The organism is Tenacibaculum holothuriorum (genome assembly GCF_002120225.1).
Classification (GTDB): Bacteria; Bacteroidota; Bacteroidia; order Flavobacteriales; family Flavobacteriaceae; genus Polaribacter; species Polaribacter holothuriorum.
This window is the reverse complement of record NZ_LAPZ01000016.1, coordinates 1-57671: the sequence shown is the minus strand read 5'-3', so window position 1 is coordinate 57671 and position 57671 is coordinate 1. Positions and strand designations below refer to the sequence as shown.

At 32.8% G+C, this 57671-nt stretch carries 55 protein-coding genes (1 of these 55 running past the window's edge); 25 read left to right on the top strand and 30 right to left on the bottom strand.

Annotated features, from left to right (window positions below):
• Both dnaE and WH52_RS13960 read left to right on the top strand, forming a co-directional pair.
• Nucleotides 1-292, top strand: the 3' portion of a protein-coding gene (gene dnaE / locus WH52_RS13965; RefSeq protein WP_086031584.1) for a DNA polymerase III subunit alpha. The gene continues 4085 nt to the left of window position 1, outside the view; only the last 292 of its 4377 coding nucleotides appear in the window; the start codon falls outside the window, past its left edge; it ends in the stop codon at nucleotides 290-292.
• Nucleotides 293-297: 5 nt separating this feature from the next.
• Nucleotides 298-654: a hypothetical protein gene (locus WH52_RS13960; protein WP_086031583.1), complete on the top strand. Its 357-nt coding sequence runs from the start codon at nucleotides 298-300 to the stop codon at nucleotides 652-654.
• Here the strand turns inward: WH52_RS13960 and gldA are convergent.
• The 9 genes from gldA to WH52_RS13915 all read right to left on the bottom strand — a co-directional run bounded on the left by gldA (nucleotide 647) and on the right by WH52_RS13915 (nucleotide 8762).
• Nucleotides 647-1540 carry a gliding motility-associated ABC transporter ATP-binding subunit GldA gene (gene gldA, locus WH52_RS13955; RefSeq protein WP_086031582.1) on the bottom strand — a complete coding sequence of 298 codons (894 nt, stop codon included), beginning with the start codon at nucleotides 1538-1540 and terminating at the stop codon, nucleotides 647-649. The genes WH52_RS13960 and gldA overlap by 8 nt on opposite strands.
• Before the next feature lie 55 nt (nucleotides 1541-1595).
• Nucleotides 1596-2084: a dihydrofolate reductase gene (locus WH52_RS13950; protein ID WP_086031581.1), complete on the bottom strand. Its 489-nt coding sequence runs from the start codon at nucleotides 2082-2084 to the stop codon at nucleotides 1596-1598.
• A 23-nt stretch (nucleotides 2085-2107) separates the two neighbouring features.
• Complete coding sequence (locus tag WH52_RS13945) at nucleotides 2108-2290, bottom strand: hypothetical protein (protein ID WP_086031580.1); 183 nt, start codon at nucleotides 2288-2290, stop codon at nucleotides 2108-2110.
• An 85-nt stretch (nucleotides 2291-2375) separates the two neighbouring features.
• Nucleotides 2376-3200, bottom strand: a complete 825-nt coding sequence (locus WH52_RS13940; RefSeq protein WP_086031579.1) for a thymidylate synthase — start codon at nucleotides 3198-3200, stop codon at nucleotides 2376-2378.
• Nucleotides 3201-3310: 110 nt separating this feature from the next.
• Nucleotides 3311-5014 (bottom strand): NupC/NupG family nucleoside CNT transporter, encoded by a 1704-nt coding sequence (locus WH52_RS13935; RefSeq protein ID WP_086031578.1) that lies wholly within the window; start codon nucleotides 5012-5014, stop codon nucleotides 3311-3313.
• A 31-nt stretch (nucleotides 5015-5045) separates the two neighbouring features.
• Nucleotides 5046-5657 (bottom strand): bifunctional nuclease family protein, encoded by a 612-nt coding sequence (locus WH52_RS13930; RefSeq protein ID WP_086031577.1) that lies wholly within the window; start codon nucleotides 5655-5657, stop codon nucleotides 5046-5048.
• 137 nt (nucleotides 5658-5794) lie between these two features.
• Nucleotides 5795-6748, bottom strand: a complete 954-nt coding sequence (locus WH52_RS13925) for an electron transfer flavoprotein subunit alpha/FixB family protein (protein ID WP_086031576.1) — start codon at nucleotides 6746-6748, stop codon at nucleotides 5795-5797.
• A gap of 57 nt (nucleotides 6749-6805) precedes the next feature.
• On the bottom strand, nucleotides 6806-7546 hold the full coding sequence (locus WH52_RS13920; protein WP_086031575.1) for an electron transfer flavoprotein subunit beta/FixA family protein: 741 nt from the start codon (nucleotides 7544-7546) through the stop codon (nucleotides 6806-6808).
• Nucleotides 7547-7652: 106 nt separating this feature from the next.
• A complete protein-coding gene (locus WH52_RS13915) occupies nucleotides 7653-8762 on the bottom strand; it encodes a hypothetical protein (RefSeq protein WP_143592187.1) in 1110 nt (369 codons plus the stop codon).
• A 165-nt stretch (nucleotides 8763-8927) separates the two neighbouring features.
• Here WH52_RS13915 and WH52_RS13910 point away from each other — a divergent pair, with 165 nt between their 5' ends.
• The 4 genes from WH52_RS13910 (at nucleotide 8928) to WH52_RS13895 (ending at nucleotide 15604) form a co-directional block, all read left to right on the top strand.
• A complete protein-coding gene (locus WH52_RS13910; RefSeq protein ID WP_086031573.1) occupies nucleotides 8928-9905 on the top strand; it encodes a pyruvate dehydrogenase complex E1 component subunit beta in 978 nt (325 codons plus the stop codon).
• Between the two features lie 39 nt (nucleotides 9906-9944).
• Nucleotides 9945-12452: a DUF5686 family protein gene (locus tag WH52_RS13905; RefSeq protein WP_086031572.1), complete on the top strand. Its 2508-nt coding sequence runs from the start codon at nucleotides 9945-9947 to the stop codon at nucleotides 12450-12452.
• A 108-nt stretch (nucleotides 12453-12560) separates the two neighbouring features.
• A complete protein-coding gene (locus WH52_RS13900; protein WP_086031571.1) occupies nucleotides 12561-13088 on the top strand; it encodes an inorganic diphosphatase in 528 nt (175 codons plus the stop codon).
• A 110-nt stretch (nucleotides 13089-13198) separates the two neighbouring features.
• Nucleotides 13199-15604, top strand: a complete 2406-nt coding sequence (locus tag WH52_RS13895) for a sodium-translocating pyrophosphatase (RefSeq protein ID WP_086031570.1) — start codon at nucleotides 13199-13201, stop codon at nucleotides 15602-15604.
• Nucleotides 15605-15806: 202 nt separating this feature from the next.
• On the opposite strand, the gene WH52_RS13890 is transcribed toward WH52_RS13895, so the two are convergent.
• From WH52_RS13890 to WH52_RS13865, 6 genes are read right to left on the bottom strand one after another with little or no spacing between them, the layout of a single operon-like run.
• Entirely contained in the window at nucleotides 15807-16082 is a 276-nt protein-coding gene (locus tag WH52_RS13890; protein ID WP_086031569.1) for a hypothetical protein, read from the bottom strand.
• Between the two features lie 28 nt (nucleotides 16083-16110).
• Entirely contained in the window at nucleotides 16111-16956 is an 846-nt protein-coding gene (locus WH52_RS13885; protein ID WP_086031568.1) for a 5-oxoprolinase subunit C family protein, read from the bottom strand.
• Nucleotides 16949-17668: a 5-oxoprolinase subunit PxpB gene (pxpB, locus tag WH52_RS13880; protein ID WP_086031567.1), complete on the bottom strand. Its 720-nt coding sequence runs from the start codon at nucleotides 17666-17668 to the stop codon at nucleotides 16949-16951. Before pxpB ends, WH52_RS13885 begins: the two co-directional genes overlap by 8 nt.
• Nucleotides 17661-18401, bottom strand: a complete 741-nt coding sequence (pxpA, locus tag WH52_RS13875) for a 5-oxoprolinase subunit PxpA (protein ID WP_086031566.1) — start codon at nucleotides 18399-18401, stop codon at nucleotides 17661-17663. Before pxpA ends, pxpB begins: the two co-directional genes overlap by 8 nt.
• Complete coding sequence (locus tag WH52_RS13870) at nucleotides 18391-19617, bottom strand: Nramp family divalent metal transporter (protein ID WP_086031565.1); 1227 nt, start codon at nucleotides 19615-19617, stop codon at nucleotides 18391-18393. The genes pxpA and WH52_RS13870 overlap by 11 nt, the downstream gene beginning before the upstream one ends.
• Entirely contained in the window at nucleotides 19614-20717 is a 1104-nt protein-coding gene (locus WH52_RS13865) for a DUF2891 domain-containing protein (RefSeq protein ID WP_086031564.1), read from the bottom strand. Before WH52_RS13865 ends, WH52_RS13870 begins: the two co-directional genes overlap by 4 nt.
• Nucleotides 20718-20794: 77 nt before the next feature.
• On the opposite strand from WH52_RS13865, the gene pabB reads away from it, so the two are divergent.
• From pabB to WH52_RS13815, 10 genes are all read left to right on the top strand, one after another.
• Entirely contained in the window at nucleotides 20795-22105 is a 1311-nt protein-coding gene (gene pabB, locus WH52_RS13860; RefSeq protein ID WP_086031563.1) for an aminodeoxychorismate synthase component I, read from the top strand.
• A gap of 132 nt (nucleotides 22106-22237) precedes the next feature.
• Nucleotides 22238-22846 (top strand): CPBP family intramembrane glutamic endopeptidase, encoded by a 609-nt coding sequence (locus WH52_RS13855; protein WP_158091380.1) that lies wholly within the window; start codon nucleotides 22238-22240, stop codon nucleotides 22844-22846.
• A complete protein-coding gene (locus tag WH52_RS13850; RefSeq protein WP_086031561.1) occupies nucleotides 22846-23679 on the top strand; it encodes an alpha/beta hydrolase in 834 nt (277 codons plus the stop codon). Before WH52_RS13855 ends, WH52_RS13850 begins: the two co-directional genes overlap by 1 nt.
• A 3-nt stretch (nucleotides 23680-23682) precedes the next feature.
• A complete protein-coding gene (tilS, locus tag WH52_RS13845; RefSeq protein WP_086031560.1) occupies nucleotides 23683-24996 on the top strand; it encodes a tRNA lysidine(34) synthetase TilS in 1314 nt (437 codons plus the stop codon).
• 25 nt (nucleotides 24997-25021) lie between these two features.
• Nucleotides 25022-26989, top strand: a complete 1968-nt coding sequence (locus WH52_RS13840) for a protein-disulfide reductase DsbD family protein (RefSeq protein ID WP_086031559.1) — start codon at nucleotides 25022-25024, stop codon at nucleotides 26987-26989.
• 79 nt (nucleotides 26990-27068) lie between these two features.
• Complete coding sequence (locus WH52_RS13835) at nucleotides 27069-27656, top strand: DUF4126 domain-containing protein (protein ID WP_086031558.1); 588 nt, start codon at nucleotides 27069-27071, stop codon at nucleotides 27654-27656.
• 39 nt (nucleotides 27657-27695) lie between these two features.
• Nucleotides 27696-29234: a YifB family Mg chelatase-like AAA ATPase gene (locus WH52_RS13830; RefSeq protein ID WP_086031557.1), complete on the top strand. Its 1539-nt coding sequence runs from the start codon at nucleotides 27696-27698 to the stop codon at nucleotides 29232-29234.
• Between the two features lie 76 nt (nucleotides 29235-29310).
• Complete coding sequence (locus WH52_RS13825; RefSeq protein WP_086031556.1) at nucleotides 29311-30324, top strand: TlpA disulfide reductase family protein; 1014 nt, start codon at nucleotides 29311-29313, stop codon at nucleotides 30322-30324.
• A 102-nt stretch (nucleotides 30325-30426) separates the two neighbouring features.
• The gene (locus WH52_RS13820) at nucleotides 30427-30705 is read left to right on the top strand and encodes a hypothetical protein (RefSeq protein WP_086031555.1); all 279 of its coding nucleotides are present in this window, start codon (nucleotides 30427-30429) and stop codon (nucleotides 30703-30705) included.
• A 101-nt stretch (nucleotides 30706-30806) separates the two neighbouring features.
• On the top strand, nucleotides 30807-31313 hold the full coding sequence (locus WH52_RS13815; protein WP_086031554.1) for a ferritin: 507 nt from the start codon (nucleotides 30807-30809) through the stop codon (nucleotides 31311-31313).
• 84 nt (nucleotides 31314-31397) lie between these two features.
• Here the strand turns inward: WH52_RS13815 and ahcY are convergent, their stop codons facing one another.
• On the bottom strand, nucleotides 31398-32714 hold the full coding sequence (gene ahcY / locus WH52_RS13810; RefSeq protein WP_086031553.1) for an adenosylhomocysteinase: 1317 nt from the start codon (nucleotides 32712-32714) through the stop codon (nucleotides 31398-31400).
• A gap of 63 nt (nucleotides 32715-32777) precedes the next feature.
• On the opposite strand from ahcY, the gene WH52_RS13805 reads away from it, so the two are divergent.
• The 8 genes from WH52_RS13805 to WH52_RS13770 all read left to right on the top strand — a co-directional run bounded on the left by WH52_RS13805 (nucleotide 32778) and on the right by WH52_RS13770 (nucleotide 39488).
• Nucleotides 32778-33404 carry a 4'-phosphopantetheinyl transferase family protein gene (locus WH52_RS13805; RefSeq protein ID WP_086031552.1) on the top strand — a complete coding sequence of 209 codons (627 nt, stop codon included), beginning with the start codon at nucleotides 32778-32780 and terminating at the stop codon, nucleotides 33402-33404.
• Nucleotides 33405-33417: 13 nt separating this feature from the next.
• Nucleotides 33418-33993 (top strand): hypothetical protein, encoded by a 576-nt coding sequence (locus WH52_RS13800; protein WP_086031551.1) that lies wholly within the window; start codon nucleotides 33418-33420, stop codon nucleotides 33991-33993.
• A 46-nt stretch (nucleotides 33994-34039) separates the two neighbouring features.
• Nucleotides 34040-34300, top strand: a complete 261-nt coding sequence (locus WH52_RS13795; protein ID WP_086031550.1) for a hypothetical protein — start codon at nucleotides 34040-34042, stop codon at nucleotides 34298-34300.
• Nucleotides 34284-34988, top strand: a complete 705-nt coding sequence (pnuC, locus tag WH52_RS13790; protein WP_086031549.1) for a nicotinamide riboside transporter PnuC — start codon at nucleotides 34284-34286, stop codon at nucleotides 34986-34988. The genes WH52_RS13795 and pnuC overlap by 17 nt, the downstream gene beginning before the upstream one ends.
• Nucleotides 34952-35605: an AAA family ATPase gene (locus WH52_RS13785; protein ID WP_086031548.1), complete on the top strand. Its 654-nt coding sequence runs from the start codon at nucleotides 34952-34954 to the stop codon at nucleotides 35603-35605. The genes pnuC and WH52_RS13785 overlap by 37 nt, the downstream gene beginning before the upstream one ends.
• Nucleotides 35606-35607: 2 nt before the next feature.
• Entirely contained in the window at nucleotides 35608-36012 is a 405-nt protein-coding gene (gene arfB, locus WH52_RS13780; RefSeq protein WP_086031547.1) for an alternative ribosome rescue aminoacyl-tRNA hydrolase ArfB, read from the top strand.
• Between the two features lie 377 nt (nucleotides 36013-36389).
• Entirely contained in the window at nucleotides 36390-38744 is a 2355-nt protein-coding gene (locus tag WH52_RS13775) for a TonB-dependent receptor (RefSeq protein ID WP_086031593.1), read from the top strand.
• A 177-nt stretch (nucleotides 38745-38921) separates the two neighbouring features.
• Complete coding sequence (locus WH52_RS13770; RefSeq protein WP_086031546.1) at nucleotides 38922-39488, top strand: hypothetical protein; 567 nt, start codon at nucleotides 38922-38924, stop codon at nucleotides 39486-39488.
• A 45-nt stretch (nucleotides 39489-39533) separates the two neighbouring features.
• On the opposite strand, the gene WH52_RS13765 is transcribed toward WH52_RS13770, so the two are convergent.
• The 14 genes from WH52_RS13765 to WH52_RS13700 all read right to left on the bottom strand — a co-directional run bounded on the left by WH52_RS13765 (nucleotide 39534) and on the right by WH52_RS13700 (nucleotide 57044).
• Nucleotides 39534-39806, bottom strand: coding sequence for a heavy-metal-associated domain-containing protein (locus tag WH52_RS13765; protein ID WP_233131573.1), 273 nt, complete (start codon nucleotides 39804-39806; stop codon nucleotides 39534-39536).
• Entirely contained in the window at nucleotides 39803-40174 is a 372-nt protein-coding gene (locus tag WH52_RS13760; protein WP_086031544.1) for a rhodanese-like domain-containing protein, read from the bottom strand. Before WH52_RS13760 ends, WH52_RS13765 begins: the two co-directional genes overlap by 4 nt.
• A gap of 5 nt (nucleotides 40175-40179) precedes the next feature.
• On the bottom strand, nucleotides 40180-41586 hold the full coding sequence (locus WH52_RS13755) for an MBL fold metallo-hydrolase (protein ID WP_086031543.1): 1407 nt from the start codon (nucleotides 41584-41586) through the stop codon (nucleotides 40180-40182).
• A gap of 12 nt (nucleotides 41587-41598) precedes the next feature.
• The gene (locus tag WH52_RS13750; RefSeq protein ID WP_086031542.1) at nucleotides 41599-43326 is read right to left on the bottom strand and encodes a SulP family inorganic anion transporter; all 1728 of its coding nucleotides are present in this window, start codon (nucleotides 43324-43326) and stop codon (nucleotides 41599-41601) included.
• Between the two features lie 15 nt (nucleotides 43327-43341).
• Entirely contained in the window at nucleotides 43342-44634 is a 1293-nt protein-coding gene (locus tag WH52_RS13745) for a hypothetical protein (protein ID WP_086031541.1), read from the bottom strand.
• A gap of 4 nt (nucleotides 44635-44638) precedes the next feature.
• A complete protein-coding gene (ruvB, locus tag WH52_RS13740; protein ID WP_086031540.1) occupies nucleotides 44639-45661 on the bottom strand; it encodes a Holliday junction branch migration DNA helicase RuvB in 1023 nt (340 codons plus the stop codon).
• 159 nt (nucleotides 45662-45820) lie between these two features.
• Nucleotides 45821-47611 carry a cytochrome c oxidase subunit I gene (locus tag WH52_RS13735; protein ID WP_086031539.1) on the bottom strand — a complete coding sequence of 597 codons (1791 nt, stop codon included), beginning with the start codon at nucleotides 47609-47611 and terminating at the stop codon, nucleotides 45821-45823.
• Between the two features lie 28 nt (nucleotides 47612-47639).
• Nucleotides 47640-48647 (bottom strand): cytochrome c oxidase subunit II, encoded by a 1008-nt coding sequence (locus tag WH52_RS13730; protein WP_086031538.1) that lies wholly within the window; start codon nucleotides 48645-48647, stop codon nucleotides 47640-47642.
• Nucleotides 48648-48683: 36 nt separating this feature from the next.
• Nucleotides 48684-50066 carry a quinol:cytochrome C oxidoreductase gene (locus WH52_RS13725; protein ID WP_086031537.1) on the bottom strand — a complete coding sequence of 461 codons (1383 nt, stop codon included), beginning with the start codon at nucleotides 50064-50066 and terminating at the stop codon, nucleotides 48684-48686.
• Between the two features lie 22 nt (nucleotides 50067-50088).
• Nucleotides 50089-50634 (bottom strand): c-type cytochrome, encoded by a 546-nt coding sequence (locus WH52_RS13720; protein ID WP_198938448.1) that lies wholly within the window; start codon nucleotides 50632-50634, stop codon nucleotides 50089-50091.
• Nucleotides 50635-50639: 5 nt separating this feature from the next.
• Nucleotides 50640-51167, bottom strand: a complete 528-nt coding sequence (locus tag WH52_RS13715; protein WP_086031536.1) for a DUF3341 domain-containing protein — start codon at nucleotides 51165-51167, stop codon at nucleotides 50640-50642.
• The gene (gene nrfD / locus WH52_RS13710) at nucleotides 51157-52557 is read right to left on the bottom strand and encodes an NrfD/PsrC family molybdoenzyme membrane anchor subunit (protein ID WP_086031535.1); all 1401 of its coding nucleotides are present in this window, start codon (nucleotides 52555-52557) and stop codon (nucleotides 51157-51159) included. The genes WH52_RS13715 and nrfD overlap by 11 nt, the downstream gene beginning before the upstream one ends.
• A 26-nt stretch (nucleotides 52558-52583) precedes the next feature.
• The gene (locus WH52_RS13705) at nucleotides 52584-55721 is read right to left on the bottom strand and encodes a TAT-variant-translocated molybdopterin oxidoreductase (RefSeq protein ID WP_086031534.1); all 3138 of its coding nucleotides are present in this window, start codon (nucleotides 55719-55721) and stop codon (nucleotides 52584-52586) included.
• Between the two features lie 33 nt (nucleotides 55722-55754).
• Complete coding sequence (locus tag WH52_RS13700) at nucleotides 55755-57044, bottom strand: c-type cytochrome (protein ID WP_086031533.1); 1290 nt, start codon at nucleotides 57042-57044, stop codon at nucleotides 55755-55757.
• A 216-nt stretch (nucleotides 57045-57260) separates the two neighbouring features.
• Here WH52_RS13700 and WH52_RS13695 point away from each other — a divergent pair, with 216 nt between their 5' ends.
• Entirely contained in the window at nucleotides 57261-57623 is a 363-nt protein-coding gene (locus tag WH52_RS13695; RefSeq protein ID WP_086031532.1) for an SPOR domain-containing protein, read from the top strand.
• Nucleotides 57624-57671: the final 48 nt, after the last annotated feature.

Here is a 57671-nt window from a genome sequence, read left to right as displayed (position 1 = left end):
TGGTGAACCTCGTTTAAAGTTTACCGAATTTAAACTCTTACACGATGTAATGGATGAACTTTGTAAAAAAGTTACTATTAAGCTTCAATTACAAGAAATTAAAGAAGATAAAATTAAAGGTTTAGAACATTTATTTGTAACCAACAAAGGGAAGCAATCGTTACATTTTACTATTTGGGATGCTGAAGAAAAAATTGAATTGACTCTTCCTAGTAGAACTACTAAAGTAAATGTATCTAACGAATTTTTAAAGACTTTAGACAAAGAACATATTAATTATAAGTTGAATTAAAAATTGTGTTATCAGAATATCAAAACACTAACGATTTATTAACTGGTGTATCTAACGATGAATTATATACACAGTTAATAAATCAACTAAATAAGGATTTTAGCTTGGCTAATATTGATTTTTCTTTTACTGAAGATAGCTCTCCTCAACTACTAAAAGACAAACTTATAAAGCAGATTACTTTTTTAATTTCAAATGATTCGCACTCGTATCAAAACCTTCTCTATATAATTGACGTTTCTGAACATGATATAAACAAAATAGCATCACCAAACACAAACTCTTACATAGAAAATATCGTTTTTTTAATTCTTAAAAGAATATTGAAAAAAGTATGGTTTAAAAATAAGTTTTCTAACTAGTCAACTCTCTAAACAAACTTTCTAAATTTTTGTTTTCAGTATTTAATCCAAGGATTTTTAATCCGTTTTCTTGAGCAAAATCAAATATGAGTGGACGCATATCTTCTGAAGAATCAAAAGTAAGTGTCCAATTATTTTCTATAGTATTTTTAAATGAAGTTAAATTAGGTAGTCTTTTTATAAATTGCTCTTCTAACTTATAATCGAAAGTAACTCGTATTACCTGTTCGTTACTTGTTTTTAGTTCTTGTAGCGAAGTATTACTTACAATTTCTCCTTTGTTAATTATAATTACACTATCACAAACTGCTTCTACTTCTTGCATTATATGTGTAGAAAGTAAAACTGTTTTGTCTTTTCCTAATTCTTTTATCAAAGCTCTTATTTCAACTAACTGATTTGGATCTAACCCAGTAGTTGGCTCATCTAAAATTAACACCTCTGGATTGTGTAAAATAGCAGCTGCCAATCCAACACGTTGGCGATACCCTTTCGATAGTTTTCCTATTTTTTTAGAAACTTCAGGAGTTAACCCAACCTTTTCAATCACTTTATTTACTTCTTCTTTATCTACATTGTAAATTTCTGCTTGAAACTGTAAATACTCTCGTACATACATATCTAAATACAACGGATTGTGCTCAGGTAAATACCCTACTTTTTTCTGTGCTTCAATCGGGTTTTTTAACACATCTATCCCACCTACTAAAACTTCTCCTTCAGTAGGTTGAATATATCCTGTTAAAATTTTCATTGTTGTAGATTTCCCTGCTCCATTTGGACCTAGAAACCCTACAATCTCTCCTTTTTTTGCTTCAAAAGAAATTGAATTTACTGCAGTTTGATTTCCGTAAACTTTAGATATTGAACTAAGTTGTATTGACATTAGTTATTATTATGTATGATAAAAATCTGAAACAAGTTCAGAATGATGAGTTTAACTAAATTCTTTCGTAAGAAACGAAACTATAATTGTATTTATTTTTCTCGTCTGCTTTAAAATCTTCACGAGAGACTTCTTTCCATTGAGTTAGATCAATTTCAGGAAAAAAAACATCGGCTTCAAAATCATGATGTACATAAGTAATATCTAACTTATCTACCAGTTTTTTTTCTATTGCTTGCTTATATATTTGAGCTCCGCCTATAAGAAAAATATGATCATCTTCTTTAACTAGTTCTATGGCATCTTCTATAGAGTTTGCTATTAAACAACCATCTACAAAATAATCATTATTTCTCGTAATTATTACTGAAGTTCTATTTGGCAATGGTTTTCCTATACTTTCAAAAGTATTGCGCCCCATTAAAATATGATGCCCAGAAGTAACTTTTTTAAACCTTTTTAAATCTGCAGGCAAATGCCATATTAAGTCATTATCTTTTCCTAAAGCATTGTTGTTTGCTATAGCAGCAATAATTGTTATCATATAGTATTTTTAGAAGTGTAAAGTTACATATTCTTTACCCATTCTTTTATATAACCGTTAAGATCTCTTTTATCTGTTACTTGATTTATTTCACTTACTTCTAAATTGGCGATAAGTGTTTGAATTGCCAATAACACTTTTTCGTCATTGATTTCAGCAATTTTATCATAAATCTCTTCTTTAATTAAGTCTACTGTTGCTGTCATGTTGTTTGCTTTTAATAATTTACGTTACTAATTTACTAACAAAACAACGCATCTCAAAAAACGTTTTGTATAAAAACATGTTAAATTATACAGCAACAACACCTTTTATATGCGGGTGAGGATTATAATTTACCAACTCAAAATCTTCAAAAGTAAAATCTTCGATGTTTTTTATTGAAGGATTTATGTTCATTTGAGGTAATTCTCTTGGTTCTCTAGACAATTGTAACTCTAACTGTTCAAAGTGATTATTATAGATATGAGCATCACCAAAAGTATGAATAAAATCTCCTGCTTCATAACCACAAACTTGTGCCATCATCATAGTTAACAACGCATAACTTGCAATGTTAAAAGGAACACCTAGAAAGATATCGGCACTACGTTGATATAATTGACACGACAACTTACCATCGGCTACATAAAATTGAAAAAATGCATGACAAGGAGGTAAAGCGGCTTTACCATTAGCTACGTTACCTGAAAAAGAAATTGAAGTATCTGGTAATACTGATGGATTCCAAGCAGAAACCAACATTCTACGACTGTTCGGATTGGTTTTTAAGGTTTCTATTACCTCTTTTAGCTGATCTATTTCTTCGCTATTCCAATTACGCCATTGGTGGCCATATACTGGACCTAAATCACCTTTTTCATCTGCCCATTCGTTCCATATTCTTACACCATTTTCTTGTAGATACTTTACATTAGTATCACCTTTTATAAACCATAACAATTCATAAATAATAGATTTTAAATGCAGTTTCTTAGTAGTAACCATTGGGAAACCTTCACTTAAATCAAACCTCATCTGATAGCCAAAAACACTTTTTGTTCCTGTTCCTGTTCTATCTCCTTTTTCGTTTCCGTTTTCTAAAACATGCTTAACTAAATCGTGATACTGCTTCATTTTCTATGAATTGATTTTAGGTAAAAATAAAAAAGCATCAACAAAAATTGTTGATGCTTTTTAAAATTATATCAATAAGTTATTAACTGTTATTTGTCTGTAGCGACTCGCTACCCGATAATCATTCCTGCTATGGTAGCCGACATTAGCGAAGCTATTGTTCCTCCAATTAATGCCTTCATACCAAATTCTGATAATGTTTTTCGTTGTCCTGGTGCTAACGAACCAATACCACCTATTTGAATACCAATTGATGCAAAGTTTGCAAAACCACACAACATATATGTTGCCATAATAATTGACTTATTATAAGTTAAATGCGTAGCGCTTGCAACATTTTTAAGCTCTGCTAATTGAATATACCCTACAAATTCACTTGCCGCTAATTTAATACCTAACAACTGCCCCATTAATGCCATATCTTCTTTAGCAACTCCAATTAACCACATTAACGGTGCGAAAATATATCCTAAAATAGCTTCTAATGAAAATTTAGCATAAGTAGTATTTTCTGCCATCCAAGTATTTAATGAAGTAACATCTCCTACCCAACCTAAAATTCCGTTTATCATGGCAATGAAAGCAATAAATACTAATAACATCGCAGCTACATTCATTGCTAAATTTAATCCTTCAGTAGTACCGTTTGCGATAGCGTCTAGAATATTAGACCCTATTTTTTCTGAAGATACTTTAACATCAGTATTAACTTCTTCAGTTTGTGGATATAATATTTTTGAAATAATAATTGCTCCTGGTGCTGCCATTACTGATGCCGCTAATAAGTGCTTTGCATACAATAAACGTAAAGCCTCATCATCTCCTCCTAAGAAACCGATGTAAGCCGCTAATACGGCTCCTGCAACTGTAGCCATTCCTCCTATCATTACTAATAAGATTTCAGAACGGTTCATTTTCTCTAAGTAAGCTTTAATTAATAAAGGTGCTTCAGTTTGTCCTAAGAAAATATTTCCTGCAACCGATAAACTTTCTGCTCCAGAAATTTTTAATCCTTTAGATAACAACCAAGCTAATCCTTTAACTACTTTTTGAATTAACCCTAGATAAAACAATAAAGACGTTAATGCTGAGAAGAAAATAATAGTTGGTAATACTTGAAATGCAAAAATGAATCCAAAAGAATCCATGTTAGACACTAATCCGCTAAATAAAAATTCACTACCTGCTCTTGTAAAGTCTAATACACTCACAAACAAACCTCCAACTAATTCGAAAGCTTTTTGCACAAAAGGAACTTTTAAAACTCCGATAGCTATTAACAACTGAAAAGCTAATCCTAATCCGACTGTTTTCCAATCAATTCCTCTTCTATTCGAACTAAATAAAAAAGCTATAATTAATAATGTAATCATTCCTAAAGCTCCTCTCCACACACTGTTAAAAGAAATTCCTTGACTTGGAATAATTTCACTTTGATTTTCTACAACCTCAACTTCCTCTTTTACAACTGTAACTGGTGCCCCAGCTGAAGAAAACTTATACAATACATCATTTTCTGAAATAGTTAAGTTATTATCTGTTAATTCAACAACATTATAATAACGTATAGTATCGTTAGGTTGCTTGTATTTAAAAATTAGAAGATTGTTTTGATGGATAAAATCTCCTCCAGCTTTCAAGCTATCTTTAGAAGCTAAAGAATATGAGAATTCTCCTTCTTTTAAATTAAATACATCTCCTTCATTAATCTCTGCTAGTTTCGTACCGTCTGTTTTTTCAATTGATGAGAAAATCCAGTTTTTTTCCAGACTTTGAGCCGCTGAAAAAAAACGGTAAACAACATAACAATACAATGATTATTTTTTTCATTTTATTTAATATGTATTAAGAGCGTTTGCTTATTTCATCTCTAATTTTAGCAGCTAACTCGTAGTTTTCATTAGTAACTGCTTCTTCTAATTGAGCATGTAGTTCTTCTAGAGACATATGCGAAAAACCTTCTGCGGATTCTGCTATTTCTTCAAGTTCTATCTCAATTTCACCTTCTTCACTTAAATCTTCTTCGATTTCTAACTCTTCTTCCATCTTTAAATAAATACCTGCTTTATCTAAAATGTTTTCATACGTATAAATAGGCGCTTGAAAACGTACTGCTAAAGCAATAGCATCAGAAGTTCGAGTATCAATAACCTCTTCTTCTCCTTCTCTTTCACAAACTAAGCTCGAAAAGAAAACTCCATCAACCAATTTATGGATGATTACTTGCTTAATTTGAATATGAAAACGATCGGAAAAAGTTTTAAATAAATCGTGAGTTAATGGTCTTGGTGGACGAATTTCTTTTTCTAAAGCTATGGCTATCGATTGAGCTTCAAAAGCCCCTATAATAATTGGCAATGTACGAGTACCTCCTACTTCGCTCAACACCAATGCATAAGCACCACTTTGTGTTTGGCTATAAGAAATTCCTTTAATAGTTAGTTGTATTAAACTCATTATCAGTCTACATAAAAAAAGAGCTGTCTAAATTTTTGGCTTTATGCTTTTTTAGACAGCCCTTTTAGAGGGCACAATTTACTAAAAATTATGTGTTGACCACTTAATTTTTAAAAAAGAAAATTCTACCCTATAAATTATGATTGTTTAAATGCTTTTAATTTCTCAATTAATTGAGGAACTACTTCGAAAGCATCTCCAACAATACCATATTCTGCAGCTTTAAAGAAAGGTGCTTCTGGATCATTGTTAATTACCACTTTTACTTTAGATGCATTTACACCTGCTAAGTGCTGAATTGCTCCTGAAATACCTATAGCAATGTATAAGTTAGACGCTACTGGCTTACCTGTTTGCCCTACGTGTTCACTGTGAGGTCTCCATCCTAAATCAGAAACTGGTTTAGAACAAGCAGTTGCAGCTCCTAAGACTTCTGCTAACTCTTCTACCATTCCCCAGTTTTCAGGACCTTTTAATCCTCTACCTCCAGATACTACCGTATCAGCATCAGCAATTGTTACTGTACCAGTAGCTTTATTAATACTTTCTGATTTTACTCCTAATTCTGGTAAAGAAGCGTCAAAAGACTCAGTAGAACCAGATACTTCATTTTCATGCGCTCCATAAGAATTTTTAGCAACTCCAACCACTTTCTTTTCTGTAGAAATTTCAGTATTGTTAAATCCTTTGTTAGAAAATGCTTTTCTCTTAACAACAAAAGGACTTGTACTACTTGGTAAAGCTACTGCGTTAGATGCTAAACCTGCTTCTAATCCAACAGCTACTAATGGAGCTACAGTTAAACCATCGACACTAGAGTCGATTACTACAACATTTGCTCCTTGAGCTTCTGCAGCTTGTTTAATGATTGATGCATAAGCTTTAGCGTTGAATGAAGCTAAATCGTTTTTAACTTCTACAACTTTTTCGGCACCATATTTATATAATTCAGAAGCATCTCCTCCATTAATAGTCAAAGCTACCATGTTACTTCCCATTTGTTCTGCTACTTTCTTTCCGTAAGAAACTACTTCGAAAGCTGTTTTTTTGAATTTTCCTTCCGATGAATCGGCAAAAACTAATACAGACATATTTTTAATATTTTGATGTTGTATGTAACTACAACGTGATTTTAATTTTAATTCTTCTTAGATTACTTTAGCTTCGTTGTGTAATAAATCGATTAACTCATCTACACTTTCTACTAATTTAACAGCTCCTTTTTCTGCTGGCTTCTCAAAAGTTTGAGTAGAAGTTGCAGATGCAGCTCCAGTTGGTTCAACTACAGCTAAAGGCTTTTTACGAGCCATCATAATACCACGCATATTAGGAATACGAAGGTCTTTTTCTTCAACAATTCCTTTTTGACCTGCTACTACCATTGGTAATGTTGAAGACACTTTTTCTTCTCCACCATCAATTTCTCTATCTAAAGTTACATTAGCTCCATCTACCTCAACTCCAACACATCCGTTCACGAAGTTGTAATCTAATAAAGAAGCTAACATACCAGGCACCATTTGTCCGTTATAATCCGCAGATTCTTTTCCTGCTAATACTAAATCGTATCCGCCATTTTTAACAACCTCAGCTAATTCTTTAGCTACCATTAAACCATCAGTAGGCTCAGCATTTACACGAATAGCATCGTCTGCTCCAATTGCTAAAGCTTTACGTAAAGTTGGTTCAGTTGAAGCCCCACCAACATTAACAACAGTTACACTTGCTCCTTGCTTTTCTTTAAACCACATTGCACGTGTTAAACTGAATTCATCGTATGGATTAATTACAAATTGCACTCCGTTTGTATCAAACTTTGTATCATTATCTGTAAAATTAATTTTTGAAGTGGTATCAGGCACGTGACTGATACATACTAATATTTTCATATATATTTGTTTTAAAGAAACTTAGTTTTAATGCCACGAAGTTAAAACATTTTTTTAAAAAATACTATGCGTGCATAATATTTTTTGACTTATGTCAAAATCGTAATTAAATTTTTGAAATTAAACTACCTTCTTTGAATAACTCTTTTTCATTATAAATCAACAAAGCACTTATAATAAAAGGAATAGACATATTTAAGTAAGAGATATCTGATAAGCTATTTAGAATTGCTCTTCCGAAGCCTTCAGATAATATATTTAGAAAAATAGAAAACCCTATAAACCCACTCAATATTAGCGATACGAAAAGAAAAACATCTAACAGTTTTTTAACCCTAAAGCTTAGTACAATCGAAAATAAAATCATTAATAATTGAATTATTGCTGGCGCAGATTCTGTCTGATTCATAAACGGATTTGAAGTTTTCACTTGATCTAAAGTACTTATAGTTAACAAGACTGGCAATGAAATCATGATTAAAAAGAAAAAGAAACAAACTATAAATCTTAACTTTTTATTCAGTAGTAATTGAAAAAAGTCTTTACATAGAAACACTAATAAAGGTATAACTAATACACCTCGAGTTAGAAGAAAAAATGCACAACTAAAGGCTAGTAAAACAATTTTGTTAAATAAATCTCCTTTAGTTTTAGTGTTCCAGTAAAATATAAATAAACACATTAAAATTATATTAGACATCAAATCACTCTTTGCGTAAACCTCCCATAAATAACTTGGTGAAGTTATAAACAGAAACAAAACAAGCAATTTACTAGAGTTACTAACTCTCGATAAAAACAAAAGAGCTAAAACAACCAACATAATAAAAGGTTGTATAAAACCAATTTTACCTATTAAATAAAATGGAAGACCTATAAAGAAAAGCGCAGGAAAATTAGAAGATGTTTTTCCTAAATGATCTTTTTGCAAATACGGATATTCTCCATTAAGGGTACTTTTAACTAAAGTCTCTAGTGCAGACCACCTATCAACAGACAAAGAATTTCCATCAATTTTAAGGTTCATTAAGATTGATAATCCAATAAAGAGCAAGCTAACAATCAAAAACCAATTGTGAAAACCTTTATAATTATTCAAAAAACTTTTCTTCTTATCAATTAAAAAAATAGCTCCAACATTAAATAAAACATACCCAAAACATAGTGATGATACAGATACATAATGTTGACGAACACCATATTTAATTATAAACAAAGAGTTTATAGCTAAAAAAACTGAAAGAAGAATATAATTCACATTCTTCTTTAAAAAATTTATCACAGTTACCAATTAATTAGAAATCTTAAAAAGCGAATTTAACTTTTTTACCGCTATTTTTCTTATTTTTGCACTCTTGATAAACAACTACTTATAAAACGTATGAAAACAGTACAATTTAGAGAAGCTATTTGCGAAGCCATGAGTGAAGAAATGCGTAGAGATGAAAGCATTTACTTAATGGGTGAAGAAGTAGCGGAATATAATGGAGCCTACAAGGCTTCTAAAGGAATGCTAGACGAATTTGGTGCAAAACGTGTTATTGATACACCTATTGCCGAATTAGGATTTGGAGGTATTGCTGTTGGGTCTGCCATGAATGGTAATAGACCAATTGTTGAGTACATGACATTCAATTTCTCTTTAGTAGGAATTGATCAAATTATAAATAATGCTGCAAAAATCCGTCAAATGTCGGGTGGTCAGTTTAACTGTCCTATCGTTTTTCGTGGCCCAACAGCTTCAGCTGGTCAATTAGCAGCAACGCACTCTCAAGCATTTGAAAGCTGGTATGCTAACTGTCCTGGTTTAAAGGTCATTGTGCCTTCTAATCCGTATGACGCTAAAGGATTATTAAAAGCTGCTATTCGTGATGATGACCCAGTAATTTTCATGGAATCTGAACAAATGTATGGTGATAAGATGGAAATCCCTGAAGGAGAATATATTATTCCTATTGGAGTTGCAGATATTAAAAGAGAAGGATCTGATGTAACAGTAGTATCTTTCGGTAAAATTATTAAAGAAGCCTACAAAGCTGCTGACGAGTTAGCTAAAGAAGGGATTTCTATTGAAGTTATCGATTTACGTACAGTTCGCCCTATGGATCATAAAACCATTTTAGAATCTGTTAAAAAAACAAACAGATTAGTTATTTTAGAAGAAGCATGGCCATTCGGAAGTGTGTCTTCAGAAATTACTTTTAGAGTACAAGACGAAGCATTTGATTATTTAGATGCTCCTATAAAACGTATTACAACAGCAGACACCCCTGCACCTTATTCTCCAGTGTTACTAGAGAAATGGTTACCTAACAGTAACGATGTTATAAAAGCAGTAAAAGAAGTGATGTACTTATAGTACACACTTCTTTTTTAGTTGAAAACCTACTACTTTATTATGAAAATAAAAATTGCACTCTTATTATTAGTTTGTAGCGTTGTTGTAAATGCTCAAATAAAAGTAAAAGGAAAAGTTCTAGACGAACAACACCAACCATTACCTTTTGTTAATGTAATTATGCAAGGTACTGCTAATGGTACTGTAACAAACGACGATGGAAGTTTTGTTTTATCTTCTTCAAAAACCAAAGGTAAAATTGAAATTTCTTTTTTAGGATTTCAAACTCAAGTTATAAAAGTTGATAGTAACTCCCCTTTTTTAACCATTACATTAAGAGAAGAGGCCAATCAACTAGAAGAAGTAGTTATTGTTTCTAGACCAAAAAAGAGATTAAAAAAGAAAGAAAATCCTGCTTATAAAATCCTAAAAGAGATTTGGAAACGCAAAAAGAAAAATGGACTTAAACTTGTAAATGCTTATCAGTTTAAAAAACATGTTTCAACAGAAATAGGTCTTAACAATATAGATACTACATTTCTAAAAAAAATGTATAAAAAAGACTTCGACAAAGCTATAGGAGAAGTCAAAAGTGATGAAAATCATGGAGAAAATTTTTACATCCCCTTATATTTAAACGAAACCGTTTTTAAAGTTTATGGTAATAATAAATTAGATAAAGTTCGTGAAGACATTGAAGCAGAAAAAAGCAAAGGTGTTTTCGAACAAGGTTTTATTTTCAATCGAATGTCTAACGCTTTTCAAGACATAAATATTTACCAAAACAATATTCCTTTATTACAAAAATCATTTGTTAGCCCGATCTCAACAACTGGTTTCGAAACTTATGATTATGTTTTACATGATAGCACAACAGTAAACAATCGTAAATTATATAACATTTATTTTTTTCCAAGAAGAAATGGTGATTTAGCATTTGAAGGAAATTTTTGGGTAGCTGACAAAATTTTCTCGCTTACAAAAATCAAAATGAAAGTTCATAAAGACATTAATTTGAACTTTGTTAGAGGACTAGCTTTCGAAAAAGAATTCAGTATAAAAAGTGATAGCGTTTATCTTCCTAAAAAAAATGTTTACGAAGGAGATTTTACTTTTTTAGACAAAAATGAAGCAAGTAAAGGACTTACTATTAGAAAGGCATTCACCTATACTAAATACGATTTTGACCATCCATATGCGGAAGATTTCTATTCTAAAAAAGTGGAAAAATATTCTCCTTTTCAATTTGCAAAAAGTGCAAAGTACTGGAAAGACAATAGCCCTACAGAACAAAACCAATTAACATACAAACTAATTGACGAGGTAAAAACTAAGAAAAAAATACGTCGTTTAACTGGATTGATAAACACTTTAGCTAGTGGTTATGTAACTGTGAGTCCAACCTTACAATTTGGTCCTTTTTGGACGTTCTTTGCTCAAAACGAAATTGAAGGATTACGATTTAAAGCTGGTTTTAGAACTTTTAGAACTACACACGATCGATTACGATTCATTGGTCATTTAGCTTACGGAACTAAAGACCAAAAATTTAAATATGGTTTAGAAGCAAGATATTTATTATCATATAAACCAAGAATCGCAGCTTCTGTTGCACACATTAACGATATTGAACAATTGGGTAGTAGTTTATTCAACACTACTCAATTACTTGGAAACTCATTCGGTACTAGCGCATTATTCTCTAGAGGTGATAACTTCTTCCTATCAAAAATCAATAAAACTGCAGTAAGTTTCGATTTAAGGGTTAAGAAAAACCTCCATGTAGGTATTGCTGCTACTCATAATAAAATAAGATCTGCCGCTCCAGACAAATTTTCAGTAGATTATAGTTTAGACGGAATTAACAACATCTCCCAAGTTAGAGATGTTACTACAGATCTTTTTATGACTTATACCCCTGGTCGATTTGTTTACGGTTTAGGTGTTGAGCAACGCTTTGGAAGAAACCTTTTCCCTACATTTGTTTTAAACTACAGAAGAGGTCATAAGTTTTTAGGAAGTGATTTTGAGTATGACAAAATACAGTTTATGTATAGTCACCCAATGAGATTAGGTAAGTTAGGTATTTTAGACGCTACTCTTGAGGCTGGTAAAACCTTCGGAGCTGTACCGATTACTTTACTAAGTCCATTACCTGCCAATCAAACCTTCTCTTTAGTTAAGAATACTTTTGCTTTAATGAACTATTACGATTTTGTTACAGACACATATTTAGCAGGTCATTTTGAGCATCATTTTAACGGATTAATCATGAATAAAATACCATTGATTAATAGATTAAAATTAAGAAGTTTATTAACTTTTAGAACTGCTTACGGTACTATTTCTCAAGAAAATATAAATATCAATAGATCAACAATTCAATACAATGCTCCAAACAATAGACTTTATTACGAATATGGAGTAGGTATCGAAAATATTGGTTATGGTAACTTACGCTTCTTAAGAATTGATGCTATCTGGAGGTCAGATTATACAAGAGTAAACACAGCAATTCCAGCATCTCCAAAATTTGCAATTCGAATCGCAATTAGACCTGGATTATAATTTATCAACAAATAACTTAAAATTAACGTGTTAATAACCTTTTAAAAAGGTAAAATATGTGTACTTTTGTCGTCCGATTTTAGAAACGAAGAAAAGTAATTAAGAAATATGACTGCAAAAGAAAGAAAAGTAGTAGATGTTTTAATTGAAATTCCAAAAGGAAGCAGAAACAAATACGAATATGATTTCGATTTAGGAAAAATACGTTTTGATAGAATGTTATTTTCTTCTATGATGTATCCAGGAGATTACGGATTTATTCCAGAAACATTAGCATTAGACGGTGATCCATTAGACGTTTTAGTTTTAGGTGCTGAACCAACATTCCCAATGTGTGTTATGGAAGTTAAACCTATCGGTGTATTCCACATGGCAGATGAAAAAGGTCCAGACGAAAAAATCGTTTGTGTACCAGTATCAGATCCAATTTGGAACAAATACAACGATTTATCTGACTTAAACCCACATCGTCAACAAGAAATCACGCATTTCTTCCAAGTATACAAAGACTTAGAGAAGAAAAAGGTTGATATCGGTGATTGGGGAGATGCTAACGAAGCATACGACATTTTACAAAAATGTTTAGACCGTTACGAAGCTAGCGAACACAAAGCAAAAGGTAGTTTTACAATCTAAAACTACTTCCATATAAAATTAAAATCCTCTTAGTGTAAACTAAGAGGATTTTTCTTTCTCATTGATTTTGTTATATTTACAAGAACTATAACTAATCAAATAACTTAAATATGGAACAAAACATAATGTATGTGCCGATTATTTTGGCACTATTAGGACTTGTTTTTATGTATGTAAAAATGGTCTGGGTAAAAAAACAAGATGCAGGAAATGAAAAAATGCAATCCATTTCAAAAAGTATCAAAGAAGGAGCACTTGCTTTTTTATCTGCTGAATATCGCTTATTACTTATTTTCGCTATCATTGCCTCGGTAGCACTCTTTATCATATCATATATAGTTCCAACCACACACTGGATGATAGTTCCAGCCTTTATTATTGGAGCTATTTTTTCTGCCTTAGCAGGAAATATCGGAATGCGTATTGCAACCGATGCGAATGCTCGTACTGCAGAAGCTGCCAAAACTAGCTTACCAAAAGCTTTACAAGTATCATTTGGAGGTGGAACCGTAATGGGACTTGGAGTAGCGGGATTAGCTGTTTTAGGTTTGAGCTTATTCTTCATGTTCTTTGTAAATATGTTTATCACTGGAAAAGGAAGCTTTTACAACGAAATGACCATTGCTTTAGAAGCTTTAGCCGGATTCTCTTTAGGAGCTGAATCTATTGCTTTATTTGCACGTGTAGGTGGTGGTATTTATACCAAAGCTGCCGATGTTGGTGCAGATTTAGTTGGTAAGGTAGAAGCAGGAATTCCAGAAGACGATCCTCGTAACCCTGCTACTATTGCGGACAATGTAGGAGATAATGTAGGAGACGTTGCAGGTATGGGAGCCGATTTATTCGGATCATACGTAGCAACTGTATTAGCTGCTATGGTATTAGGAAACTACCTAATTAGAGATATGTCTGCTAATGGAGCATTCACAGATGCTTTTAGTAACATGGGACCTATCTTATTACCATTAGTAATTGCTGGTGTTGGAGTACTTGCTTCAATTTTAGGAACCTTCTTAGTAAAAATAAAAGATAATACGGCTAAAGAGGCACAAGTTCAGTCGGCATTAGATTTAGGAAACTGGGTATCGATTGGATTGACATTAATAGCGAGTTTCTTCTTAATCAAATGGATGTTACCAGAAACCATGCAAATGAGTTTCTTTGGAGAAGGTTTAAGAGACGTTTCTTCTATGAACGTATTCTATGCTGCTTGTATTGGTTTAGCAGTAGGAGCATTAATCTCTATTGTAACAGCTTATTATACAAGTTTAGGTAAAAAGCCAGTATTAGACATTGTACAAAACAGTTCAACAGGAGCTGCAACGAATATTATTGCAGGACTAGCAGTAGGAATGAAATCGACTTTCTTATCAGTTATTTTATTTGCTGCAGCTATTTACGGTTCGTATGCTTTAGCTGGATTCTACGGAGTAGCTTTAGCAGCTTCTGCAATGATGGCTACAACTGCAATGCAATTAGCGATTGATGCTTTCGGACCAATTGCAGATAATGCAGGTGGAGTTGCCGAAATGAGTGAATTAGAAGATCATGTACGTGAGCGTACTGATATTTTAGATTCTGTAGGGAATACTACTGCGGCCGTAGGAAAAGGGTTTGCAATTGCATCAGCAGCGTTAACAGCTTTAGCATTATTTGCAGCCTATGTAACTTTTACAGGAATTGACGGAATTAATATTTTCAAAGCAGATGTATTAGCCATGTTATTTGTAGGTGGAATGATACCAGTAATCTTTTCTGCATTGGCAATGGAATCTGTAGGGAAAGCAGCCATGGAAATGGTACAAGAGGTACGTAGACAGTTTAGAGAAATTCCAGGAATTATGGAAGGAACTGGAACACCTGATTACGCTAAATGTGTAGACATCTCTACTCAAGCAGCTTTAAAACAAATGATCTTACCAGGATTGATTACAATTATCACTCCAATTATTATTGGATTATTATTCAAAGCAGAAGCTTTAGGCGGATATATGGCAGGAGTGTGTGTATCTGGTGTAATGTGGGCTATTTTCCAAAACAATGCTGGTGGTGCTTGGGACAATGCTAAAAAATCGTTTGAAGCTGGTGTAGAAATTGACGGAGAAATGACTTATAAAGGTTCAGATGCACACAAAGCTGCGGTTACTGGTGATACAGTAGGAGATCCTTTTAAAGATACTTCTGGACCATCTATGAACATCTTAATTAAATTAACTTGTTTAGTTGGATTGGTAATTGCTCCTATTTTAGGAGGACACACTTCAGAAAGTCATGCTACCAACGAAATAAAAAAAGAAATTAAAGTAGAAATGAAATCTACTGATGGCCAAACTGCTACCGCGGTAGTTACCACAACTAAAACCGAAAATGGTGAAACCGTTTCTGAAACGGAAACTATTGAAGGTACTGTAGAAGAGGTAAAACAAAAAGTGGAAGCTACTACAGATAAAAATGCCAAAGTAGAAGTTAAAAAAGTAGTCAAGAAGGTAGAGGAAGAAGTTGAGAAAAAAGAATAACTTTTTACTTACGTTATTATAAAATAAAAACCTCACAGTTGCTGTGAGGTTTTTATTTCGGCTACATTCCTACAGTTTCATAAATATAACTTATTCCAGTTCTTGAATTCCTTAAATATCTCGAACGTTCAAACTCATCATCCTGATCTCTTGTATAAATAATATAATCATCGTTATACTTAAACCATTCAGGTAATCTACCCTAAGCATTCCAATTATTGCCTACAGTATCTATTTCAAGATTATTATACTGTACAAGTTCATCAAACCATCTTTTATCAGACCTGAACTTCAAAAACAATTCATACTCTAGAGAAAAGTGAGGTGACTGATAATACTCTCCCTTCAACAACTCTATTTCTCTTGGAGGTTTCGTTCCAGACCAATACTCATAAGCTTGTTCAGCATCCTTTGTCTCAATTGGAAAACAACCAGCTAATAAAAAGGTTAATCCTAAAAGTGCAATTTTTCTTATCATCTATATCATTAAAACAAATTATTCCTTTTTATTCAAACACAAACCTCATCTTATCCCCTGTAGTTTTTTGGGCTAGGATATTTATAGCATGTTCAGAAAGTTGTAGTACTCGAGGATAGCCTCCTGTAACCTGACAGTCGCGCATTAACACAATTAATTTTCCAGAAGGTGTGAGTTGCACAGTACCAGGTAATACTCCCGAAGTAAACATTGAGTCAAAAGTATTGGGTATAACTTCATTCAATCGGTAGCCCATACGACTATTGTCTTGAGAAATGCTAAATAAAGTTTTTTGTAGAAGTGAAATTTGGTCTGGAGATAGTAAGTCAAATTCAGGTCCTTTAAAACACAGAATATCTTCTGAAGTAAAATGTGATTCATTCACTTTCACTTTCGCCAAACTTGGTTGAAAGCTATTTTTGGAACTTACAATAGGTAACATAGCTCCTTTTTGGATGATAAATTCAGGAGTAACTCCTTTATAATAGCTTTGGCTATTTAAGAATTCTTTAGTTTGTATACCTCCTAAAACTCCTATATAAGTACGTACACCATAGTTTCTTCTCCCAAAAGACAATACAGTTCCTTTGACAACTTTTTGCAACGAGTTTAATTGAATAGGTACATCGTTCAGTTTGGGAGAAAAGTCAGCACCAGTAATACACACAAAGCTATCCGTTAGAAATTCTAGCTTACAGCCTCCAAAGGTGACTTCAATAACAGCCGCATCTTCTTGATTATGCAATAACTGATTGGCTAATTGTGCGGCAAAGGCATCCATTGCTCCTGAAACAGGAACTCCTATTTTTCGATAGCCTTTTCTTCCCCCATCTTGTACTGTACTATAAATTCCCGGATTCAGTACTTTAATCATAGCGTACTTTTTTTATGGGTTCATAGTTATCTTTTTGTGAAATTATCTTTTTGTATGCTGAAAGGTTAATGGGTACAAACTGAATTTTATCTCCTGATTTGGCAAAACAGGGTGTTTTTTTATTCACATTGAACAAAGAAATAGGCGTGCTACCAATAATATTCCATCCTCCAGCACTTTGCTGTGGATAAATACCTGTTTGACTTCCTCCTATAGCAACTGATCCTTTAGGCACTTGTAATCTTGGAGTTGCTTTTCTAGGGAAATGCAAACATTTTTCTAAACCGCCTAAATATAGAAAGCCGGGTAAAAAGCCAATAAAGTACACACCATATACAGCATTGCTGTGTTTTTGTATAATTTCTTGAGGTGATAATTGTAACCCTTGGGCTAATTCTTCTAAATCAACACCTAATTGAGCATCGTAGCAGACTGGAACTTCCCATAAGGTACTTTCAACTTTTATAGAAGCTTTGTTGTTTTCATACAATTCTTGAAGTGATTCTATTTCTTCTTCTTTGGGAACTTCTTTATATATCAACAATAAAGAATGGTAACCAATAACACTGTCTTCAATCACTTCAGATTTTTTCATCTGTACCAACTGTTCAAATCGAGTAATGTCTTGTATGATCGTTTCCGACATTACAGCTTCCCATTCTATTAAAACAGTACGCTCTCCAAATAGTTTATATGTTGGTATTTTAAGCAATGGGTATCTTATTTTCAATCAATTTTTCGAAAATATAAACTACTAGCTCCACAGCATTCTCAGTATCTCCATGTACACAAATTGTATCCGCCGTAATATGCTTAACTCCTCCAACCGTTTGTACTTGTTGTGCTACAATCATTCTTTTTATATGGGTAAATACTTCTTCTTTATTGGTAATTAAAGCATTTTCTTGACTTCTCGAAACCAAGGTTAAGTCTTCATTGTAATTTCTATCGGCAAAAGCTTCATATTGTATTTGTAAATTACTTTTCAAAGCTTCTTCAGCAATCACAGAATTATAAGGAACATATAAAAACAGGTTCGGACAGGTGTTTTGAATTGCTCGTATGACCAATTGTGCCATCTCTTTGTCTTTAGTTATCAAATTGTACAAAGCTCCATGTGGTTTTATATGATGTAAGGTTGCTCCCTGAATATCGGTTCTTTCTTTTATTAACAGTATTTGTTCTTCGATACTTTTTTGTAAAGCTTCTGGAGCAATATCCATTACCAATCTCCCAAAATTTTCTCTGTCTGGGAAAGAAGGATGAGCACCAATTTTCACGTTATATTCTACTGCTAAACCAATCACTTCATCCATAACAGCTACACTTCCAGCATGTGCTCCACAAGCGATATTACAAGAAGAAATATAGGGCATTAACGATGCTTCATTTCCAACACCTTCTCCTACATCACAATTGATATCTATAGTATATTTAGAATACATTAAATACTTTTAAAATACTTTTCAATCCTAAGAATATACTCATAGTTAAAATGAACAAACCAATAAAGTTCTGCAATTTGGTATTGCTATAGTTTCCTAATACCGATTTCTTATTCATAATCCACAACAAAATTCCAGCTACTACAGGCAGTAACATTCCATTTGCTACTTGGGCAAACTTGATAATCTCAATCGGTTTAATTCCTATAGAAGAGAACACTACTCCAATTGCTAAAATGATTATCCATACCGCACGAAAACGTTTTGATTTTAATCCATCTTTCCACCCTAAGCACCCTTTGGCAACATAAGCCGCTGCTAAAGGTGCAGTAATTGCCGAGGTAATTCCTGCGGCAAACAACCCTAACGCTAAAAAGTATTTCGAGAAACTTCCATACAAAGGCTCTAGCCCTTTGGCTAAATCGGCTGCATTATTAATTTCTGAAGAATTGATTGCTGCTGCTGAAATGATAATAGCCATAGAAACCAATCCGCCTAATACAATCGAAATAATGGTGTCTTTTTTGGCTAGTGATAAATCATCAGATGTTTTCCATTTCTCTTTTACCAAAGAGGCATGTAAAAATAAATTATAAGGTACTACTGTAGTTCCGATCAATCCAATAATGGTTAACAAACTTTTTTCTGGAAACTTAGGTATGAACATTCCTTTAAAAACCTCCAATAAATTGGGTTTGGTAACAATAGCTGTAATTAGAAAAGAAACACTCATTAGTAACACTAATGCTACCAAAGCTCTTTCTAAAAACTTATAATTCCCAATATACAACAGGGCAAATGCAATAATTCCAATAACCAAACTCATTACATTCACGGTAAAACTTCCGAAGGAAATTGACCAGCTTCCAAATACGGTTTCTAGTCCTAAAATTCCTCCACTAATATTTCCTGCTTCATACGAAGCGTTTCCTATTACAATCGCTGAAAGAATCAAAACCGTGATAAACTGCCTAAAAAATGGCGATTTTATTTCTTCTCGAATTACTTCCGACAATCCTTTTTGAGAAATAATTCCTAATCGTGCTGCCATTTCTTGTAATACAATAGTGGCAATGATTGATAGAAGCATTGCCCATAGCAGATTCATTCCAAAATTTACGCCTGCCAGTGTACATAAAGTTACTGTTCCTGGACCAATAAAGGCTGCCGCTACTAAAGTTCCTGGACCTATGTTTTTAAACCATTTTTTGATCATTTTTTCGTAGCGTTTAAGGCATAGATAGCAAAACTCCCTAACCAATGTCCGCCTTCATAACTATCTCCTACTAAATTTGGCAATGAATAATTGATATGTTTGTTCGCAATATTTTTTAAATGTTTCAACTCTGGCATACCATCAATAATTCTGTACAATGCCCAAGCTCTAGAAAAATTTACTCCATCTAAATGTACCAACTTCCCATCTTTTCTATCAGACACCTCTCCTACATTTAAAGTAAAATCTTTGTTTTTTAACTGCGGAAGGAAATCTGCAAACCACAATCTAAATTCTGCTGGCGACATAATACGTTTCATGATGGCTGCTTCTTGTAAACATGGCGATAAGAAATCGTATCCACTTGGTTCCCATGACAATGGGCAATGTGCATCTTTTAAGTAAAAATCTCTTGCTCTCTTTTTAATCAGATCTTTTAATTTGTCATTTCCAACTGTATTGGCATAATCCCATGCAAAGGTTAATCCGAATGCCGTATTGGTATGCTCTCCTACTCTAATTGGATATTTTAGTTTTGGTAAAAACTCCATGTATTTACCCACAATTAAATCGGTTAAAGGTTGTAGGTTCTCTTCTAATTGTTTTGCAACTGGATCGTTCCAAGTATGTAATTCTTCTGCTAATTTTAACAACCAAGCCCATCCATAGGTTCTTTCCCAAGATTTATTATGCTTGCCATGAAAATACACTACTTCTTTTTCGATATTTTCTTTTGAAATATTTGCCAGTAATTGTTGCTTAATAGATGCAGCATCATTCAAATTAGGAAATTGTTTTAGTAAAGAAACCAAACTCCAATGTCCGTGAACAGAAGAATGCCAATCGAAACACCCATAAAAAGCAGGGTGTAATTCTTTAGGTGATTGTAAGTCTTCAGCACCTCCAATTACCTGATTTAGCTTATTCGGATATTCTACATTAATACAATGTATGGGTAAATAAGCTAGTTTATTTGCCTGTGCTAAGTTTAACTCAGGGGCTGCTACTTCTTGTACTTCTTTAGTTTCATTACTTTTAGTATCAGCTTGTTTACAAGCCACTCCTAAACAAATTAATAGTGCTAGAGATATTTTTCTCATACCTTTTGAATCCTTAAATTTTTATAAAAGTAACAAAAGAAAACAGGAATATTCTCTTCATTTTCTATTTTTGTCGCATGTCAAAAAGAACACAGCGTAACTTTTCGGTTGACGATATTCAGGTGTTTCAAGAGAAACTTTTTGCTTGGGCTCAACAATATGAAACTATTGTTTGGTTAGATTCTAACAATTATAAGCAAGAATATTCTTCGTTTCAGTGTGCCGTTGCTTTAGATGAGTTTACTTCTATAAAAACAGATTATCACAATGCATTTGATAAGTTGAAAGAATACCAATCTTTTACAAAAGATTATATTTTCGGCTATATAAGTTACGATGTTAAAAATGATACCGAAAAACTAAGCTCTCATAATTTTGACGGACTTCATTTTCCGGATTTATATTTCTTCCAACCTCAAAAATTAATTTTCATTAAAGGAAATACGGTTGAGTTTCATTACTTACAAATGATTGATGATGAATTGGAGGAAGATTTTGAAGATATTATTGAAACCAATCCGAATATTCAACAATATCATCAAGAAGAAACAGATGAGGTAAAAATCAAGCTTCGTATTCATAAAGATGAATACTATGAGAAAGTTGGGAAGGTTTTAGAACATATTCATAGAGGCGATATTTACGAAGCAAACTTTTGTCAAGAGTTTTATGCAGAGAATACGGTTATAAATCCGTTTAAAATCTATCAGCATTTAAATAAAATATCAGAACCTCCTTTTGCAACGTTCTTTAAAAATGAAGATCATTATTTACTTTCAGCAACTCCAGAACGTTATATCAGAAAACAAGGCAACAAAATTATATCTCAACCAATTAAGGGAACCGCTAAACGATTGGTAAATCCTATCGAAGATGAAAAAATTGCCTTTGATTTGGCAAGAGATGAAAAGGAACGTTCTGAAAATATTATGATTGTTGATTTGGTTCGTAACGATTTATCAAGAACTGCCAAAAAAGGAAGTGTACAGGTAGAAGAGTTGTGTAAAGTATACTCTTTTAAACAAGTACATCAATTAATCTCAACCGTAGTTTCAGAAATTGAAAATACCACGCATCCTGTTGATATAATTAAAGATACATTTCCTATGGGAAGTATGACTGGTGCACCAAAAATTTCTGCTATGCTAATCATTGAAAAACTAGAAGAAACCAAACGTGGTTTATATTCTGGAACCATGGGCTATTTTACTCCAGAAGGTGACTTTGATTTCAATGTAATTATCAGAAGTATTTTATACAATGCCGAAGAAAAATATGTTTCCTATTCTGTAGGAGGTGCCATTACCGCTAAATCTACTCCAGAAAAAGAATATGAAGAATGTCTTTTAAAAGCAAAAGCCATGAAATACGTTTTAACAAATAAGTAAAAAATGCTAGAAAGAGTTTTAACTCAGTTCTTATACATACTTATTATTTTTCCGATTTGTTATCTAACACTTAAAGATAAATCTAGAGAAAATAAAACAATATTATTTCTTTTTTGTATTTACTTTATTTTAATGCAAACCGTTTTGATATTACCTCTTGAGTTTTCTTCATTAAATTTTATAGGAGGTAAAATGAATTGGACTGGTAAGCTATTTTCAATATCCTTATCTGTTTTCTTTTTAATTTTTTATAAAAAATATTATTTAAGAGATTACTACATCAACTTTAAACAAAATAAAGGCTCTTTAAAAACTGGAATAGTTTCCATTCTTTTATTAGTAATATTTGCTTCATTACTCAGTCTAAAGGCTAAACCCTCTTCATTAAATTTAGAAATACTGTCTTATCAGTTAACTATGCCTGGTTTAGATGAAGAATTGGCATATCGAGGAATAATGTTAGGACTACTATCTCAAATTCTAGTTCCACATATCAGTTATAAAAAATTTAAAATAAGCCCAAGTATACTAATCACTTCTATTTTATTTGGTTTAATACATTCCTTATACTTAAAAGATGGGTTTAAATTAACATTTAACAGTTACTACTTTTGTATTACTTTTCTAACAGGTTTTCTTCAAGGATATATAACTCATAAAACTGGTAGTCTTTTATTTGCTATATTAGGGCATAATTTATACAATACTACTATACAAATTTTTAAAATGTTTATTAACTAATGAATCAACAAAATTTCACATTTCATCAATATAAAACTGATTTTTATGGTCAATATTGGCAACCAGAAAATTTAGCTCAAGTAAAAGCTGTAATAGTTTTGGTTCATGGAATGGGTGAACATTTAGGAAGGTATCAGCATGTTGCTGAAGAACTCGTGAAAAACAATTATACCGTGGTTGCTTACGATCAATTTGGTCATGGAAAAACAACTGGTAAAAAAGGGCATAACCCAAGTTTTGAAGCTCTCTTAGAAAGCGTAGATAAGGCTATTAACAAAGCTAAAGAATTGCATCCTAAACTTCCTGTTTTTTTATATGGTCATTCTATGGGGGGCAACGTAGTAATTAATTATACACTAAGAAAAGAACACGATTTAAAAGGAGTCATCGCTACAAGTCCGTTTTTACAATTAGCCTTTCAACCACCTGCTTGGAAATTAACTGCAGGTAAAATCCTACAAAAAATAACTCCATCCGTTACCTTACCAAGTGAATTAGAAACAAGTCATATTTCTAGAATACCAGAAGAAGTAACAGCTTATGAAAACGATCCTTTGGTTCACGATAAAATTAGTCCGAATTATGGTATTACTATTATCAACACAGGAAAATGGGCTATTGAAAATGCTACAAAATTAAAAACACCAATGCTTCTATTACACGGAACAGATGATAAAATTATTGATTACAAAGGAACAGAAGCTTTTCATAAGAATTCAACCAGTTCAGAGTTAAAATTATATCCTGAAGGTTATCACGAATTGCACAACGATTTTTGTAAAGATGAAATGCTAAATGATATAATTACTTGGTTAAATTCCAAAGTTTCATAAATAGTGTTAGCTCGTTTTCAACAACATATTGAACAAGAGTTTCCTTTTATTTTAGGAAAAAAAATCCTAATAGCCATTTCTGGTGGAATAGATAGTGTGGTCTTAGCACATTTATTTGATCAAGTCCAACTGGATGTTAGTTTTGCACATTGTAACTTTAAATTACGAGACGAAGACAGCGATCAAGATGAAGTTTTTGTGACCAACTTAGCTAAAGACTTAGGTATTCTTACGCATACTAAAAGCTTCAATACTCAAGAGTATGCAACAAAAAATAAAACATCTATTCAAATAGCAGCAAGAGATTTGCGTTACAATTGGTTTCAAGAATTAGCCAACACGCATTCTTATAACTTTATTGCCACAGCACATCATGCTGATGATAATTTAGAAACTTTTTTCATCAACCTATCTCGAGGTACTGGATTAGAAGGTCTTACTGGAATCCCTTCAATAAACAACAATATTATCCGACCTCTCTTGCCTTTTTCAAGAGAAGAAATTGAGCAATATGCTATTGAAAACAATATTACTTGGAGTGAAGATAAAAGTAATGCAGACACCAAATATTTACGAAATAAAATTAGACATCAACTAACACCTATTTTAAAAGAAATAAATCCTAATTTTATTCATTCTTTTAACAAAACCTCAACCTTTTTAACACAAGCGCAACAAATTGTTGATGATAAAGTTGAAGCACTAAAAGTAGAAATTTGTAGTAGAAAAGATGACTACTTAAGGTTTGATATTGAAAAAATTAAGCAATTATCGAACCCAAAAGCTTATTTATATCAAATCTTAAAAAGTTATGATTTTACAGAGTGGACGGATGTTTATAAGCTTTTAACAGCTCAATCGGGCAAGCAAATTGCAACAAAAAATCACATATTGTTGAAAGACAGAGATTTTTTATTACTTTTACGCACTGGAAAAATTTCCGAACGTCAAGATACGCAGATTATTATTGACTCGGAAGTTAAAAAAATCACAAAACCCATTCAGTTGAGTTTTGAACACGTTCTTAAAAAATCAGTTTTAAATAAAAACATTATTTATGTTGATAAAAAATCGCTAAATTTCCCACTCTATTTGCGAAAATGGAGGACTGGCGATTACTTTTACCCAGCAGGAATGAAGGGTAAAAAAAAGTTAAGTAAATATTTTAAAGACGAAAAAATACCAATTTTTGAAAAACAAAATATTTGGTTGCTTTGCACGAGTGATGATAAAATAATTTGGGTAGTAGGCAAAAGACAAGATAATCGATTCTTACCCCATAGCAAAACAACCGAGTTAATTCAAATAAGTATATAAACAAACCCCTATAAACCACTACAGAATGAAAAAATTCTTTACGTTATTTTTATTGTTCATAGGTTTAGTAACTTATGCACAGTCAGATGACAACCCTATCGTAGTAGAAACTACTACCGAGAAAATCTCTGACACAGAATACGATTTAATTTTTAACATCCAAATTGCCGAAGATTGGCACTTGTATTCTCAATTCAATCCAGAAGATGCTTCTTTACCAATGACAATTTCTCCTGCCGAAGGTGAAACTGGTTTTGCAGTAAGCGGAAAAGCAACTGAAAGTGAAACTGAAACTGAATTCAGTGAAATTTGGGGTAAAGACGAAATTTTCTTTGTAGACGAGGCTAAACTTGTTCAAAGAATTACTGTATCTGATCCTAGCTTAACTAAGGTTATTCTTAACTTAGATGCTCAAGTATGTAAAGAATACTGTTTACCATTTGACGAAGATTTCTCTTTCTCATTAAATGGTGAAACTGTAGAACACACTGTTGCAGAAGTAGATGAGAAAAGTCAAAACTTATCTCAAACTTTAAACTTAGATTTAAAAAACACAATCCTTTTAAAAAGCTCTACAGATGTAGGTGGCGAAAATGAAGGAGAAGAAAAAAGCTTATTAAACATCTTTATACTTGGGTTTGTTGGAGGTTTATTAGCATTTTTAACACCATGTGTTTTCCCAATGGTACCTTTAACAGTATCATTCTTTACTAAAAAATCAGAAAAGAAAAGTGGAGGTATAGGTAGTGCCTTATTATATGGTTTCTTTATCGTTTTAATCTACGGATTATTAAGTTTACCATTCCACTATTTAGATACTTTAGATCCAGAAATTTTAAACAACATTTCTACAAACGTATGGTTAAACATCTTCTTCTTTGTAGTATTATTAATCTTTGCTGGTTCGTTCTTTGGTTTCTATGAGTTAACATTACCAAGCTCTTGGAGTAATAAAGCTGATAGCGCTTCAGGTATTGGAGGATTCATCGGAACATTCTTTATGGCATTAACGTTAGCTATCGTATCATTCTCTTGTACGGGTCCAATTTTAGGATCTTTATTAGCAGGTTCATTAACTTCTACAGGAGGTGCAATGCAATTATCTGCAGGTATGATTGGATTCGGAGCTGCATTAGCATTACCATTTGCATTATTTGCAATGTTCCCAGGTTGGTTAAATTCTTTACCAAAATCTGGAGGATGGTTAAATACTGTAAAAGTTGTTTTAGGTTTCTTAGAATTAGCTTTTGCTTTCAAATTCTTATCGAATGCTGATTTAGTTGGTCACTGGGGAATTTTAAAGCGTGAAATTTTCATCGGAATTTGGGCTTTAATCGCTTTCTTAATGGCATTATACTTATTCGGTTTTATCGGAAAGAAGTATGGAAAAATTTCGTTCTTTAGAATTTTATTAGGAATTGCTGCATTAGGTGTTGCTGTGTACTTAGCTCCTGGAGTTATGCAAAAACCAGCATGGAATCAAAATCAATTATTAAGTGGATTTGCTCCTCCTAAATTCCATAGTATCTATCAACAAGACAATATGTGTCCTTTAAACTTAAACTGCTTTAAAGATTTTGAAGAAGGAGTTGCCTATGCAAAATCGGTTAATAAACCAATTTTATTAGACTTTACAGGTTGGGCTTGTGTTAACTGTCGTAAAATGGAAGAAACTATTTGGAGTCAACCAGATGTGTATAACATGATTAATGACAAGTATGTATTAATTTCTTTATACGTAGATGACCACCAAAAACAATTACCAGTTGAAGAGCAGTTTGATTTCATCAAAGCAAATGGTAAGGTAAAAAGAATTAGAACTTATGGTGATAAGTGGGCTACTTTACAGGTTGCTAACTTTAAAAACGCTTCTCAACCATACTATGTATTAATGAGTCCAGATTTAGAAATCTTAAATTCTGCGCAACAATACACAGATCATAGTACGTATTTAAATTGGTTAAAAACTGGTTTCGACCGTTTTAACAACTAATATAAATAAACATCACACATAGATTAGCCTCATTTTTTAATGAGGCTTTTTTTGTATCTTCATTTCAAAAATAAATACTATGACTCCAGAAACTATAATGAGCATCTTTTTAGGAATTGGTTTAGCCGCTTCTGTAGGCTTTAGGGTATTTGTTCCTTTGTTTGCTTTAAGTTTAGCAGGCTATTATAATATAATTCTATTGAATGAAAATTGGATGTGGGTTGCAAGCATGCCAGCCATCATCACTTTAGGAATTGCAACCATTGCAGAAATTTTTGCGTATTATATTCCTTGGTTTGATAATTTATTAGACACAATAGCAATTCCATTGGCTGCTGTGGCAGGAACAGCTGTAATGGTTTCGACTGCAGCAGATTTATCTCCAATAATCACTTGGTCACTGGCCATTATTGCTGGAGGCGGAACTGCAACTGCTATTAAAGGAACCTCAGCAAGTACACGTTTAACATCTACTGCAACTACTGGTGGTATTGCAAATCCTATTGTTTCAACTGTAGAAACAGGGTCATCTATAGTAATGTCTATTTTTTCAATATTTATTCCTGTTATAGCGATTGCTTTAGTGATTCTTTTCTTTTTCGTTATTCGAAAATTGTATAAAAAAATCTTCACAACTAAACCTAAACCACTCGCTAACAATAATTAACAAAAACTTTTTCTTTATCTTTAACAGAAAGAGAAAGATATGCTTACTAAAACTTATGGTTCTGCCGTGTTTGGTGTCGAGGCAACTACAATTACTGTTGAAGTAAATATTGATAAAGGAATTGGTTATCATTTGGTTGGTTTGCCTGATAATGCCGTTAAAGAAAGTTCCTATCGAATTTCTGCTGCTTTAAGTAATAATGGCTACAAACTCCCAGGAAAGAAAATTATTATTAATATGGCTCCTGCCGATATTCGAAAAGAAGGAGCTTCCTATGATTTAACCTTAGCAATTGGCATACTTGCTGCATCAAATCAAATTCAATCTAAAAACATTGAAGAGTATATTATTATGGGAGAACTTTCTTTAGATGGGGGTTTACACCCCATAAAAGGAGCTTTACCAATTGCCATAAAAGCTCGAGAAGAAGGATTTAAATATTTTATTCTTCCGAAGGAAAATGCAAAAGAAGCAGCAATTGTAAATGATTTGCAAGTTTTAGGTGTAGATAATATTATGGAGGTTATCAATCATTTTGATGAAAAAGAACTACTGAAACCTACCATAGTAGATACACGAGCAGAGTTTTATAAAAATGTTGATTTTCCTGAATTTGATTTTGCCGATGTAAAAGGTCAAGAATCTATTAAGCGTTGTATGGAAATTGCAGCAGCTGGCGGACATAACATTATTCTTATTGGTCCACCTGGAGCAGGAAAAACAATGCTGGCTAAACGACTTCCTTCAATTCTTCCTCCAATGACATTGAAAGAAGCCCTTGAAACAACCAAAATACATTCTGTAGTTGGTAAGGTTAAAGATACTGGCTTAATGTATCAACGCCCATTTAGAAGCCCACATCACACATGTTCAGATATTTCACTAATTGGTGGCGGAAATAACTTACCGCAACCTGGGGAGATTTCATTAGCGCATAATGGAGTATTATTTTTAGATGAACTACCAGAATTTAAGCGTAGTACTTTAGAGGTTATGCGACAACCTATAGAAGACAGAGAAGTTACCATATCAAGAGCAAAATTTACGGTCACTTACCCTAGTAGTTTTATGTTGGTTGCTAGTATGAATCCAAGTCCGTCTGGATATTTTAACGATGCTGATTCACCAGTAACTTCTTCACCTGCTGAAATGCAACGTTATTTAAGTAAAATTTCTGGTCCGTTATTAGATAGAATAGATATTCATATAGAAGTGACTCCTGTTCCTTTTGAAAAGCTTTCTGAAGACAGAAAAGGAGAAAGTAGTGTTTCAATACGAAATCGGGTAACAAAAGCTAGAGAACTTCAAACAGAACGTTTTAAAGAATATGATTCTATTCATTATAACGCTCAAATGAATGTGAAGCACATTAGAACATTTTGTACACTTTCAGAAGAAAGTAAAACACTACTAAAAAATGCTATGGAAAAACTTAATCTTTCTGCAAGAGCATACGACAGAATTTTAAAAGTATCTCGTACTATAGCAGATTTAAACAATTCAAAAAGCATTAACTCTAATCATATAGCAGAAGCTATTCAATACAGAAGTTTAGACCGAGAAGGTTGGTTAGCATAAGCTTAGTATTAAAATAACATCTTTTTCCCTTTTTATTTAGTACTTTAGTCAACTTTAAGACTAATTCAAAAACACAATGAAAAAAATACTTTACGCAGCAGTAGCATCGTTAGCTATAATTGCTTGTAAAAACGAACCTAAAGATTACGTTACTTTATCGGGTAAAATAACAAACATGAATTCTGATTCTTTAGTAGTTGTTAACCCACAGACTCGATATAAAAAAGTTTTAAAGCTAGATGAGCAAGGAACTTTTAGCGATACATTAAAAGTAAAACCAGGTGTTTTTATTCTTTTTGATGGTACAGAACAAACACAAGTATTCTTGAAAAATGGAGCAGATATCAACGTTACTCTTGATACTAAAGAATTTGATGAAACTGTAACATTTACTGGCTCTGGTGTAGCTGAAAGCAACTTCTTAAAAAAATCTGCTTTAGTTCAAGAAGAATTCTTTAAAGACTTAAATGGTTTATTAACTTCTCCTAAAGAAGAGTATGAAGCTAAAATGAAAGAGCTTTCTGATGATTACAACAAAAGACTTACTGGAGATTTAGACAGTGCTTTTGTTTCTAATCAAAAGAAAAGTATTGAGATGATGCAAATGCAATTAGGTAAAATGCGTGAGCAAAAAATGTATCTTGCTACTAAATTAGCTAAAGGAACTCCATCACCAAAATTCGAAAACTATGAAAATCACAAAGGAGGAACTACTTCTTTAGATGATTTAAAAGGTAAATATGTTTATGTAGATGTTTGGGCTACTTGGTGTCAACCATGTAAAAATGAAATTCCATCTTTAAAGAAAGTAGAAAAGCAATTCCATGATAAAAACATTGAATTTGTAAGCATTTCTGTAGATAAGAAAAATGCGCACGAAGCATGGAAAAAAATGGTAGCAGATAAAGAATTAGGAGGTGTTCAATTATTTGCTGATAACGATTGGAACTCTAAGTTTGTTAAAGATTATTTAATTAACGGAATTCCAAGATTTATATTAATTGATCCTAATGGAAATATTGTAACTCCAGATGCTCCAAGACCTTCTAATCCAAAATTAGTAGAATTGTTTAATTCGTTAGATATTTAAACGAATTAAATTTTAGACATAAAAAATCCTGCAACTTAGTTGTGGGATTTTTTAGTTAGACTAATCTTGTTTAGATTCATTAAAAATAAATATCTTTGCAGAATGAATTTTCTAGTAAAAGAAACATCCTATAAAATATCTTCTGGTCGTAGAAATTGCTATCAACTAGATTTAGGTTACAAAGTAATTGACTTTACTTTTTGTCAATTATTAGCCTTTCGTAAAAAAATTCTTCATTATTCTTCTTATGAATCTTTAGAAGCTATTATAGAGGAAGATAACTTTATACTTCTTTGGGTAGCGGATAATAAACATCTTCTGTATCTAGATGTTCCTCAAATTCTTGAATTAAGAGCTACTGTTCTTCCTATTTTTAGGTAATCTAACCTCTTTACTAAGACTACTTTTAAATTACATTTACAGCTCTTTTTAGAAACTTTATTACGTAACTTTATACTGTTAACCTAAAGATTAAAAACAGTATGGAAACAGCAATAAGAAGAGATATGATTTTGGATGTAGAAGTGGTGGATTTATTAAACCATCAAATAATGATGGAACAAAAGGCTTCTTCTAAATATTTGGCAATGGCTTCATGGTGTGATCAAAGAGAATTAAGAAATAGTGCTACTTATTTTTACAATCAAGCAGAGGAGGAAAGAACACATATGATGAAAATCTTTAAGTTCGTTAACGATAATGGCGGAAGCGCATTATCTCCAACAGTAGCTGAAGTTCCTCATGAATACGAAAGTTTACGTGCTGTATTTGAAGCTTCTTTAGATGCAGAAATAGAAGTAACAAAGGCAATTCATAATGTATTTAAAACAGCAAGAAAAACAAGTGACTTTACTTCAGAAATTTTCTTACAATGGTTTGTTACTGAACAAGCTGAAGAGGAGGAAAAAGTAAGAGACATTTTAGACATGATCGACCTAATGGATGATATGCCTTTAAAAATGATTGACGAACGTATTCCTACGGAATAATATATTAAAACAAAAACTAACAAAAAATCCCGCAACTAAGTTGCGGGATTTTATATATATATATTGATTCTAATAATCTTTTTACTAGTATCTATAGTGTTCTGGTTTATAAGGCCCTTCCACAGTTACTCCAATATATTCAGCTTGATCTTGACGTAATTCTGTTAACTCAACACCAATCTTAGCTAAGTGTAATTTTGCTACTTTCTCATCTAAATGCTTTGGCAGCATATACACATCATTCTTATACGCATCAGCATTGTTCCATAATTCAATCTGTGCTAATGTTTGATTTGTAAATGAATTAGACATTACAAAACTTGGGTGCCCCGTAGCACATCCTAAGTTTACTAAACGTCCTTCTGCTAATACGATGATATCAGTTCCGTTTAAGTTATACTTATCAACTTGTGGCTTAATTTCTACTTTCGTACTTCCATACTTGTCGTTTAACCACGCCATATCGATTTCATTATCGAAGTGACCAATGTTACAAACGATTGTCTTATCTTTCATTGCTTCGAAGTGCTCACCACGAACGATGTCTTTGTTTCCTGTAGTAGTAATTACGATATCAGCATTTCCAACAACCGTTTCTAATTTCTTTACTTCAAAACCGTCCATTGCAGCTTGTAACGCACAAATTGGGTCAATTTCAGTAACAGTAACAATAGAACCAGCTCCACGGAAAGAAGCAGCTGTACCTTTACCAACATCTCCATATCCACAAACTACAACTCTCTTACCTGCTAACATTACATCAGTAGCACGACGAATAGCATCAACTGCAGATTCTTTACATCCGTATTTGTTATCAAACTTCGATTTTGTAACAGAATCGTTTACGTTAATTGCTGGCATTGGTAATGTTCCGTTCTTTACTCTTTCGTATAAACGGTGTACTCCTGTTGTAGTTTCTTCTGATAACCCGTTGATTCCTTCAGCTAACTCTGGGTACTTATCTAACACCATGTTTGTTAAATCTCCACCATCATCTAAAATCATGTTTAACGGCTTACGATCTTCGCCAAAGAATAAAGTTTGCTCGATACACCAATCAAACTCTTCTTCGTTCATCCCTTTCCAAGCATATACTGGAGTACCAGCAGCAGCAATTGCAGCAGCAGCTTGATCTTGAGTAGAGAAAATATTACAAGAACTCCAAGTAACCTCAGCTCCTAAAGCTTGTAAAGTTTCAATTAAAACCGCAGTTTGAATCGTCATGTGTAAACATCCTGCAATTCTAGCTCCTTTTAAAGGTTGCTCATCTTTATACTCTTCACGTAAACTCATTAATCCAGGCATTTCTGCCTCTGCTAATTCAATTTCTTTTCTTCCCCAATCAGCTAAAGAAATATCTTTAACTTTGTAAGGAACATAAGTAGCGGTTTTTGTGCTCATATTTTTGTATATTTATATATCTAAATTTTTGAGTTGCAAAATTACGAAATAACTTTCTAAAATATGCCTATTCACAAAACATTAACGGTAAATGATACTTCTAAAGTATTGATTTGGAAGATTGAAGAGTCTTTTGAAGATCTTGCGGAGGAAATTGAGCTTACCCAAAATAGTGCTAATCGATTGAATAACATGAAGTCTGATTTGCACCGAAGAGGCTTTTTAAGTGTACGACATTTATTAAAAGAAGTTGGGTATACTGATGCTGACTTAGTATATGACGAATTTGGAAAACCTCACTTAAAAGATGGTAATTTTATTTCGATAACGCATTCCTTTACTTTCTCTGGAATTATTATTTCTCCTGAAAAACCTGTAGGAATTGACATTGAAAAACAGCGTGATAAAATTGTAAAAATTGCCCATAAATTTACTCCTATTGAAGAATATAAATCGATTGCAAATCACGACGCACTAGTTAGCAAGCTTACTATTGTTTGGGGAGCAAAAGAAAGTTTATATAAAATCTACGGAAAGAAAAAACTATTGTTCTTAGAGAATATTTATATTGAAGACTTTTCTTTTGAAACCAATAAAACTACTGGTAAAATATTATACGAAGGGCAAACTTCAGAGTATGATATTCACTTTTTAGAAACGGAAGGTTTTACTTGTGTATATGCGAGTTAAACATTTTTAAGCTATGAAAAAGACATCTTTTTTATTGATTTTATTGCTATTGATAAATTGCTCAAGACCACTATACATCAAAGACAAACATTTTAATTGTTCTTCTAACGAATTTATAATTGATTCAGACCTAAAAGAATTAGTGTATAAATCTTTAAAAAGAGCTGTTGTTACCCAAAAGGACATTCCTGATTATCGCTTACTATGGAAAAAACATCGAATTTATGTTGCAAGTGAATATCATGATACTAAAAAACATTATCCAACAATATCTGATTGGAAAAAAGATGCAAAAAACTTAAAACCAAACGAAGTCCCTAACAGTATTAATAACGTATCCTTTTGTTTAAAAACACAAAAAGAACTACAAAAAATAGCCAATAAAACTTGGGAAAATTTCCTACACCTGTCTTTTAAGCTTATCAAAATTGAAGAAAACAAAGCCACAATTAAAATTAACAACACTTGGATTGTAAGTAATAAACATCCTAAAACAAGCTACTTAAGTGGAGGTGGATATGTTTTATTATTCAAAAAATCAAATAACAACTGGGAATTTGAAAAAATTGAAGCAGCTTGGATATCATAATTTTAATTATAAACCTTTCTATATTTGCTTTTTTTAAAAGAAAAAAATGAAAATATCTGTTGAGTTAACATTAACTCCACTTCAAAACGAATTTGAAGCACCAACTATCGATTTTATAAAAAAGTTAAGAACTTCCGGGTTAACCATTCTTGAAAATCCATTAAGCACACAAGTATATGGTGATTACGATACAGTAATGCAACTCATTACTATTGAATTAAAGAACTCATTTGAACTGATAGATAACGGAATCTTATTAATGAAAATTGTAAAAACTGACCGTAGCGATTATGAGCCAAATTTTTGATTTCTTTCTAGCACCTTATAAAGACGCATCAACGTTTCAAATACTTTTAGAAGCTTTTGCTGCTATATTCGGGATTTTAAGTGTTTGGTATGCCAAAAAAGAGAAAATTGCTGTATATCCAACAGGAATTGTTAGTACCGCAATCTATGTATACATCTGCTATAAATTTGTACTATATGGCGATATGTTAGTAAACATTTACTATACCGCAATGAGTATTTATGGCTGGTACATGTGGAGTAAATTAGACGACCAGAAAGATCACATAAAAATCACGAAGAGCTCTACTACAGATAAATTAAAAGCTTTCGGAATTTTTATATTCACAGCTGCGTTTGTAGTTTTCGTTTATAGAAAATATAATGTAATGCCAAATACACTTAACCTTACAGATAGCATTTCGTATGCCTTCAATAATTTAACTTCTGGTAGTTTAGAAAAATTCAGAAAAGCGACTCCGTTTTTAGACACATTTACTACAGGAATTTTCTTTGCAGCAATGTGGTTGATGGCTAATAAAAAAATTGAACATTGGTTATTGTGGATTTTTGGTAATATAATTTCTATTCCGTTATATTTTGTGAAAGGTTTAGGTTTTACAGGAGTTCAATATTTTGTATTTTTAGTCTTAGCAATTCAAGGGTTTTATCAATGGAAAAAAAGCTTAAACAACAACCAATTAACTTAGTAAAAGTTGTTTTATTTGGACCAGAAAGTACAGGAAAAACTACTTTATCTGGTCAATTAGCGCGTCATTACAATACAGTTTGGGCACCAGAATATGCACGTGAGTATTTACAAGACAAATGGAATAACGAACGAAAAACTTGTGAGCAAGATGATTTAATTCCTATTGCTGAAGGACAAATGCAACTCGAAAATAATTTAGCTAAAAAAGCTGATAAGGTTTTAATCTGTGATACCGATTTACTAGAAACTAAAGTATATTCTGAAGAATATTATGGTGGGTTTGTAGATCCATTACTAGACGAAGCCGCTTTAGAAAATTCATATGACATTTATTTTCTAACTTATATCGACACTCCTTGGGAAGCCGACGATTTACGTGATCGCCCCGAGCAACGATTAGAAATGTTCAACGCTTTTGAAAATGCGTTGATGAAATATAAGCGTCCGTACGTTTTATTAAAAGGTGATAAAGAAACTCGTTTAAAAAAAGCCGTAGCAGTCATTGATGGATTGCTCTCTAAAAAAGACAACCTATATTCTTTTTCAGATACTCTAACAGATTTAGATATGCATTTTCTTCATCAAAGTACCGACATAACTAACCTACCAAGCTAATTGTGGATTTTAAAACACTATTCAACGAATTACAGTTTAAGGCAATTAGAAGTTCTGGTGCTGGTGGACAACATGTAAACAAAGTTTCTTCAAAAGTTGAATTATCATTTAACATTCTAACTTCAGAAGGGTTAACTACTTCAGAAAAGAATTTATTATTACAAAAACTGGGTAATAGACTTACCAAAAATCAAATGTTAGTTTTAACCTGTCAAGAAAGTCGTTCTCAACATCGAAATAAAGAGTTGGTTACCAAACGTTTTTTTGAAATCATTAAAAAAGGAACTACTAAACCAAAGGTTAGAAAAGCAACAAAACCTACCAAAGCTTCCATCAAAAAAAGAATCGATAATAAAAAATTACACAGTTTTAAAAAATCACTTCGTAAAAAGCCAAGTTTAGATTAGTTTTCTTCTTTTTTCATCGATCATTTTAAAAATAGGTTATAAATTTGCGGCGTTCTCATAAAGGGGTGCCTTTTTTGAGTTAGCAGTTTTTAATTCTCAGTTTTCAGTAACTCAAAATTAAACATTCTTAACTCATAATTAAATTTGGCTGAGATCATACCCAATGAACCTGGGAAAATAATGTTGCCAAGGGAAAATGAAGGTCATTACGAAGTAATTTAGGAATTACTGTGGCAATCTGTTTATAGATGAGATTACTTCGTCGTAAACTCCTCGTAATGATACTATAATTATTCAAAACATAAACATAGAATAATTACCTCTTTTTATTCGATTTTATTTTATAAAAAATGAGACCTGTGTCTTTTATTAAAAAAGTGAAGATAGTAGCTTTTTTAATGGTATTATTTGCAACCTTAACTGCAAATGCTCAAAACTTTATTATTTCTGGTAAAGTAACCAATACTAATCAAGAACCCTTAGTAGGTGCTACAATAGCTATTAAACAATTAAGGAAAGGAACTTCATCTGACTTTGAAGGGAATTTTAAAGTCAAACTTCCGAAAGGGAAACACGAAGTAGAAATATCTTATGTAGGGTATAAATCAGTTACAAAAACAATTAATATTCCTCAAGAGAAATCTCTAAACATTCAATTAGAATCTGATACTACTTTAGATGAAGTTTTAGTGTCGGCAGTACGTGTAAAAGCTGATGCTCCTGTAACGCATTCTAATTTAACAAAAAAACAAATTGCGAAACGTAATTTAGGGCAAGATATTCCTGTTTTAATGAATTATTTACCTAATGTAATTTCATCATCAGATGCTGGTGCAGGTATTGGTTACACCTATTTACGTGTTCGCGGTTCTGACGCTTCAAGAGTAAATATTACTATTAACGGAATTCCGTATAACGACGCCGAAAGTCAAGGTACATTTTGGGTGAATATTGGCGATTTAGCTTCATCAACTCAAAGCTTGCAGTTACAACGTGGTGTGGGTACTTCTACTAATGGATCTGGAGCTTTTGGTGCAAGTTTAAACATTTTAACCGATGCTGTGGCTAAAGAAGCTGGAGGAGAAATTTCTAATTCATTTGGTTCTTTCGGAACAAGAAAACATACTGTAAAGTTTACTACGGGTAAAATCAACGAACATTTCGAATTAGCAGGTAGAGTATCTAACATTTATTCAGATGGATATATAGACAGAGCTTTTACCGATTTAAAATCATTCTTCCTTCAAGGTAGTTATACTGATAATAATACGTTAGTTAAAGCTATTGTTTTTGGTGGAAAAGAAAGAACCTACCAAGCTTGGGATGGTATCGACAAAGATCAATTAGAAAAAGATCGTAGACACAATCCGTTAAGCTACGACAATGAAACTGACAACTATTGGCAAGATCATTATCAAATCCATTGGAATGAAAAATTAAGCAGTAATTGGTCTACCAACGTAGCTTTTAATTACACAAGAGGAAAAGGATATTTTGAGCAATTTAAAGAAAATAGAGATGCTGCTGATTACAAAGGTCTTATCGAAGACGGAAGTGATGTAATTGTGCGTCGTTGGTTAGATAATCATTTTTACTTCGGAAGCGCTAATGCAACGTATAAAAACGATTCTTTTGAAATTATCACTGGGGGTTCTTATGGTCATTATGACAACGATCATTATGGAGAAGTTATCTGGGGAACCGATTTAGCTCCTAATACAAACATAAGAGATCATTATTATGACAGTACATCTAAAAAAACTGATTTAAGTGTGTTTTCAAAAGCAACTTTTTCTGTTACAGATAACTTAAAAGCATTTGTTGACTTACAAGGTAGATTTGTTTCTTATAAAACTAATGGAGAAACCTCTAAATTAAAGCCTATTTCGGTTGATACTCAATTTAATTTCTTTAATCCAAAAGTCGGATTAACTTATAAGGTAAATGATGAGCATAGTTTATATGCTTCTTATGCAAAAGCCAATAGAGAACCAAATAGAAACGATTTCGAAGGAGGAACTACCCAACACGAAAGCCTAAACGATTATGAATTAGGTTGGCGTATGGCTAATGAAACAGTAAAGTTAAACACCAATGTTTATTATATGGATTATGATAATCAGTTAGTATTATCGGGTGCTATTGACCAACTTTCAGGAGAACCTTTAAGAACGACGAGTGGTAGTAGTTACCGATTAGGTATTGAAATTGATGCTGATATTAAGTTAGATGAAACATTACATATGAAACCTAATTTAGCATTTAGCGAAAACCGAAATAGAGATTTTTATGCTAAAATTGACGGAAAACTACAAAACTTAGGAAATACTCCTATTACATTCTCTCCTGATATTGTTTTTGGAAACGCATTTGTATATACTCCTATTGAAAACTTACAATTATCACTTTTGTATAAATATATAGGCAAACAATATATGAGTAACTTAAATAGTATCGTATCTAAGAATGATATTTTAGAAGATTTCTTTACAAGCGACTTTAATATTGTTTATGAAATAAAGACAAATAAAATATTTAAATCGATTGTTTTAACCGGTTTGGTAAATAACATCTTTAACAAAGAATATGTAGATAGAGGTTATTATTATACTTTTGATTATGATATAAAAGATAATTCAGGAAACGTAACTGGTACCAAAACAGGAGACGGTGCAGGATATTATCCGCAAGCAACAAGAAATTTCTTAGTAGGTGCTACTTTGAAATTTTAAAAATATAAAAATATTCAATGTTAAAACCGAGCTACTTAGCTCGGTTTTTATCTTTAAACATACTTCTATTTCCTCTTGATTTTATTAGTTTAAAAAATTAACTTCGTTTATGGTCGCTATAAGTCATTAAAGCAATACACAGCCAAGAATCCATTATATTCAATTAGAACAAACAAAATGCTAATTAAAAATAAAGGAATAAAAACAGACACTTTTTATATACCTCCTTTCGAGTTGAAGATTGGTGAAATAGTTGTTTTGTATTTATTCAATGGGCAACATTTCTACGATACGGAAATGTATCTTAAAGACATTTTCATAGGAAATATTAAAAACAAGAATGTCATTGTAAATCAAAAAATGACATTCGTTGAACATTTTATTGAACCTAAACTAAGACAAATATTTCGCCCAATAACTGTAGGTGAATATTTAAAAAAGAAAGCAAATTTAAAAAGTCCTTATGCCTCAAAAATTTATGAAATCGAATGGATAAACGAAAAGACTAAAATAAACACACTTCCAGGTACCCCAAGACGACTCCTAAGTCTATATACAACACTTTCAAAAACTAAAAACATAATATTTGATTTAGCTGGGCAAGATTATCAAGGAGCTCAAAAAATCTACAAAATAGTTAAAGAAGTAGTCAATAAAGGAGGTTCAGCAATCCTTTTGGATTGTTTTGAAGACATGAAAAATGACTGTACAAAATATATTGAATTACAGTACAATAAAATATAGAAGACTTGCTAAAAACAAAAATCCAGAGTTAAACTCTGGATTTTTTTATTGTTTATTTACTCTTCCTACAGCACAACTCACAAAAGATTTTGCTTTATGCAAAACTGTATTCTTGTCTCCTACTTCTGGATATCCTAGTTTAGACAGCTTTTCTTTCACTACTTCTAAAGAAGTTAACTCAGTAGAAAAACTTACTAATGATTTTTCTACATCTACTTCGGTATTTTCAACTTCTTCCAATGCATTTAATCCATTGATTATAGTATTAGCGCAACCACCACACTTTAAATTTTCTATATAAATTTCTTGCTTCATCATTCTTGATTTTGAATTTTCCAAGCGGTATAACCGCCTTTTAAATTATACACTGTATATCCATCTTTTTGTAAAATATCACAAGCTTTTTCTCCTCTACCTCCTAATTTACAATACACATATACTGGTTTAGATTTGTCTAAATTATGATGCACCATTTTTTTAAAATCGTCTGACTTTACATCGATAAGCGTAGCATCTTCAATATGTCCCAACGCATATTCTTGTGCTGTTCTTACATCTACCAATTGTATACTCTCTTTTAATAGAGGTTTTAATTCTTCAACAGTAATGGTATTCGTATTTTCTTTCTTTGTACAAGAAAACAACAATAAAACTACTAGAGTAAATAGGTAAAAAAGCTTTTTCATCTTTACTATTTTAATGTTGATGGACACACTGTTTCTGTTCTTAAAATATTCGTTTTTTTAATCGCACCATATCCTCCTGCTACATCTATTACATTATGATATCCTCTAGCTTTTAAAATTGAAGCTGCTATTACCGATCTATATCCTCCTGCACAATGAATATAAAAATCTTTGTCGGTTGGGAATTCACTAATATGATCGTTTAAATAATCTAACGGAGTACTTGGTACATCAACTATATGTTCGTTTGCATATTCTCCTGGTCTACGAGCATCAAAAACTGGTTCTCCGTTTTCTATGGCTTTTTCTAATGTTTCAGCAGTTACCGAACGTAAAGTATCTATTTCTTTACCTGAAGCTTTCCAACTTTCGAAACTTCCTTCTAAATATCCTAAAACATTGTCAAAACCAACACGAGATAAACGAGTAATTGCAGTTTCTTCTTCTCCTTGTGGAGTTACTAATAAAATAGGTTGGGTAACATCTTTGATTAATGCACCTACCCAAGGAGCAAATGTTCCTCCTAAACCAATAAAAATTGAATTAGGAATAAATCCTTTTACAAATTCAAATTGATGACGAACATCTAAAATAATAGCATCTGTTTGATTGGCTACTTTTTCAAAATCTTCAACAGATAATGCTTTTGCTCCCGATTTAATTACTTCATCGATAGATTTATATCCTTCCTTATTCATTTTTACATTTAAAGGAAAATACTCTGGTGGAGGTAATAACCCATCAGTAACTTCAGTAATAAATTCTTCTTTGGTCATATTAGCACGCAAAGCATAATTGGTTTTTTTTTGTTCTCCAATAGTTCCAACTGTTTCTTTACTTAAGTTTTTACCACATGCAGAACCTGCTCCGTGTGCAGGATATACAATAACATCATCGGCTAAAGGAATTATTTTAGTTCGTAAACTATCGTATAACATTCCTGCTAAATCTTCTTGAGTAATGTCTCCTTTTTGTGCTAAATCTGGCCTACCAACATCACCTAAAAATAACGTATCTCCACTAAAAATAGCATGATCTTTACCGTCTTTGTCTTTTAATAAATAAGTAGTACTCTCCATTGTATGACCAGGAGTGTGTAATACCGTTATACTAATATCTCCTACAGTAAATACTTCATTGTCTTTTGCTATATGTGCATCGAACTTTGTGTTAGCAGTAGGACCGTAAACTATTGTAGCTCCAGTTTTTTCTGCTAATGTTAAATGTCCGCTCACAAAATCGGCATGAAAGTGTGTCTCGAATATATATTTAATCTTTGCTCCATCTTTTTCTGCTCTTTCAATATAAGGCTGTACCTCACGTAATGGGTCGATTATAGCTACTTCTCCGTTACTTTCTACATAGTAAGCTCCTTGAGCTAAACAACCTGTATAAATTTGCTCTATCTTCATGTTAAATACATTTTATTCATACGCTTGGTGAATGTACTGAGCGTATTTTTGTTGATGTTTATTATCTCCTGTTTTATAAAAATTCACTGCGCCATTTGCACGCATAAAAAAGTGATTGATGTCAGACACTTCTAACATTCCACCTCTAAACAAGGCATCTCTTACAGGACCTTTAACTCCTGCAAAGTAAAAGTTGATTCCTTTTTTAGTATAGTATTTCACTCTTTCTTTTAGCATTTCTACTCCTGTACTATCTACCCTATTAATACTTTCTGCATCTAGTACAATCAATTTTAATGCCGCTCCTTTTTTTAATGTCATTTCTTCTAGTCTATCCCTAAAGTAGCTAGAATTGGCATAGAATAATTGGGCATCGAAACGGAATACCAATACTTCTTCTTCTACCAATACATCTTCAAAGCGGTTTTTATTTCTGTAAAAATCTGAATTCGGTACTTTTCCTAATTCGGTTACATAAGGACGAGAAGTTCTAAATATTAATACAACTAACGATAAGCCTACACCTGCTAAAATTCCATATTCAATACCAAATACTAAAGTGGCTATAAAAGTTGCTAATAACAGCCAAAAATCAAGATTATTCGCTTTAAACAATCGTACTGCTTCTCTTACGCTAATTAAATTAAATACAGCTACTATAATAATAGCTGCTAAAACTGTTTTTGGTAAATGATAAAATACGGGTGTTAAAAACAATAATGTTAGTATTACGATTGCTACCGAAACTAACGATGACATTCCTGTTTTTGCTCCTGCTTCTTCATTAATTGCTGAACGAGAAAAGCTCGAGGTTGACGGATATGCTTTAAATAATGATCCTGCCATATTACTCAATCCTAAAGCTATTAATTCTTGGTTAGGATTGATTCTATACTCGTCTTGTTTTGCTTCTAGAGATTTTCCTATTGAAATTGTTTCTAAGTACCCTACCATTACTAAAGTAATTGCAATAGGCATTAGTTCTCCTATTAAATCAAAATCAATTTCTGGAATTCCAAAAGAAGGCAATCCCGATGGAATATCTTTAACAATATCTACTTCTGAAAATTGACTCCCGAAAAGTTTCATGGCTACAATACCAAAAGCAACTACAATTAAAGCGCTTGGTATTTTTTTATTCAGTTTTCTTAGTGCAATAATTATTATACATGAAACAACTCCAATAATTGTTGTACTAGGGTTCAATAAACTAATATTCTCAAAGATGTCGTTTAGTACAATATGAATTTGATCGCTCTGAATAAATTCAACACCTAATAAATTTCGAAATTGATTTAAACCAATGGTTAATGCTACTGCCGATGTAAAACCTGTAATTACTGGCTTTGATAGAAAGTTTACTATAAATCCAAGTCGGAACACTCCCATTAAAAATTGAATTGCACCAACGACTAAGGCTAATAAAATAGCTATAGCTATATAACTTTCTGATCCTGCTAATGCTAAAGTAGAAACTCCTGTTGCTACAATTAGTGAATCCATGGCTACAGGACCAATTGCTACTTGTCTAGAGGAACCAAAAATTGCATACATAATTTGTGGCACTAATGCACAATACAATCCATAAATTGGTGGTAATCCTGCAATAAGTGCATAGGCAATTCCTTGTGGAATTAACACAATTGCTACAGTTATACCTGCTATAAAATCGCCTTTAAAATGTGATTTATTATAATTAGGCAACCACTCTAATATTGGTATGTTTTTTTTGATATTCACTAATGAATTTCTCTATTAATTTTGTGATGATTTATAAAAAGGAATTGTCCAATATAAATACGCTCCTTCGCTATTAATTTTTTCTATTTTTAGTTCATGTAACCCTTCAGGCAAATCTTTTATGTTTAGAAAAGATACAATTCCGAATTGGTCTGTTTTATGATGATTATCATATCTCAAAAATGATACGTCTATTTTCTTATTATCTAAAAAAATATTGTGATATTTCTTATAACATTCTTTTAAATAATTTGCTCTATTTCTAATTCTTTCTTCTCTTGGCGCATCTTCTGGTTTTTCATATTTTCCACAAATACTTTCTCTCATTGAGCTTTCGTAATCAAATATTGGTATAAAAACTTCTACTACATTCGATTTGATTAAATCAGATTGAATTTCTGGTGTTAATAGGAAATTTGTATTGCTCGTGTCTTTATAATAGTTTGAATACGTTTTATATGGATCAAAATAACGTTGATAATTTGATCCTACTAAATAAAATATGTTAGTATTTCTCAATTGAATCCCCGCAACAACAGATCCTGAAAACAAAAAAAGTAATATTAAATATGATAAAGACTTTTTCTTTTTAAAATTCGATCCAAAAATCATAAAGACTTGTAATAAGTTTTTATACAATGGCCCAAAAAGCATCATATTAGCATATTTTACTAAAGTAAAATTTAGCTGTTGTAATTTCTCTTTTTCTTTATTTTGTTTTAAGTTCGAATACAAAGAAACAATAGTCTGAATCATAGCTCCTACTGCAATTAGTATAGCTGGTATTAATAATATGCTCTTTGGCACATATTTAGAAAGGATATTAAATAATAATAAATATATACTTGTAAATAAAGCTATATAACCGTAAATAAATAAAAAAGTAAAGGCTACAGAAAAAATCACACTACACAATTCATCTACTTTTTGTATAGAATCCTTCAATTTTGGTAAAATAGCTAGAATTTTTTTTGTGTAAATTTTTGAGTATGCAGTATCTTCAATACTATAATCTGGAAAAACAGAATTTAACCCTACCAAACCTACCCAATAAGCTCTTAACACAAAATGTATTACAAACATAGATACCAAAGCGCTTACAGCTATAAGGCTAAAGAAAGTAATAAAATAAGCTATGATATATTGATCTGGATTTAATTTATCTATAAAAAAGTTAGCAGCCCATTTAACTAGATCAAACAATTTAAAGGCACCAAAAATTGCTATTGCAGAAACCAGTAATTCAGCTTCCCAACTTTCGTCTTTTAATCGTTGTAACCAACTTTTATTTGTGCTATTTTCTTCCATAAATCTAAAACAATTCTCCTTGAGATGTTCCTTTTATTCTTCCTAAGTGTTTATATGCTAAATCGGTTACTTCTCTACCTCTTGGTGTTCTCATAATGAATCCTTCTTGAATCAAAAAAGGTTCATACACTTCTTCTATGGTTTCAGCATTTTCTGATACTGCTGTAGCCAAAGTACTTATTCCAACAGGCCCTCCTTTAAATTTATCAATAATTGTTGAAAGGATTTTGTTATCCATTTCATCTAATCCGTGAGCATCTACATTTAGGGCTTTTAAAGCGTATTTTGATATTTCTATCGTAATACTACCATTTCCTTTAATTTGAGCAAAATCTCGTACTCTACGCAATAATGCATTTGCTATACGAGGTGTACCTCTACTTCTACCAGCTATCTCTATAGCTGCTTCCATAGAAATAGGAACATTTAAAATTTGAGCACTACGCTGTATAATTGTAGATAATAACTCTGTTGAATAATAGTGTAATCGACTACTAATACCAAAACGCGCTCTCATAGGAGCTGTTAACAATCCTGAACGAGTTGTAGCACCAACTAAAGTGAAAGGTTCTAAATTGATTTGAACTGTGCGTGCATTGGGTCCAGACTCAATCATAATATCAATTTTATAGTCTTCCATTGCTGAATACAAATACTCTTCTACAATAGGACTTAAACGATGGATTTCGTCTATAAACAACACATCTCTTTCATCTAAATTGGTAAGTAGTCCTGCTAAATCTCCTGGTTTGTCTAATACTGGACCAGAAGTAACTTTAATACCAACTTCTAATTCGTTTGCTAAAATATGTGCTAAGGTCGTTTTACCTAAACCTGGAGGCCCATGAAAAAGCGTATGATCTAAAGCTTCTCCTCGTTGATTTGCTGCTTCAACAAAGATTTTTAAATTTTCTATTGCTTGATCTTGACCTGTGAAATCATCAAAAGAAAGCGGGCGCAATCTCTTTTCTACATCTAATTCTTCATTAGAGTAATGTGTGTTTTCAGGGTTTAGATTTTCATTCATGTTCACAAATATATTCAACTATAAACGTTTGCTTTGTAACTTAGGTTACGCTTATATTTTTATAACCTTGCTAAGATAAAAATTACAAATCAAATGTTGTTTAATAAAACAAAAAAGCCTCTCGTTAAAACGAGAGGCTTCCTTTTTTATTATTTATTATTAAGATGACTCTTCTCCATCTAATAATGGTGTTGTTTGTAATACGAAATCTTTTCCGTGCACATATTCACCATGTCTTGGGTCATTTTCATCATCCCAAACCTTACTATAGTCATATGCCCAACGGTGTACTTCTGGAATAGCTCCAGGCCAGTTTCCGTGAATGTGCTCAACTGGTGTAGTCCACTCTAATGTATTAGAATTCCATGGATTCATTGGTGACTTTTGACCTCTATAAATCGAAATAAAGAAGTTTGCTAAGAAAATTAACTGAGCTAATCCTCCTATAATTGCCATGATAGTCATGAATACGTTGATTTCAACTAAATCATCAAACATTGGGAAGTTTGAGTTTGTATAATAACGACGTGGTAAACCAGCTAATCCGATAAAGTGCATTGGGAAGAAAACTCCATATGCAGAGATAATCGTAATCCAGAAATGCCAGTATCCTAATGTTTTGTTCATCATTCTACCATACATTTTTGGGAACCAGTGGTAAATACCAGCGAACATTCCAAATAATGCAGATACACCCATTACTAAGTGGAAGTGTGCTACTACGAAGTATGTATCGTGTACGTTAATATCTAATGCTGAATCTCCTAATACTAATCCTGTTAAACCTCCTGTTACGAATGTAGATACTAATCCGATAGAGAATAACATTGCTGGATTCATTTGTAAGTTACCTTTCCATAAAGTAGTAATATAGTTAAATGCTTTTACTGCCGATGGAATTGCAATTAATACTGTTGTAAATGTAAATACAGATCCTAAGAATGGGTTCATTCCTGATACGAACATATGGTGACCCCATACGATTGTAGATAAGAATGCAATTGCCATAATAGAACCAATCATTGCACGGTAACCGAAAATTGGTTTACGAGCATTAGTCGAAATAATTTCAGACGTAATACCTAATGCTGGTAATAAGATAATATATACCTCTGGGTGACCTAAGAACCAGAATAAGTGTTCAAATAATACTGGAGAACCTCCTTGATAGTGTAATACTTCACCAGAAATAAAGATATCTGATAAGTAGAATGAAGTACCAAAACTACGGTCAAATATTAATAATAACGCAGCTGATAATAATACTGGGAATGAAATTACACCAATAATTGCTGTAATAAAGAACGCCCAAATTGTTAATGGTAAACGCGTCATCTTCATTCCTTTTGTACGTAAATTTAAGATCGTTACGATATAGTTTAATGAACCTATTAAAGACGATGCAATGAAAATAGCCATAGAAACTAACCATAATGTCATACCTGTACCAGAACCTGGTATTGCTTGAGGTAATGCCGATAATGGTGGATAAATCGTCCATCCTGCTGATGCTGGACCTGCTTCAACAAATAAAGAAGCAACCATAACTACAGAAGATAAGAAGAATAACCAGTAAGAAATCATGTTCATGAATCCTGATGCCATATCTCTAGCTCCAATTTGTAATGGAATTAATAAGTTAGAGAATGTACCACTTAATCCTGCAGTTAATACGAAGAATACCATGATAGTACCATGAATCGTTACTAATGCTAAATATGTATCTGGATTCATAATTCCATCAGTTTGCTGATGAGATCCTAAAAATGCTTCAACAATAGAAAACGACGTTTCTGGCCATGCAATTTGTAAACGGAATAACATAGACATAAATACACCGATGATACCCATAAACATACCTGTAATAAGGAACTGCTTACCAATCATCTTATGGTCTATAGTAAAGATGTATTTCGTTACAAATGTTTCTTTGTGATGATGATCTGACATAATCTTATATCTTTATATAATCTTTAAATTATTTAATAACTTGAGCTAAAGTCTTTTGTTCTGATAACCACTTTTTGTAGTCAGCTTCTTCTACAACTGTAATTTTCATTTGCATGTTATAGTGAGATGCTCCACAAATTTTATTACATAATAATAAGTAATCGAACACATAAGGATCTTCTCCTTTAGCTTTTCTAATCTTATTAATTCCGTTAGTTTTTGCAATTACCTCTGAGTTTTGACGCATTTCTTCAGTAGTATACTTAGGCGTAAATGCAAACTGAGTTACCATACCTGGAACACAGTTCATTTGTGCTCTAAAGTGAGGCATATAAGCAGAGTGTAATACATCTTGAGAACGGAACTTGAATAAAATCTTTTTACCTTTTGGTAAATATAATTCTGTTACTTGCTTATCATCTTGTGAATTTGGATCAGACATATCAACTCCCATTGTGTTGATTCCTTTGATGAAGTTTACATTTCCTAAACCTAATTGGTTGTCTTCACCTGCATAACGAGCATCCCAACGGAATTGTTGAGAATATACTTCAATTACAATAGGATTTTCGTCTTCTCCTACATACATAATATTATTCCATTGTACTAAACCGTAACCGATTAATAATACAATAGTAACTGCAGGAATTACTGTCCAAATTAATTCTAACTTGTGGCTATCTGCATAGAATAAAGCTTTGTTGTTCTTGTTTCCTCTATACTTATAAGAAAAGTAGAAGATTAAGAATTGCATAGCAAACTGTACTATACCAATTAACCAGAATGTAATGTTAAATAAGTTATCATCATGTTCTCCTTCGATAGAAGAAGCTTCTGGTAACATAATTACATTCATTGCTATTAAACAGTAAATCATCATTGCATATAAAAAGGCTAAGAAACCTAATGCTAATTTACCTTGCGTATCGTTGTCTTTATCGGTAGCAATTACAGAGCGTAAGTTCATTACACGAGTAATTTGCCAAAAACTTACTCCTAGTGCAACTGCTATGAAAATATAAAATAAAGCGAGCATATTATCTAAACTATTATTGTTTATTAATTCTTTTTATTAATGATGACTGTTGTCTTCTCCTCTGTGTTGAATATTGTAATAGTGGAATGTTTCACTCTCATGTAAGAATGGATTACCCTTAGCAACTGGATTAACACGAGCAAATGCACTAAATGTAGCGTAGATGAACAATCCTGCAAAGAATAAAATACCACTTAACTCTCCAATTCCGAATCCCCATTGACCACCAACAGTACCTGGCATAATCATTACAAATAAATCTACATAGTGACCTATTAAAATTGCTATACCACCTAATACTACAAACCAAGGAATACTCTTAAAGTCACTGTTAAGTAATAATAATACTGGGAAAATGAAGTTTAAAACTACCATACCTAAGAATGGTAACTTGTACTCGTTAAAACGTTGTACAAAATACGTAGTTTCTTCTGGCATATCTGCATACCAAATTAACATAAACTGAGCGAACCATAAGTACGTCCAGAATACAGAGAAACCAAACATAAACTTAGCTAAATCATGAATATGACTATCATTAACTAATGGTAAAGCTCCTTTTGAACGTAAGTAAATAGTTACTAAAGCTGTAATTGTTAATGCAGATACTAAGAAAGTAGCTAATACATACCATCCAAATAATGTAGAGAACCAGTGTGGGTCAATTCCCATAATCCAGTCCCAAGACATCATACTTTCAGTAACCATAAAAGTTACTACGAAAGCTACAGATAAGTTATATAAGTTTTTGTGTAATTTTAAATCACCGTTATCTTGTTCGATAGATTTTCTTCTGATGATGAAACGTAAACCATTCCAAATTGCTAAGTAAACAATCCCTCTAATAGTCCATCCTGGTAAGTTCATCCACCAAGCTTTTGCATCTACAATTGGGTCATAGTTTGGACTCTTAGGATCGAAAACTCCTTCTCCCATCCAAGGAAATAAGTGATTCATGTGCATTGCAGTAGCAATGATAAATACTAACATGAAAATACTTACAAAATGAAGGTTGTTCGTAATTGCTTCCATAACGCGGAATAATACTACCGACCATCCTGATTGTGCAACACGTTGTGCCGCGTAAAATGCCATTACTAATAACGATACTCCTAAAAAGAATAACATTGCAACAAATACAGCAGACCATGGTCTGTTTTGCATTTGATGAAAAGCATGTTCTGCGTGTGCATCGTCATGAGATTCTCCATGAGCAGCAGTAGCGTGTGCTTCTTTAGCTTCACCATGAGATGCTGCTTCACCGTGTCCTCCATGATGAGCATCATTTTGTTTTGCTAAAATTTCTTTTGCCTCTTCTAATGTTTTAGGCGCAGACATGAAACTAATTCCTGTCCCTAGTAAACCTAAAGCCATTAAAATAATAGCAAGCATCTTTAATTTTCCTGAAAACTGATACATATCTAATTATCTAATTATAGACTTATTTTAATTCGCTTTTTAATTTTTCTACGTACTGAACAACTTGCCAGCGCTCTTTATGGTTTAATTGAGAAGCATGAGATCCCATTAAGTTTTTACCATACATAATTACGTGGTAAATACTTCCATCAGTAATATCTCTATCTTTATAATTTGGAATACCATTAAACTTATCTCTTTTAGCTAAAGTACCGTTTCCGTCTCCTTTAGCACCATGACAAGTTGCACAGTAAATACCATAAAGTTCTTTACCTTTTTCAAGGTTTATTTCATTTTTAGCTAAAGGACTTTTTAATTCAGCTTTTGCCTTTTCATATCCTTCATTAGTATCAGCAATATCGTAAGCCACTACACCATTTCTACTTACAGTACCTGCAACTGGCACTCTATCTACAGGAACATTACCTGCTGAAGTAACTCCGTTTGCATCGTAAGGTACAGACACATACATATCTGGCATATATTGTACTTGTGGTTTACGTTTATTGTTACAAGAAGCTAAACTTGCAACGACAACTAAAGCGATAATTATTTTTAAACTCTTCATATCTCTTAGTGCTTATCTACTACGTTAATTTCTACAGCTCCTGTTGTTTCTAACAAAGCTTTTAATTCTTCTTCATTATCGTGAACTGGAATTTCCATTAAGAAATGGTCATCTGTAGTTCTTGGATCTGGATTTTCAGCTTCTTTAAATGGCCAAATTCTACTACGCATATAAAAAGTAATTACCATTAAGTGCGCTGCAAAGAATACAGTTAATTCGAATAAAATTGGCACAAACGCTGGCATATTAGTTGCCCAAGAAAAATTTGGTTTACCACCAATATCTTGTGGCCAATCAGCAATCATAGTATACCAAGTTAACCAAACTGCTACTGCAGTACCAGTAATACCATATAAAAATGCTGTAATTGCCAAACGTGTAGGAGCTAAGCCCATTGCCTGATCTAATCCGTGAACTGGAAAAGGCGTATATACTTCTTCAATATGATGATGTGCTCCTTTTACTTTCTTAACGGCATCCATTAAGATATCATCATCATTATATAATGCGTGAATTACTTTATTAGTGCTCATTGTTCTCCTCTCTTTGTTTTTTATAACTTTCTCCTGAAGATTTCAAGATTGTTTTAATCTCTGCTGTTGGAATTACTGGGAATGTTCTTGCGTATAATAAGAATAACACACCAAAGAAACCGATAGTTCCAATAAAGATACCTACATCTACAAACGTAGGCTCAAAACGCCACCAAGTAGATGGTAATTGACCTTTACTTAATACAATTGCAATAATATCGAAACGCTCGAACCACATACCAATGTTAATTGCGATTGATACGATGAATGAAACGATAAAACTTCTTCTTGCTTTCTTAATCCATAATACTTGTGGAATAATGATGTTGAAAATCATTAACGACCAGAATGCCCATCCGTAAGCTCCTGCTTCTGCTCCAAAAGATAAATATGTATAATTTTCATAAGGTGAACCTGTATACCAAGCAATAAAGAATTCAGTTGCATATGCTACTGCTACGATACCACCTGTTAAGATGATTACGATGTTCATATACTCTACGTGTAAACGTGTAATATATGCCTCCATGTTTGTAACCTTACGCATAATTCCTAATAGGGTTTGTACCATTGCGAATCCTGAGAAGATTGCCCCAGCAACGAAGTAAGGAGGGAAGATTGTAGAGTGCCATCCTGGGTTAACCGATGTTGCGAAGTCAAACGATACAATGGTGTGTACCGAAAGTACTAACGGAGTAGCTAAACCTGCTAATACTAATGAAACTTCTTCAAAACGTTGCCAGTCTTTAGCTCTACCTGACCACCCGAAAGATAATAATGCATAAATTTTCTTTTGGAAAGGCTTAACTGCTCTATCACGAATTGTAGCAAAATCAGGTAATAAACCAGTCCACCAGAATACTAATGATACCGATAAATACGTAGAAATTGCGAATACATCCCATAATAACGGTGAGTTAAAGTTTACCCATAACGAACCAAATTGGTTAGGAATTGGTAATACCCAGTATCCGTTCCATGGACGCCCCATGTGAATAATTGGGAACAATCCTGCTTGGAATACCGCAAAGATTGTCATTGCTTCTGCAGAACGGTTAATTGCCATTCTCCATTTTTGACGGAATAAAAGTAATACGGCAGAGATTAATGTACCTGCGTGACCGATACCTACCCACCATACAAAGTTGGTAATATCCCATGCCCAACCGATGTTTTTACTTAATCCCCAAACACCAATACCTGTTCCTACTGTGTAGAAGATACATCCGAATCCCCATAACATTCCTGCTAAAGAAATATAAAATGCAATGTACCAGTTTTTGTTTGCTTTACCTTCTATAGGTCTAGCGATGTCCTCAGTAATATCGTGGTAAGATTTCTCACCAAGTATTAAAGGCTCTCTATAAGATGATTCGTAATGAGACGACATAATCTATATACTTATTAATTTTATTATTAAGCTTCGTTTGTATTTTTCACTTTTACTTGGTAAACTACATTTGGTTTTGTACCAATATAATCTAACACGTAGAAAGCTCTCTTGTCTTCTTTTAATTCTGCTACAGTATCTTCAGAGTTAATATCTCCAAACACCATAGATCCGTTAGAACAAGCCTGAGAACATGCTGTATGGAATTCATCCTTACGAACTGCTCTTCCTTCTCTCTTAGCTTTTAAGATTGTTGCTTGAGTCATTTGGATACACATAGAACATTTCTCCATAACTCCACGAGAACGAACAACTACGTCTGGGTTTAATGCCATTTTACCGTATTCGTTATTCATATTGAAATCGAATTCATTGTTATCAGCATAGTTAAACCAGTTGAAACGACGAACTCTATATGGACAGTTGTTTGCACAATATCTTGTACCAACACATCTGTTATATGCCATTTGGTTTTGACCTTGACGACCATGAGAAGTTGCTGCTACTGGACATACTGTTTCACATGGTGCGTGATTACAGTGCTGACACATCATTGGTTGGAAAGTAACCTCTGGGTTTTCAGCAGGATTTTCTAAAGCGTCGAATAAATCTCCTTTGCTTAATCCTAATACCTTCTCAGTATATTTTCTTTCGATATCTTGGTTAGCAATACCTGGGTTTTCAGCTTTAAACTGCTCCATAGTCATTGCAACTCCTTCTTCATGTTGCTTATCTTCAACTCTAGAAGAGTAATAACGATCTATACGTAACCAAGCCATATCACGACCTACACGTACTTCATCCTTACCTACTACAGGAACGTTGTTTTCTGCGTGACATGCAATAACACATGCTCCACAACCTGTACATGAAGTTAAGTCGATAGATAAGTTAAAGTGGTGACCGATAGTTCTATCGTGATCATCCCATAAATCTATCTTACTTCCTTCAGTTTCTTGGTGATCGTAAGATACCATAAAAGGTTTATTCCAAGTATGCTTAGGATCTAAAGACTTATCGTTAACTTCTTTTAAAGAAGCTTCTCTTAAAATGTCGTGACGACCAGCTAAAGTACTTTGTACTTGCATACAAGCAAACTTGTGCCAACCTGCAGCTTTCTCGATAGTAACATTGTACTGAACATTGTTTCCATCTTTATAGAAAGGGTATGCGTTAACACCTACTTGCATTTCTTCTTTCATTCCGTGCTTACGACCATAACCTAACGCTAAACCAAATGATCCTTTAGCTTGACCTGGTTGAATGATTACAGGAATGTTATTTATTGTTACTCCGTTAACTGTTACGTTAGCGTAGTTTCCGTCAATTGCTCCGTTATCTTTTACTGGATTCTCAAAACCTAACTCTTTAGCATCTGCCATAGATACTGTTAAGTAGTTATCCCAAGAAGCACGAGTAATAGGATCTGGTAATTCTTGTAACCAAGGATTATTTGCTTGTTTACCATCTCCTAAAGCAGTTGAACTGAATAAGTTTAATTCGTATTGAGAAGCTTTTGTTGCAGAAACTAATGCTGCTGCTGCTGCATTAACATCTACCTCATTCATTAATTTCTCTTCTACAACAACTTCTTTTGTAAAGAAACCATCATGTAAAGCTTGATTCCATGAACTTCCCCCTAAAACATTAGTGCTCCAAAATTCTTTTAAAGTATCGTAGTAGTTTACCGTACTACCAGACCACTTTAATAACACATCTTGTAATTGACGTGTATTGAATAAAGGTTGAATTGTTGGTTGTACTAAACCGTACTTTCCTTCTTCAACCATAACATCACCCCAAGACTCTAAGAAGTGTGGTGCAGGTAATGCATATTGAGTAGCTGCTGAAGTATCATCATTTTGAGTTGATAAAGCAACTGATAATTTTAATTTCTTTACTCCTTCAGCAAAATCAGCAGCGTTAGCTAAAGAGTATACTGGATTTACGTTGTAAGTAACTAAACCTGCAACTTTACCAGCTTTCATGTCTACAACTAATTGAGCAACTTCTGAATCATTTCCTTGTCTTGTATAAACAGGATTAGCTACATCGATAATCTCACTATTTAACGCTTTGTTAATTGCTAAAGCGATTAATTGTGCATTTTTATCGTTTAATCCAGTTACAACAACACCTTTAGAACCAGCTTTCTTTAAATCCTGAGCTAATTTCTTAACCTGAGCATCTGCTGGAGTTTCTTTAGACGGTAAGTTACCACCAGTTACGGCATTGTATAAATTGATTAATGCAAACACTTGATCAGATGGTTTTACAACCACACGCTTATCTGCATTTGCACCTGTTAAAGACATGTTACTTTCTAACTGTACGTGGTAAGACATTTTACCAGAGTTAGCTTGTCTTCCTTCTGAGTATGATTTTTCGAAACCACCTTGCCAATCTCCTAAGAAATCAGCTCCAACAGAAGCAATAACTTCAGCATTCCCGAAGTTGTAATTTGGTAACGCACGCTTACCGTACATTGCTTCAAAAGCATCTAATGTTCCGCTTTCTGAAATTGCATCGTAAGTTACGTGCTTTACATTTGGATATTTTGCTACGAAATCAGCAATTACTTTTTCAGTTGAAGGACTCGCTAAAGTACCGGTTAATAAAACAACTGATTCGTTAGCTGTACTTAACTGCTCTAATTTCGCAATAATTTCTTTGTCAGCATCTGCCCATGTTACTACAGCACCTCCTTTAGTTGGTTCTTTTAAACGTAACTTATCATCGTACAACGATAAAACAGAAGCTTGAACTCTAGCGTTAGTTTCACCGTTCGCTTCTTTGTTAGGCATGATTTGAATTGGACGACCTTCTCTTGTTTTTACTAAAACATTTGCAAAGTCAAATCCGTTTGCCATAGTAGTTGCATACCAATCAGCAACTCCTACTACGATATCATTAGGTTGTACAACATAAGGAATCGATTTACGAACCGGACCTTCACAAGCTGCTAAAGAAGCCGCTGCAGTTGTAAAACCAACATACTTTAAGAAATCTCTACGAGAAGTTGATGAACCCTCTAAAGTTTCTTTATCACCTAAAAACTCATCCGTAGGAATTTCTTCTACAAACTCATTATTACGTAGCGTTTCAACAATAGAACTTCCTTTAAGTTCTTCAACACTTTGCCAGTATTTTTTGTTTGAAGCCATTTATATATGTGTTTTTCTACTTTCTTAATTTGATTAATAGTGGCACTTACCACACTCTTTCCCTCCTAACTGTGCAATCGTAACCTGATCTACACCGTACTTCTTCGCTAATTCTTCGTGAATCTTAGCATAGTACTCGTTTCCTTTCAAGTCTACTTTTGTCTCTTTATGACAATCGATACACCAACCCATTGTTAATGGAGAGTACTGGTATACTTCTTCCATTTCTTCAACAGGACCATGACACTTTTGACACTTAATACCACCAACAGTTACGTGTTGAGAGTGATTAAAGTAAGCGAAATCTGGCAAGTTATGTACACGAACCCACTTTACTGGCTTCGTATTACCTGTATATTCTAACTTTTCAGCATCCCAACCTGCAGCTTCGTAGATCTTAGCGATCTCTTTATCTAAGTCTTTCTTAGTTAACGTATGATCATCCATTACAACTTTTGTATCGTCTGCAACTTCAGAAATGTTTTTATGACAGTTCATACATACATTTACAGAAGGAATTCCTGAATGCTTACTATGTTTTGCAGCAGAGTGACAGTATTGACAATCTATCTTATTATCTCCTGCGTGAATTTTATGAGAGAAAGCAATTGGTTGAATCGGTTGGTAACCTTCATCTACACCAACTTTAAACAATGTACCAAACAATACGTACGCAGCAATTAACGCTCCGAAGATTACCGTTAACACATGTAAAAATGTATTCTGTTTGATTCCTTGCCATAACTCTGAAGCTTGCCCCATTAAACCTGGAGTTTTTGGAGCTCCTTTTAACTCACTAATAGTTTTTAATAAACTACCAATAATTAAAAAGGCCACGACGATAGCAGCTGCTAAAATATAGATTAACCATTTTGGAGCAGCATCTTTAGGAGTAGTAGAAAGTGTTTGATTCGGATCAGCAACTTTCCCTATTTCACCAACAGTAGTATAATATAAAATATCATCTATCTGCTTATCGTTTAACTGAGGGAACGCAGTCATGTTAGATTGCTTATACTCTTCGTAAATAGCAATTGCATCCTTATCTCCAGATGCTCTTAATGCTGCATTGTCACGAATCCAAGCTTTTAACCACTCGTTCGTTCTTTTTTCTTCAACTCCGCCTAAAGCTGGTCCTACTAATTTTTTATTAAGCTTGTGACAAGAAGCACAAAGCGACTTAAACAACTTCTTCCCTTCTTTTTGACGTGCCTCGTCTACATCTTGCGAATGCGCCGAAAAACTTAACGATAAAACTAAAAGGAAAACAAAACTCTGTAGGAGTCTTTGAGTTAATTTGCTGTGATGTTTCACACTTTTCATACTGTAAAATATAATTTTCGTATCTATTTTGGTACAATTTTTTCTGTAAGACAACTGTATAATTAGCCCACAGAAAGTTGCACAAAAGTACTACTTCTGTCTAAATTGTGAAATGTTAAGAGAATGCTAATTTACAATTTATACCGATTCTAAATAAAAAGAAATGACAATGTATTAATCAGCAAGTCGTTACTTTTGTAAAAAGATTTAATAATTATGAAAAATATTCAATTATTGCTCCTAGTTTTTGGGCTTGTATTTTTTACAACTACCAGTATTAATGCTCAAGAAAAACTAACCAACAACAAGAGTATTAATTCTTTAATAGCAAAAAAAAGAGAATACAATAAACGTAATAAAACTGGTTTTAGAATTCAACTTTATAACGGATTAGAGAAAAGAGCAAAGAGCTTAAAACATCGTTTTCAAATTGAGTTTCCAGGTGTTTATACTAAACTTAGTTACAAACAACCAGATTGGAAAATTCAAGTAGGAAACTACAAAACAAGATTACAAGCCGATAGAGCTTTAGCTAAAATTAAAGAAGAATTTGCTGGTGCTATTGTTGTACCAATGTAACAAAAACTACAACAAATAAAAAAGGAGATCTAAATTTAGATCTCCTTT

Bases quoted from the DNA above. Each gene is read 5' to 3' on its own strand.
- gldA (WP_086031582.1), bottom strand. From the start codon at position 1,540: ATGTCAATACAACTTAGTTCAATATCTAAAGTTTACGGAAATCAAACT.
- WH52_RS13950 (WP_086031581.1), bottom strand. From the start codon at position 2,084: ATGATAACAATTATTGCTGCTATAGCAAACAACAATGCTTTAGGAAAA.
- WH52_RS13945 (WP_086031580.1), bottom strand. From the start codon at position 2,290: ATGACAGCAACAGTAGACTTAATTAAAGAAGAGATTTATGATAAAATT.
- WH52_RS13940 (WP_086031579.1), bottom strand. From the start codon at position 3,200: ATGAAGCAGTATCACGATTTAGTTAAGCATGTTTTAGAAAACGGAAAC.
- WH52_RS13930 (WP_086031577.1), bottom strand. From the start codon at position 5,657: ATGAGTTTAATACAACTAACTATTAAAGGAATTTCTTATAGCCAAACA.
- WH52_RS13925 (WP_086031576.1), bottom strand. From the start codon at position 6,748: ATGTCTGTATTAGTTTTTGCCGATTCATCGGAAGGAAAATTCAAAAAA.
- WH52_RS13920 (WP_086031575.1), bottom strand. From the start codon at position 7,546: ATGAAAATATTAGTATGTATCAGTCACGTGCCTGATACCACTTCAAAA.
- WH52_RS13910 (WP_086031573.1), top strand. From the start codon at position 8,928: ATGAAAACAGTACAATTTAGAGAAGCTATTTGCGAAGCCATGAGTGAA.
- WH52_RS13905 (WP_086031572.1), top strand. From the start codon at position 9,945: ATGAAAATAAAAATTGCACTCTTATTATTAGTTTGTAGCGTTGTTGTA.
- WH52_RS13900 (WP_086031571.1), top strand. From the start codon at position 12,561: ATGACTGCAAAAGAAAGAAAAGTAGTAGATGTTTTAATTGAAATTCCA.
- WH52_RS13895 (WP_086031570.1), top strand. From the start codon at position 13,199: ATGGAACAAAACATAATGTATGTGCCGATTATTTTGGCACTATTAGGA.
- WH52_RS13890 (WP_086031569.1), bottom strand. From the start codon at position 16,082: ATGATAAGAAAAATTGCACTTTTAGGATTAACCTTTTTATTAGCTGGT.
- WH52_RS13885 (WP_086031568.1), bottom strand. From the start codon at position 16,956: ATGATTAAAGTACTGAATCCGGGAATTTATAGTACAGTACAAGATGGG.
- pxpA (WP_086031566.1), bottom strand. From the start codon at position 18,401: ATGTATTCTAAATATACTATAGATATCAATTGTGATGTAGGAGAAGGT.
- WH52_RS13870 (WP_086031565.1), bottom strand. From the start codon at position 19,617: ATGATCAAAAAATGGTTTAAAAACATAGGTCCAGGAACTTTAGTAGCG.
- WH52_RS13865 (WP_086031564.1), bottom strand. From the start codon at position 20,717: ATGAGAAAAATATCTCTAGCACTATTAATTTGTTTAGGAGTGGCTTGT.
- pabB (WP_086031563.1), top strand. From the start codon at position 20,795: ATGTCAAAAAGAACACAGCGTAACTTTTCGGTTGACGATATTCAGGTG.
- WH52_RS13855 (WP_158091380.1), top strand. From the start codon at position 22,238: ATGCAAACCGTTTTGATATTACCTCTTGAGTTTTCTTCATTAAATTTT.
- WH52_RS13850 (WP_086031561.1), top strand. From the start codon at position 22,846: ATGAATCAACAAAATTTCACATTTCATCAATATAAAACTGATTTTTAT.
- WH52_RS13840 (WP_086031559.1), top strand. From the start codon at position 25,022: ATGAAAAAATTCTTTACGTTATTTTTATTGTTCATAGGTTTAGTAACT.
- WH52_RS13835 (WP_086031558.1), top strand. From the start codon at position 27,069: ATGACTCCAGAAACTATAATGAGCATCTTTTTAGGAATTGGTTTAGCC.
- WH52_RS13830 (WP_086031557.1), top strand. From the start codon at position 27,696: ATGCTTACTAAAACTTATGGTTCTGCCGTGTTTGGTGTCGAGGCAACT.
- WH52_RS13825 (WP_086031556.1), top strand. From the start codon at position 29,311: ATGAAAAAAATACTTTACGCAGCAGTAGCATCGTTAGCTATAATTGCT.
- WH52_RS13820 (WP_086031555.1), top strand. From the start codon at position 30,427: ATGAATTTTCTAGTAAAAGAAACATCCTATAAAATATCTTCTGGTCGT.
- WH52_RS13815 (WP_086031554.1), top strand. From the start codon at position 30,807: ATGGAAACAGCAATAAGAAGAGATATGATTTTGGATGTAGAAGTGGTG.
- ahcY (WP_086031553.1), bottom strand. From the start codon at position 32,714: ATGAGCACAAAAACCGCTACTTATGTTCCTTACAAAGTTAAAGATATT.
- WH52_RS13805 (WP_086031552.1), top strand. From the start codon at position 32,778: ATGCCTATTCACAAAACATTAACGGTAAATGATACTTCTAAAGTATTG.
- WH52_RS13800 (WP_086031551.1), top strand. From the start codon at position 33,418: ATGAAAAAGACATCTTTTTTATTGATTTTATTGCTATTGATAAATTGC.
- WH52_RS13795 (WP_086031550.1), top strand. From the start codon at position 34,040: ATGAAAATATCTGTTGAGTTAACATTAACTCCACTTCAAAACGAATTT.
- pnuC (WP_086031549.1), top strand. From the start codon at position 34,284: ATGAGCCAAATTTTTGATTTCTTTCTAGCACCTTATAAAGACGCATCA.
- WH52_RS13785 (WP_086031548.1), top strand. From the start codon at position 34,952: ATGGAAAAAAAGCTTAAACAACAACCAATTAACTTAGTAAAAGTTGTT.
- WH52_RS13770 (WP_086031546.1), top strand. From the start codon at position 38,922: ATGCTAATTAAAAATAAAGGAATAAAAACAGACACTTTTTATATACCT.
- WH52_RS13765 (WP_233131573.1), bottom strand. From the start codon at position 39,806: ATGATGAAGCAAGAAATTTATATAGAAAATTTAAAGTGTGGTGGTTGC.
- WH52_RS13760 (WP_086031544.1), bottom strand. From the start codon at position 40,174: ATGAAAAAGCTTTTTTACCTATTTACTCTAGTAGTTTTATTGTTGTTT.
- WH52_RS13755 (WP_086031543.1), bottom strand. From the start codon at position 41,586: ATGAAGATAGAGCAAATTTATACAGGTTGTTTAGCTCAAGGAGCTTAC.
- WH52_RS13745 (WP_086031541.1), bottom strand. From the start codon at position 44,634: ATGGAAGAAAATAGCACAAATAAAAGTTGGTTACAACGATTAAAAGAC.
- ruvB (WP_086031540.1), bottom strand. From the start codon at position 45,661: ATGAATGAAAATCTAAACCCTGAAAACACACATTACTCTAATGAAGAA.
- WH52_RS13735 (WP_086031539.1), bottom strand. From the start codon at position 47,611: ATGTCAGATCATCATCACAAAGAAACATTTGTAACGAAATACATCTTT.
- WH52_RS13730 (WP_086031538.1), bottom strand. From the start codon at position 48,647: ATGCTCGCTTTATTTTATATTTTCATAGCAGTTGCACTAGGAGTAAGT.
- WH52_RS13725 (WP_086031537.1), bottom strand. From the start codon at position 50,066: ATGTATCAGTTTTCAGGAAAATTAAAGATGCTTGCTATTATTTTAATG.
- WH52_RS13720 (WP_198938448.1), bottom strand. From the start codon at position 50,634: ATGAAGAGTTTAAAAATAATTATCGCTTTAGTTGTCGTTGCAAGTTTA.
- WH52_RS13715 (WP_086031536.1), bottom strand. From the start codon at position 51,167: ATGAGCACTAATAAAGTAATTCACGCATTATATAATGATGATGATATC.
- nrfD (WP_086031535.1), bottom strand. From the start codon at position 52,557: ATGTCGTCTCATTACGAATCATCTTATAGAGAGCCTTTAATACTTGGT.
- WH52_RS13705 (WP_086031534.1), bottom strand. From the start codon at position 55,721: ATGGCTTCAAACAAAAAATACTGGCAAAGTGTTGAAGAACTTAAAGGA.
- WH52_RS13700 (WP_086031533.1), bottom strand. From the start codon at position 57,044: ATGAAAAGTGTGAAACATCACAGCAAATTAACTCAAAGACTCCTACAG.
- WH52_RS13695 (WP_086031532.1), top strand. From the start codon at position 57,261: ATGAAAAATATTCAATTATTGCTCCTAGTTTTTGGGCTTGTATTTTTT.